The organism is Chryseobacterium sp. 6424, assembly GCF_003692615.1.
GTDB lineage: Bacteria > Bacteroidota > Bacteroidia > Flavobacteriales > Weeksellaceae > Kaistella.
Window position 1 is genome coordinate 1499456 of record NZ_CP023540.1, and the last position, 57671, is coordinate 1557126.

The following is a 57671-nucleotide window of genomic DNA, read 5'->3' on the forward strand; positions in this document are numbered from 1 at the left end:
AAGCAGTTCCAGGTACCGATTTCGTCTTTCGGCGCGGTACGCAAGAAAATCGCAGAGATGGCAACCGGAGTTTTCGTATCAGAAGCGGGATCTTACCGTGCGGCAAAAGATATCCAGAATAAGATCGATGAGCTGGTAGCGGGCGGCATGAATCACCAGGAAGCTGAGCTGAAAGGTGTGGAAGAATTCGCTGTGGAAGCGTCTATCCTTAAAGTTTTCGTGTCTGATCTTACGCAGCACACCGCGGACGAAGGTTTGCAGATCTACGGCGGAATGGGCTTCTCGGAAGATGCACCGATGGAAGCGGCGTGGCGTGACGCGCGAATTGGCAGGATCTACGAAGGAACAAATGAAATCAACCGACTTCTATCTGTGGGAATGCTGATCAAGCGTGCCTTCAAAGGTCAGCTTGACCTGATGGGCCCTGCGATGGCTGTGGGGAAAGAACTGATGGGCATCCCGTCCTTCGATGTGCCGGATTATTCTGAACTTCTCAGCGAAGAAAAAGCGGTGATCGCCAACCTTAAGAAGGTATTTTTAATGGTTTCCGGCGCTGCGCTTCAGAAATATATGATGGAAATTGAGAAACAGCAACATTTACTCCTCAACGCATCTGAAATTCTGAACCAGATTTACATGGCAGAATCGGCGGTGCTGAGAGCTGAAAAACATTTCAGCGCAGACGCTGTGGAAGTTGCGATGGCACAGCTGAACCTTTACAAAGCGGTAGAAAAAACCATTTCGGCTGCCAAAGAAGGTATCATTTCATTCGCAGAAGGCGATGAGCAGCGTATGATGCTATCCGGTCTGCGCCGCTTCACGAAGTACGCCAACCAGCCGAACATCATCGCGTTGACAGAAAAAATCGCGGCGCACTTTATTGAGAAAGGACATTATTAATCCTTTAAGTAAACACACAAAAAAAGGGCTTCAGAAATTCTGAAGCCCTTTTTTATGATCGATAAGGAGATTATTTCTTCATGATCTTTTTCGTCAGGATTCCTTTAGAGGTATTAGCCTGCAGAAGGTATCCACCAGCCTTCAGACCACTCAGGTTGATCTGGCTGTTTCCTGAAGCGTCCTTCAAAACTAGTTTACCGGAAAGGTCGAAAACTTCTACACTGTTGATCTTACCATCTGTTTTTATCTGTACAAAATCTGCGGTAGGGTTAGGGTAAACGTAGAAGTTATCGGCAGTTGCTACTGCTTTTGTAGATAAATTGGCAGCATCCTCGATTTTTATGTTATCTACAGTAAAACCGGTACCATAATCATCGTAGTAGAAATCTATGACATTAAATCCTGTTACTGGTGCAGAAACCGCTTTTATACCGTAAGACACATTATTCACAAAATACTGTGTCGTTCTGGCGGTCATGTCAACTACCATCTTGAAGTTATACCAGGTGTTCGGCGTAAGATTAAGTGTAGTATCTTCAAGCGTCTCTGCATTTAAGATGCTTACGTTACCATCCATATAATTAACACGGAAAGCCGCAACAGGCTCATAATCTGTATCCCAAACTGCCATGGTATAGTCAGATCCCATCAAACCATCGAACTTGAAATCGAAAGAGAATTGTGTTTTATCAAATGCGGTTACGGTTTTCTCTACACCGGCCACCTCTTCATACTCATTGCTGATGAAATGGAGGGATCTACTGCCGTCGGTAGATGAAGCTGTGGTTACCATACCGGTATTCGGATCGATTGTTTCGCCCCAATAAGTCCAGCCTTGTTGGCCATTGATATCGCCCAGATTGTAGCCTTCAGAAGCTTCGAATGAAATTTTTGTTTGTGCCTGTACGCTTAAACTCATCAAAGCAATACATACGCTCGTTAATAAAGTTTTTCTCATAGAAAATAAAAATTAGGTTTGTTTAACAATAATACAAACATAGTAAAAACTCATGGAAATCCATGAGAATTATACAGTCAGTAATCTAAATAATTGATTTTTTCTCAAACACTCAATTTGCAAATAAGGTTGACTCCCCTGCTTTAAATAAAAATGTGTTGGAACAAGTTTCAATCTTTTATGTAAGCTAAATTTGCGGCAGCATTCTATAATACCCAAATTGAAGTCTAACCATCAATGATGTAGATTTATGCGTCATCGAAGAGTCTAAATCCAAACGTGCTTCTTAAAGGTAGCAGTTCGATGTCTAATAGTGGAAAACCAACATCTAAAGCGGCTCAAAACTTTAAAAAATAAATCCTTTGAAAAACTGATGCATTTCCTTATTTTTGGGAAAACCAAGATTTTCACCAATGGGACACCTACCAAAATTGATAGAGGATTTAGCTTTAATACTAATTGTCGCTGCATTTGTGGTACTGATTTTTCGGCGTATAAAACAGCCACTGGTTTTGGGTTACATCATCGCCGGTTTCCTGGTGAGCCCCAATCTGAACATCTTTCCGTCGGTGGTCGACAGTGCCAACATCAAGACACTGGCCGAAATCGGGGTCATATTTCTGCTGTTCAGCCTGGGACTCGAATTCAGCTTTAAAAAACTGATGAATGTCGGCGGATCGGCCTCTATTACAGCATTTACGGAGATTATATTTATTACGATCGCCGGTTATTATACCGGTAAGATGCTCGGTTGGAGCACCATGGACAGTCTGTTTCTTGGGGGGATGCTCGCCAGCTCATCTACGACCATCATTATCCGCGCATTTGATGAACTTGGGGTGAAGACCAAGAACTTCGCCAAGACTGTTTTCGGCGTGCTGGTGGTGGAAGATATCGTGGTGATTCTTCTTATGGTATTACTCTCCACCATTGCGGTCACCAAGGAATTTGAGGGTACACAGATCCTGTTTACAGTAGGCAAATTGCTGTTTTTCCTTATCCTGTGGTTTCTTTTGGGGATTTTTCTGGTCCCTACACTGCTCAAAAAAATTAAAAATCTGGTGGATGATGAAATCTTACTGGTATTATCTATTGGTTTATGTCTCGGCATGGTGCTTATCGCTGTAAATGTAGGTTTCTCCGCAGAGTTGGGCGCATTTGTCATGGGATCGATCATTGCAGAAACTACCATGGCTGAAAAGGTAGAACACACGCTGAAATCGGTTAAAGACCTCTTTGCTGCAGTATTTTTCGTGTCAGTCGGGATGATGATTGATTATAGCGCGATGATTACGTATGCATGGCCAATTTTCATTGTAACTTTGCTTACCCTTTTCGGAAAGATGTTCAGTTCCGCACTTGGGGCAGTTATTTCGGGGCAACCGCTGAAACAGTCGGTGCAGGTCGGGATGAGTATGGCGCAGATCGGCGAATTTGCCTTCATCGTGGCTACTTTAGGATTGTCATTGGGGGTCATCTCAGATTTTCTGTTTCCTGTAGCGGTAGGGGTTTCGGCCATCACCACATTCACCACACCTTATTTAATCAAATTTTCAGAGCCGTTCTATCAATGGTTGGTCAAGGTGATCCCACCGAAATATATTGCAAGGATCAACCAATACTCCTCCAACACCCAGAATATTCAGGCCGAATCTGCCTGGAAGAACATCCTGAAGAATTATGCACGCATCATTGTCATCAACGGAATCATCATCCTAGCCATCTACCTGATGTTTTCACGGTTTCTGATTCCGGCTATTAATGAAACGTTAGACAGCAACGATATTAAAAACATCATCGGGAATGCGCTCCCCGTGCTGTTTATCCTGCCTTTTTTATGGGCCTTAATGGTGAAGAGACCAAGCTCCGGCGCTTACAAAGAACTTTGGACCAAAACGAAATATAACCGCGGGCCACTGCTTATTCTTGAAATCTTCCGTATCGTTCTGGGCATCGCCATCCTTGGGTTCTTCCTCGATAGATTCGCCTCAACTACCATATCATTTTTCATCACCATACCTGTGGCAGTGGTGCTTATCTTTATTTTTTCTAAAAGGATCAATAAATTTTATGACAGAATCGAGAAAAGATTTATCACCAACCTGAATGACCGCACCGTCAACACCCAAAAGGAAGCCATGACAAGACTGGCCGGCAACTCTGAAGTAACGCAGAATCTGGCCGCTTGGGATGTACACATTGTAGAGCTTGAGGTAAAACCACTCGCTGAATACGTAGGAAAAACATTGGTAGAATTACAGTGGCGCGAGCAATACGGCATCAATATCGGATATATTAAAAGAGGCAAGAAACTCATACACACACCCGACCGCAATCAGGTACTGATGCCCTACGACCGCGTGGGAATTATCGCGACAGATGACCAGTTCCAGGTATTTAAACCGGTGTTCGACAGCGAAGAAATAGTGGAGGAAGAAAACATCAACCACATCAAACTCGGTAAAATACTGATCAACCATCATTCAAAGAAAAAAGGTCTTACGATCCGCGAATCCGGAATACGTGATAAAACCGACGGTCTTGTGATCGCTATTCGGCGCGGTGATGAACGGATTTTAAATCCGGAATCTTCCGAGATCCTACAACTAGATGACATCGTGTGGGTGGTAGGAAACCGCAAGAAGATTGAGAAACTGAATGTAGAAATTTAGCATAAAAAGAAAAACGGTGGAATTTAATCCACCGTTTTTTCTGAATCTTCCAGTAACGAAATCAATTCTGTCATTTCAGCCATGGTAAGGTTGCGCCATTTGCCCACTGGCAAATCCAGTTTGATGTTCATGATGCGGATGCGTTTCAGCTTCTTCACTTCGTAACCAAGATATTCGCACATACGGCGGATCTGGCGGTTAAGCCCTTGTGTAAGGATGATCCGGAACGATAGCGTATCGATTTGTTCTACTTCACATTTGTTGGTCACTGTCCCTAAGATAGGGATTCCGTTGCGCACTTTATGCAGGAACTGCGGTGTGATGGGCTTGTCAACACGCACAATATACTCTTTCTCGTGGTTGTTGCGAGCCCGCAATATCTTGTTCACGATGTCACCATCTGAAGTCAGTAAAATAAGGCCTTCGCTGGGCTTATCGAGCCGGCCGATGGGGAAAATCCTTTTCGGGTGCTTTACAAAATCAACGATGTTATCACGTTCACGTTTGGTATCTGTCGTGCAAACAATACCCACTGGCTTATTGAGCGCGATATATACGTGATCTTCCTGGGTTTTACGGATAGATTGCCCATCTACCAGGATGTCATCCTGATCGGACACTTTGGTCCCCATTTCCGGCACTTTCCCATTCACGGTGATCCTTCCCTGCTCCAGCAGACGGTCGGCTTCACGGCGCGAGCAGTAACCGGTCTCACTGAGATATTTATTGATACGTGTTTCCACTGAAATATTTTAAATAATTAATGATTGCTGAACCGAAAGTCATCCTGAAGATATTCTGTACGGGCGTTTCCTACAGCATAATCACCGATCTTGGTTCTTCTTAAGTTCGTAAGATACGCACCAACACCGAGTTCCTGCCCGATGTCGTGCGCGAGGCTTCGTATATACGTCCCTTTTGAACAACCTACTGTAAATCGTACGAAAGGCAAATCAATCTCGATGTTATCGATATAATGTATGGTAGTCTTGCGAGATTTCATCTCCACTTCCTGGCCTTTTCGGGCTAAGTCGTAAGCACGTTTCCCATCAATTTTAATAGCTGAGAATACCGGTGGTTTCTGTTCGATTTCGCCTGTAAATTTATTTAAAGTTTTGCAGATGAATCCTTCAGTAATATGTGTGTAATCCTGATGCAGGATTTCGGGTTTCTCGGTGTCATAAGATTCGGTTTGCACGCCGATCTTTATTTCTGTGAAATATTCTTTCGGCGCATCCTGGATCTCAGGGATTTTTTTGGTGAACTTTCCGGTGCAGACGATCAAGAGCCCCGTTGCACGCGGATCCAATGTCCCGGCATGACCGATTTTAAACTTTTTCGGAAGATTGAATTCTCTCTTGAGTTTATATTTGAGTTTATTCACTGCCTGAAAGCTCGTCCAGTCGAGTGGTTTGTCGAGTAATAAAATCTGTCCTTCGAGAAAATCCTGATCTGTCATGATGATATGCTAAAGTTAAGAAGGTGCGGGCGTCGCAGCCCGACCTGAGTGGAGCTCTTTTTCTTTTATTGGCGGCGGCTGCGCAGCGCCGCCAATAAAAGAAAAAAGCGGGAACGGAGGGCGGAAACAGCTGCCCAAATAATTATCCTGAACCACCTTTCCTACGCAAACTGCGTGAAATAAACCAGCAATACAATGCCTACGATAATACGGTACCAGCCCCAAGGTTTGAAACCATATTTGGTGAGGACACCGATGAAAAATTTAATCGCGATTACCGCAACCACGAATGCGACGATATTTCCGACTAAAAACAACATTAGGTTATCGCCTTGCATCAGCATTTCAAATCCTTTTTGCTCTACACCTTTGTAGTCCCAGTCTTTTACAAAGATGGAATATACTGTTACGGCCAGCATGGTAGGTACGGCCAGGAAGAAAGAAAACTCTGCCGCGGCCTTTCGGGTGAGTTTCTGCTGCATACCACCGATAATCGAGGCGGCACTTCTACTTGTGCCTGGCATCATTGCGAGACACTGCCAAAAACCAATGATGAGCGCACTTTTATAAGACACATCTTTCTCGTCCACAATGGTATTTATGGTGAAGAGCTTATCGATGAACAGTAATACGATACCACCAATAATCAGCACCACCGCAATGGGAACTGGGTCACCAAGCACCGCTTCGATTTTATCATCGAAGAGTTTACCGAGTACGAGTGCCGGAATTACCGCTATCGCTAGCTTTAGATAAAAACTGAAGTTCTTAAAATCAAAGAATTTCTTCCAGTAAAGGAATACCACTGCTAAAATGGCCCCAAACTGAATAGATACCTGAAACATCTTTACAAATTCATCTTCCTGAATGCCGAAAACCGAACTCGTAAAAATCATGTGAGCTGTGGAAGACACAGGCAGGTATTCGGTAAGCCCTTCGATGATTGCAATGATGATTGCCTTGATTAAGTCCATTTATTTTATGAATGTTTTATCATTAAAAAAACTTTGTCAAAGTTATATTGTATGCGAATAAAACTCTGACAAAGCCGTGTGATGATGTTACGATCTATCTATTTCTTTTCAGGATCGCATATACTTCTATTACAAACCCTGTGATGACTAATAACGGAGCGATGCGTATCCTGCGGATTGAAAAGATATCTTCGTTCCAAGCATTTGGGTCATATTTCCCATCGACGGTGTTGGCGTCCGCGCCCATCATCAGCAGAAATCCTATGATGATAAATGCAAGACCTACCAACATCAGCCTATAGTTTTGCGGGCCGAAGTAGAAGGTATTTTCTGGTTGAGCGGACGTTTTCTGGCCAATGGTATCAGCGGAAAAACTTTTATATTTTTTTGCCATCTTTAGGAGTAATAAAGGTCATCTACATTGGAACGAAGGAAACGCCAAGTCGCAAATATGGTACTTAAGACTGTTATAAGCACACCAAGTACAAATATGCACACGACCAAAATAATCAGTTTATCATTATCCTGCGCAAAAGGAGTCCCAATCTGCGTAATGAAGTAATACCATGCACCGAAAAGTACGGCCAAACCGAGCACCGCACCAATGACACCGAGGACAATGGCTTCTTTCACAAACGGTTTTAAAATGAACCTTCGTTTGGCACCCACCAACTGCATGGTCTTGATAATGAATCTTTTAGAAAAAATCTTCAGCCTGATCGAATTGTTAATCAATACCACTGCTAACACTAAAAACAGGATCGAAAACCCTAAGATCCATTTCAAGATGTTGTTCAGGTTATTATACACTTCCACCATCAGTGTACTGTTGTTTTTAACATCCACAATCCCTGGTGTAGCTTCAATCTGTTTGATCGCGTCTTCAATTCTTGTGGGGTCCACATATTCAGGCTTCAGGGCAATTTCTACTGAAGAGGGGAAAATATTTTCCTCGAAAAGCGCGCTGCTTTCAATGCCCATACTTTTCTTAGCTTCCGCGGCAGCCATTTCACGGGAAATATAGGTCGCACGTTTCACGGGTTGCAATGCCTGGATTTTCTTGAAAGCTTCTTCCTCACGTTTTACCGTTTTCACAGAATCCTTCGCGTCAAAATTTTCATCAAAATAAGCATTAACCACCAATTGCTCTTTAATATAATCGGAGTATTTCTGGGCGTTAATCAATATAAGTCCCATTAACCCAAGCAGAAACAAAACCAATGCAATACTTACGACCACCGTAATGTTGCTGGAGCGCAGGCGTCTCTTGTTAAAATCTTCCGCAGTCTTAGCCATTAATTAAAAAATTTCTGCTAAAATAGAAAAAAACTTCCGTAATTTGCGGCCAAACCGGAGAAAATAGCTGTTAAAAAAAACTTAACAGCAGGCGTTATCAAAGGCTTTTTCTTCCTTAAAATTACCCTGTGATGAGCGTAAGAGCTAAAAAACATTTAGGCCAGCATTTCCTGACCGATGAAAATATTGCCAGAAAAATCGTTGACAGTCTAAGCCAAACCGGATTCGGTAACGTGTTGGAGGTTGGCCCTGGCATGGGCGTTCTCACCAAATATCTGCTTGAAAAGGAACCTGAGGTTTACGTGGCGGAGATCGACCAAGAATCTGTAGCGTACCTTAAAGACCACTACCCGAAACTTACGGGAAAACATTTTACCGGTGATTTCCTTAAAATGAATATCGCCGAGTTTTTTGGTGACCAGGTAGCCGTGATCGGTAACTTCCCGTACAATATCTCGTCGCAGATTTTATTTAAAATCATTGATTATTACGACCAGATCCCAGAAATGGTAGGCATGTTTCAGAAAGAAGTGGCCGAACGTACCGCTGCTGTGCCGCGTACCAAGGATTATGGGATTTTATCTGTACTAGTGCAGGCGCTGTATGATGTAGAATATCTTTTCACCGTGCATGAAAATGTGTTCAACCCGCCCCCAAAGGTAAAATCGGGCGTTATTAAGCTTATTAGGAATCCCAAGGAGGGCTTGGCAGGCAATGAAATCCTGTTTAAACAGATCGTGAAGGCGGGTTTTAACCAGCGCCGGAAAAAACTTTCAAACGCCTTAAAGACGCTGATGATACCAGAAGCATTACAAAATCATCCTTTTCTTGACAAACGTGCGGAAGAGCTTTCGGTGGCTGATTTCATTTCGTTTACCAACGAATGGAAAAACGCCTAACGGACTTCTGGATTATCGCGCAGGCTGTCGTTTTCGTTTTTTAAACCCTCAAGCTCGGTTTGTAATCTCTCAATCACTTCCCGGAGGGCCTTGATGTCGTTCTTGTTGGATGAAACATTGCTTTTCAGCATTACATTCTTAGCGCGCTCGCTGTGGTCTTCCTCATCCTCGTCTTCAGCAATGTCTTCGATATCTTCCTGAATATCATCGATATCCTCACTAATCTCTTCGATGTCCTCGCTGATTTCCTCGATATCATCCTGAATTTCCTCAATATCTTCACGGATATCATCGATATGTACCTGACTGCGGTTTACGGACATCTGAATGAATATGGCAAGGTAAATCGCTTCCAGCGACAGTACAGTGGTAAGCACAAGTAACATTTTATCCACGGTCACCACCCCGAAAACAGGCAGTAAAAAAGCAGTCAGGAAGACCAGAGAATGTACGATGAGCGAGGGAATGCTGCCAATCCACCACATAATTCCGTCGGTGATTTTCTCTAAGAACTGTATTTTGCGTTCGCGCTCCTCTTGTCTTCCCATGAGTTAAAGATTTGTGCGAATTTAGTTAAAAATCCTTCGAGACACCCAACCCGAACAGGGCAAAGTCATATTTTGCTGGATCTGAGGGATCGAATTTGCGTAATACCGCATCCATCTCCACAACCGTCTTCCAGTCATTTTGGGTGCGCCGTATGAGTCCGAGTTTTCGTGAGATATTCCCTGTATGTACATCCAACGGAACAGAAAGCGCGGCAGGACTTGTCTGTTCCCACAAGCCGAAATCTACACCTCGGCGATCTTTACGCACCATCCAGCGCAGGTACATCATGAGTCTTTTCGCTGCAGAATTTTTATAGGTAGAACTTACGTGCTTATGACACCGGTGTGCTTGTGGGCCAAGAAATGCTGTACGGAAACGCTCCAGGGCATGATAGAAATCTTCTTCCCCGTGCTGTAGCTGAAACAAAGATTCCAGGCTGTCTGTCGTGTTATACACGCGTTGTAGATTGCGGAAAAACTCTGCGAGGTCTGCACCATTGAATGTCCGGTGTATGGGTTTCTGCACAAGTTGCAACAACTCTTTTTCCGAGACATCCCGGATGAACTGATATGGTGACTGCTCCATAATCTCTAGGATTTTCTCGGCACTGCGGATGATAGACTTTCGGTTTCCCCAGGAAATGGTGGCGGTCAGAAAACCGGTGATCTCAATATCCTGCCTGAGACTGAAACGGTGCGGAATCTGTATCGGATCGTTCTCAATAAATTCTGGCTGGTTGTACAAGTCGGCCTTTTCATCAAGAAAAGTTTTCATTTCACTGAAATTCATACGGTTTCTTTGGTGAGTCACCCAATTTTAATGGGTTCTAAGGCTTTGGGTAGAAAAGTATTTGGGAAGACCTGTCGGGCTTCATCGGTAAACACCTGCAAATCATGATATCTGTTCGAGAAATGTCCTAAGATAAGCTTCCCCGCATTGGCTTTCCTAGCAATTCTGGCTGCTTCCAGTGCGGTGCTGTGTCCGGTATAATCGGCCATTTCTTTCAGATCGTGCAAGAAAGTTGATTCATGATAAAGCACATCCACATCTTTAATTATTGGAATGATAGATTCCCGATAGCGGGTATCACTACAAAAGGCATAGGAAACCGGCTTTGCAGGATCCGTGGTTAACAGTTCATTTTTCAGGACATATCCGTCACTTAGGGTAAAATCTTTCCCCGATTTGATGTTATGGTAATCGCAGGTCTGTATCTCAGGATACTTTACGATTTCTTTCATATTTAAATGGCGTTCGCGGGGTTTTTCCCGGAAGAGATAGCCATTACAGTAAATACGGTGGTTTAGCGGAATTGTATATACTTCTACCCTTTTATCTTCAAAAATCTTCTGCGAGGTTTTGCCTTCAAGCTCATGGTAGACCAGCTCGAAGCCACGTTGTGTCTCGGTGATCCTGAAAATGGTTTCTAACATTTCCTGAATACCTTTGGGCCCATAGATGTGCAACGGCGTTTCCCGACCAAGCAGCCGGAACGATGCGATAAGGCCGGGCAAGCCAAAACAGTGGTCCCCATGAAGATGCGAGATAAAGATATGGTTGATCCGCGAAAATCGGGCTTTGGCTTTTCTTAATTGCACCTGTGTACCTTCCCCACAGTCGATAAGAAAGCTGCGCTCTTCCATTTCAAGGAACTGCGCAGTAGGCGAGGAATTCACGGTGGGAATTGCTGAATTGAACCCTAGAATCGTAAGATAAGTATTCAAATGATGATAAAGTTATCTGATGTTTTTACTAAAAAATATGTACAAATCTAATGATAATTTATTCAGCAATCTGCACGCCATTTTCACAAAAAAATCCCGGAAGTTCGTCCCGGGATTTCTTTAGTTAATTATTTCTGTAAATTCTTCAGTCTGTAATAAGACGCGGCTGAAACGATGAACATAAAGGCAAGGCCAATATACACCCAAGCCGGTACAGGCACCGGATCACCCGCTGCGTACGAGTGAAGCCCACTCAGGTAATAATTCACCCCAAAGTATGTCATTACAATCGTACAGATGGCGAAGAGTGTAGCTACGTGGAACGGCCATCTGCCCCGAAGTCCCGGTACCAACCTCATGTGAAGCACAAATGAATAGATGATTACGGAGATGAATGCCCATGTTTCCTTAGGGTCCCAACTCCAGTAACGTCCCCAGGATTCATTGGCCCAGATACCACCAAGGAAAGTACCAACTACCAAGGCGTAAAGCCCGATAGTCAGTGACATTTCAGATACGATTGTAAGTTCCTTAATCGTAGTATCTGTATGTACTTTATAGATCCTTTTGCCTGCGAAAATGTAAAACATCAACACAATAACTGCAATCACCATCGAAAGACCAAAGAAACCGTAACTGGCCGTAATAATCGCTACGTGAATGATCAGCCAGTAAGACTTTAAAACCGGAACAAGCGGGGTAATCTGCGGATCGAGCGCGGAACCACCATGGGCAAAGCCCATCATGATTACTGCTACCATAAAACCTGCCGCTGGAATAAGCGCGTTAGAATTTCGGTAGAGCATCAAACCGGCACTGATCCCCACCCACGAGATAAAGATAATCGCCTCGTAGCCGTTACTCCAAGGGGCATGCCCGGAGATGTACCAGCGAGCCACAAGCCCAAGGAACTGGAAGAAATAACCTACAAGCCCGACCAGTATTAATCCTTTAATGACTTTATTGAGAATCTTGCTCGGCTTGAAGAGTTCTATAAAGCCAAGAACCAGCAACAAACCTCCGATGATGGTGTAAAAGATCAACAGGTGGAAGTTGATGTTTACCTTATTCATGAAAACTTCAAGATCTACTTTAGATTTGGCGGGCACTACGTTCTTACCCCAGGTCTGCTGATAGTCTGAAAGTTTTTTAAGTTCAGCATCCGCCTTGCTCCAGTTTCCGGATTTTTGTGCTGATAATACTTCGGAGAAATACGGGCCCATCACTTTCTGTGATTCCATATCTGGTTCAAAATTTTGGTCTAACCAAGAATGCCAGGTATTATTAGGGTCATTCTGTACCGGTACAATCCGCATAAACTGTCCGCTGAAGAATTCATTAAAAGCCTGCACACGGTCGTTCACCGCGATTACCTCTTTATCGTAATTAGACTGTTCAGCGGGTTTCTTACGGAAAGCTTCCTGATAATCCTGCTCCAATACATAGTGCAGATTCCCCTGTGCATCAGCCGGGAAAAGCGACATCAGCGTGGTATAGCCTTCTTCGTTTGCTTTGGTTTTTTTCTTCAGCTCCTCGCCACCTTTTGTACCTACTTTGATGATGGGCACCATCGTCCAGCTGGCGGTATCGGTATTGATTGAAAGAAACCACTGGTTAGCCGTAAGATATTTGCCATCTGTTCCACGGAAAGCATCCCTTTTGTACAGTTTCCTTAAAACATCCAGCGCCTGGGTATTCATCGGTACGATTCGGCCTTCGTAGTTCTGTACAAGCAGATAGGCAAACTTATCCGCGTGTTCGCGGCTAATGGTATTACGTGCGATGATCTCATCAGCCGTTATGGGGCGAGGCGACCTTAGGGCTAAGGAGTTTTGGGTTTTCTTTGGAGCGGGTTCTTCCAACAGCAAATCTGCGTCACCGTGGTTATGCCCGTCGTTTGCAGAATGGGTGGTCGTTCCGCTGCCATCGTCAGTACCATGGGTTTCAATCTTTTGTGCCTGAAGGTTTAGCGTAAGTAAAAGCAAGATTACAGAGGCTAATCTTTTGCGGTTTACATCTTTCAGCATCTTATTCAGTTTCCAGAAATGGGTTCCTTTCCAGAAGAAAATTACAAACATACCCGCAAAGAGGAAGAAATAACCGATATAGGTGATCAAAGTTCCCCAAAAATCATGGTTTACGGAAAGTACGGTGCCCTGACGGTCCGGATCGAAGCTTGCCTGAAAGAAACGGTATCCACCGTGGTTAAGTACATTGTTCATATAAATTTTGTAAGGTCGCTGCTTGCCTTCATCAATAATCTGTACATGGCTTTCGTAGGCACTTGGCGAAGAACTTCCGGGGTACGTTTCCATCACGAAATCATCGAGTTTAAGCGAAAAAGGCGTGTTATATACTTTTGGTCCGAAACCTAAGATGATATTCATCCCATCAAGGGTAATCTGTTTGAAAGCGTTTGGATTTCCTTTTTCTACCGGCAGATCCACTACCACTTTCGATTTCGGTCCCTGCACTTCAACAGTCAGTTGGTCGGAGACGTCTTTGTCTTTCTTTTTATCGCCTTCATAAGCCATCAGGTTTCCTTTCACCAAGCCTTCAGGCACTACAAGTTTAAGGTCGTTGATAGTGTACAGGCTTCGCAGTACCAGTGGTTGATATTCTTCTTTCTTTGTGGTTCCGGTCGCCTGTGTGGCCATCGTCATATACTCTGCCTCCACCGGTGTTTTGATCATCAGGTTTCCGCCAGTGTTACTGAATTCAACCGCGCCCTCGATTGGCCTGTTGAATGATACCAGCATGCCGTTGATGGATTTGGACTCGCCATTCTTAATATAGATATTCTCTCGTCCGGACTGCCCTGTGGAGACAATGTGCAGATATTCGGTACCGTTCGGGTTCGCCACCAGGCTGTCTTTCTTGCGTTGCAGGTATTTCAGCTGCTTCACGTTAATCTGTTTGCCATGATAATCGTAACCTGCCTTGAAGGATTTTGCCACAAGTTTGGCAAAGATGTTCTCGCGTGCGGCGTCGGGGATCATCATGTGTGGTACGTCCTGATAATTCAGTACATCGCCGTTTTCTTCGATCTGTATCTTAAAGAAGTTTTTGTCTGTTATTACTTCGTTGGAGGTTTCGCCTTCGCGGATATGCATGATGCCTTCGTAACTGATATAGCGTGTAATGGCGCCCCCAAGGAAGATGAGTATAAACGAGAGGTGAAAGACCAATACCGGCAGTTTGTCTCTCTTCCAAAGGCGGTATCGGGAGATGTTTCCGATAAAGTTCAGGATCAGCAACAACATTACGGCTTCAAACCATTTGGCCTCATAGATGAGCGCTTTGGCGGTGGGGGTACCGTAATCATTTTCAACAAAAGTGGCGTAAGCCATCGCGACCGAGTAAACAAGCAGCAGCACTGCCATGGTACGCGTGGAGATAAGAATACTCTGTAGTTTTTTCATTTTTAAGAAACTATCGAAGATTTAATAAATTTCAAATAGTTGCAAAAATACACTCAATATTCTTAATAATCGAATTTATAGACAAGTATTTCAGGCGCTGAAAAGTTAAAAGATCAGTTGCGGCTGTTCAGCATCGGCACGAATTTATAGGCACCGAACTCTTCTTTTTCGAATTCTTTTTCTGAACGTTTCGTGAAGCGTGTAAGGATCTGCTCATCGGTCTTACCCAAAGGAATCACCATCTTGCCACCGATTTTAAGCTGATGCAGAAGTTCTGTAGGCAAGATCTCCGCACCGCATGTCACGAGGATCTTATCGAAAGGGGCAAACGTCGGTAAGCCGGCAAACCCGTCACCGAAACTCTGGAATTTTGGCCAGTAATGCAGTTCCCGAAGTTTCTTATACGCAAAATCATGGAGGTCTTTCTGCCTTTCCACCGTATATACCATCGCATTCATCGCGACCAGCACGGCGGTCTGATATCCGCAACCTGTACCTATTTCCAGCACTTTATCCTGCTCCTTAAGTTCAAGTAATTCAGTTTGTTCCGCTACCGTAGAAGGGTGAGAAATGGTTTGTTTCGCAAGGATCGGAAAGGCGCGGTCCTCATAAGCAAAATCTTCAAAAATACTTTCAAGGAACAGATGGCGCGGCACCTGGTTGATGGCCTGTAGAACTCGCTGATCGGAGATGCCGATTTTCTGCTGAAGGTACTCTACCAACATTTTCCTTTTCCCTTTGTGTAAAAACGAATCCTGCATCGCACAAAACTACTGAATAGATTTCAAATTTCCGAATGCTGCCGCATCCTCCTTCCGGAAAATTACCGCGAAGCGATAAAAATCTGCGCCTGAATTTATATCTTTACACAAATTATTTTCTATGATTAAAGCAGGTTTAGTCGGTGCCGGACATTTAGGTAAAATACATTTAAAACTATTAAAACAGTCTGAAAAATACGAGCTGATCGGCTTTCACGACGCAGATAAGGAGAACGGCAAAAAAATAGAAGCGGAGTTTGGCTACAGATATTTCGAAAATTTCAGTGAACTTCTCAATGAAATCGACATGATTGACATCGTAACGCCTACCCTACATCATTACAGTTATGCCCTGCAGGCCATCGAAAACCGCAAACATTTCTTTATCGAAAAACCGGTGACGCAAACGCTGCAGCAGGCCGAAGAAATTCTGTACAAATGCCGCGAATTCGGTATCAAAGCGCAGGTTGGCCATGTGGAGCGTTATAACCCCGCATTTATCGGTTCTAAAGATTATATAAAAGAACCGATGTTTATTGAGATCCACCGTCTGGCGGAGTTTAACCCACGCGGCACCGATGTTTCGGTGGTTTTGGATCTGATGATCCATGATCTGGACATCCTGCTTTCTATCGTTAAATCTAAAGTGAAGGAAATCCACGCGTCCGGTGTGGCTGTAGTTTCGAAATCACCCGATATCTGCAATGCAAGGATTGAGTTCGAGAACGGTTGCGTGGCTAATCTTACCACGTCGCGGATTTCGATGAAAGCGATGAGAAAGTCAAGGTTTTTCCAGAAAGACGCATATATTTCGGTAGATTTTCTGGAGAAAAAAGCTGAAGTCATTAAGATGAAAGAGGCACCCGAAAATCCGTCGGAGTTTGACATGATCATTGAGAATGCTGAAGGTGAGCGCAACCAAATTATATTTGAGTATCCGAAAATTCAGCCGAATAATGCTATTTTAGACGAACTTGAGAGCTTTGCAGACGCCATCACGCAAAACAAAAACGTAGAAGTTTCACTTGAAGACGGCACTGAAGCCCTGAAAGTTGCGCTTGAAATCGTGAGAATGATCAGTTAATGAATATTTCAGTAGTAAATTCATCTCTATTCAACTAAAATTTAATGAAGAAAACAATTTTCATTTTCTTACTATTATGTAATTTCCTTGTTTCCGCGCAGCAGAACTGGGACTTTCGGGTATATCATGAAATGGTGAACAGAGAGGTTTATCTGTATGCCGATAATAATGAGATCATGCCGATCTCTACCAAATTCACCTTTAAGCTCGATAACCTTAGGAACACGCTGCCGGACGGCCAGATCGTAGTGATCCCCGCCCAAACCAAGAAAATGTTCATCGCGAAACTTATACCCATAAACTTGAACGCGGCGAATAAGTTTTCATACTCCAATATGTTTAATTTCGGGGATGTTACATTAAAGACTTTCGATGAGGATTATATGTATGAACTGCCGTTTGCGAAGGGTAAAACTTATAGAATCTATCAGGGATACAACGGCAAATTCTCTCACAGTGGCGCACTAGCCCTCGATTTCAGTCTACAGATTGGTGATGCCGTGCATGCCGCGCGGACAGGGATTGTGATAGAGACAGAAGACTCCCACAACCAGGGCTGCCCTTCTTCTGCCTGTTCGAAGTACAACAACCGTATTGTTATCATGCACAGCGACGGTACTTTTGCAGATTATGCACATCTGAAGTATCGCGGCAGTGTAGTAAAAAAAGGCGATACCATACTAAAAGGCCAACTGTTAGGCTACAGCGGAAATACAGGTTTTTCAAGCGGTCCGCATCTGCATTTTTCAGTATTCATCAACGGTTTGGACGGCAACAGAACCTTTATTAAGACAAAATTCAAGACTTCCGCAGGCGAAACTTATCTGCAGGAAGGTAAACTTTATACAAAAAACTAAACTTATATGAAAAACATCGTAGTCATCGGTGCCGGTACTATGGGAAACGGCATCGCGCACACTTTTGCACAGACAGGCTTTAAGGTAAATCTGGTAGATGTTTCGGAAGATGCGCTGGCAAAAGGCATGAAGACCATTACCACCAACCTCGACCGGATTGTCGCTAAAGGCAACCTGACCGAAGAACAGAAGACAGCAACTTTAGGAAACATCACTACATACATCAAACTTGAAGATGCAGCCCAAACCGCCGATCTGATCGTAGAAGCGGCAACAGAAAACCTGGATCTGAAACTTAAGATCTTCAGGCAGATGGATGAGTTGGCACCCGAAAACTGCATCCTCGCGACCAATACCTCCTCGATTTCGATCACGAAAATCGCCTCGGTAACAAACAGACCGGAAAAGGTGATCGGCATGCACTTTATGAATCCCGTTCCAATCATGAAGCTCGTTGAAATCATCAAAGGCTACTCTACTTCGCCCGAAACTTTCACGGCGGTTTATGAGATGTCGAAAACTTTAGGAAAAGTTCCGGTGGAAGTGAATGATTATCCGGGTTTTGTGGCCAACAGAATCCTTATGCCGATGATCAATGAAGCAATAGAAACGCTCTACAACGGTGTTGCCGGCGTGGAGGAAATAGACACGGTGATGAAACTCGGAATGGCGCACCCGATGGGTCCGCTGCAACTGGCAGATTTCATCGGTCTGGATGTGTGTCTTGCCATTTTAAATGTGATGCACGACGGTTTTAAAAACCCTAAATACGCGCCCAATCCGCTTCTTGTGAATATGGTAACTGCCGGAAAGCTGGGTGTAAAATCGGGTGAAGGTTTCTACGACTACAGCGAAAGTAAGAAAGCCGAAAAAGTGGCCGAAAGGTTTCTGCAAAAGTAAGATTACGGCAATATAATGCGAAGAAGACTCCTTGAAAACAGAATCGCGGAAACTTTCTTGAGAACTGCCGCGCCGTAACCAATTTTTTAGAACAGGAAAAGCTTAAAGATTTACCTTTAAAATTTTATCGCGGTGAAGAAACGAACTTCTCCTCCACCCAGATCGCGGAGCTGCTGAGTACGGTAAATCCCAACATCACCTTTACTGAAAAACCGGAAGACACCCTGCAAGAAACCACGCTGACGGCAAATAAAGTTTTGAGTAAAATAAAAATTGACACCGATAAGTTTCAATAAATTTTTATTACTTTTGAAAAGTTTAAATAAATTATTATGAAATTACCTAAGTTTTTATTAGCCGACAATTCAGATTTCCCAGAAGACCTATTTGTTGTTCATACGGAATACCCAAGATTTATCCTGAATGTTGAAGAAGAAGAAGTGGAATGGCTGGATGACCTAGAAGGTGACGATGAAGAAACCATGGCCGATGAAGCTACCAAAGTGGTGGAAGCCGCCTTCAAATGGTGCGACGAAGAGCTCGCAAAATACGATGAGGAGGAAGACGCTGAATAATAAAAAAAGGAACCTTTTATAAGGTTCCTTTTTTTTATGGCATATACTTTTTTTATCACTATTGGCGGCTGAATTTCAATAACAGCAAATTACCGCGGTAAAGCTCCAGTGTATTTCCGTTCACCACATATTTATCTGCCTGATTAAGCATTGAAAAGAAGTTAGATTCTACCTCCATGTTCTGGCAGGCCATTTTGGTGGCGCCTACATTACTAACAGAAAAATTCCCAGCCTTAGCATCTAAGGTCACACCACCGAAATAGTTGTTACAGCCGCCGCTGCCGGTAACTTTTGCGGACTCGATATTCAGCGTAGGCTTTTTTCCCGCAACGTCATCAGCCAGTACCCATTTGGTATTACTGATGTTTGGCTGCGCTGTCCCTACTTTAGAGGTTGATAAAGATGAACAGGAAGCAAGGGCGACAGCCGCAAATGCTGCTAAAAATATATTTTTCATATCTATTCTTTATTCAAATGTAAGTAATAAAATTAAATGTTGCGCTGCTGTACGGATCGAAATCTGTGCGTATATGCAAAAAGCACCTCATGCAGAGATGCTTTTCATTTATATATCAGAAGTTTAGGAGCGAAGTTCGGCAGAGAATTCTTTCTGATAAGTTTTGATCAGAGCGTTCATTACTTCGCTGATGTCCTTATCTTCCAGAGTTTTTTCTTCATTCAGAAGTTCAAAGCTCAATGCGTAGGATTTTTTCCCTTCCGGCAGATTCTTACCTTCGTACACATCGAACAGGTTGATGTTTCTAAGGAATTTTGATGGGTTTTTACGTGCCGCCGCGTACAGCTCCGCATAGGTGATATGACGATCCACCAACAAGGCCAGATCTCGGCGGATGCTGTTAAATTTCGGGATATTCTTAAACTTCAGTGCCTCTTTAGTTCTCAGTTTCTGGCAAACTTCAAGTTCAATTTCGGCATAATAGCACTCCTGCTCTATATCTGCGTCTTTCAGCAGTTGTGGCGCCACTTTTCCTAAACGTGCGATTGTTTTTCCGTTTACAGTGATTTCCAAAGCATCTGCAAAACGAGGGTCTTCAAGCGATCTTTCTTCGGAACTAAGGCCCAATCTATCCAGCAAAACCTTTACATATGATTTTAGATGGTAGAAATTGGTCACTGATTTGGGCTGAAGCCAGTTTTCCGCAACATCACGACCAGAAACCAATATGGCCAGCTGTTTACGCTCTTCATATTTTTCTTTTTTATGGTAAATCTTTCCGAACTCAAAGAATTTTATATCCTGATTTCTGCGTTTGATGTTGTAATCCGCGTTTTCAAGCAACCCTTCCAACAGGGATTTACGCATGTATTGAAGGTCGCCACTCAATGGATTCAGCAGTTTTACCGCATCGGTTTCATCTTTCACTGAAGTCAGCGAGTTGTTCATCACTTCATTAAAGCCATTGCTCTGTAATGTGCGGGCCCAGAAATTCTCTAGCGCGTCTTGGTCATCAGACGAAAGTTTTACCGGCGTGAAGGAGATCTTTTGTGGAGCATCGATCTTATTATAGCCGTAGATGCGCAGGATTTCCTCGATCACATCAATTTCACGCGTAACATCGGCACGGTACGGGGGTACTGAAATTTCTAGTCCGTTCTGGATTTCATTCAGTACCTGAATATCCAGCAGACGAAGGATTTCCTTGATCTTTTCTTTATGGATTTTTGTTCCTAGTATTTGCTCAAGTTTAGTGAACCGAAGTATAATATAATGGTCATCAATCTGTTGTGGGTAATATTCAAGCAGTTTGCCTTTCAGTTTTCCACCCGCCAGGTCTTCAATTAGTGCAATGGCATGGGTAATCGCGATCTGTGTGATATTCGGGTCCACGCCACGCTCGAAACGGAAAGAAGCATCGGTATTCAGGCCATGATTCTTAGCCGCTTTTCTTACAGCTACAGGATCGAAGTAGGCGCTTTCAAGAAAAACATTCACGGTGACCGCAGACACGCCGGAATCAGCGCCACCAAACACACCCGCAATGCACATGGGTTTGTCCTCACCATCTTTAATCATGATTTCAGCGCCGATCAAAGTACGTTCTGCGTCATCAAGTGTGGTGAATTTGGTACCTGCTGCGCTTACGCCTACCTTTACTTTTCTGCCTGCGATCTTATCTGCATCGAAGGCGTGAAGCGGTTGCCCCAAACCATGCAGAATATAGTTCGTAATGTCAACAATATTGTTCAAAGGTTTCAGGCCGATGGCTTTCAAGCGGTTCTGTAACCACTGTGGGGATTCTGCTACGTGTACACCTTCTATCACGGCACCAATATAGCGCGGGCAGAGTGCTGCGTCTTCCACTTCCAAGGTAAAACCAGATTCTCCCTCGGCTGCCAGTGTTTTTGCACTTACTTTTTCATACTCGGATTTAAGCTGATTTGACGCCAAGAAAGCATGAAGGTCACGCGCCACGCCATAATGCGACATGGCGTCGGTACGGTTGGGTGTAAGTCCAATTTCAAACACTTCATCATTAGAAATATCAAAATAAATTGAGAAGTCTTTACCGACTTCGTATAGATTCTCATCCAGAATCATAATGCCTCCGTGGTCGTCGCTGAGGCCGATTTCGTCTTCCGCGCAGATCATTCCCTCCGAAACTTCCCCACGGATCTTGGCTGCTTTTATCTCAAACGCGGTGCCGTCTTTAGAATACAGTTGCGTACCTACTACTGCCACCGGTACTACCTGCCCCGCTGCTACGTTTGGCGCGCCGCATACGATATTCAGTATTTTTCCAGCACCTACATCTACGGTTGTTTTCTTCAGTTTGTCGGCGTTGGGGTGTTGTTCGCACGTCAGTACTTTACCGACTACAATACCTTGCAGACTGCCTTTTATGGATTCAAATTTTTCTATTCCTTCCACTTCAAGGCCAATATCGGTAAGGTACTCTCCTATTTTGTCTGAGCGTAGATCGGTTTTGATAAAATCCTGAAGCCAGTTCTTTGAAATTTTCATCTGATAAATATAAGTTTTAACCACAGGCCGTATGGCCCGATAAGTTTGCAAATATCGTGTTTTTGAGGCTTAAAAAAAATTGAGGTCTGAATTAAATTCAAACCTCAATTAATATTTCATTTGTCCCTTACATTCCGATTACCGGCATCGAAAGCATCAGGATATTTTCCTGTTCCTCCAGGCCGTCCACCGGCTCGATGATCCCTGGTCTGTTGGGTTGCGACATTTTCATGGTGATGTCTTCAGAACCCAGTACGGAAAGCATTTCGGTCAGAAATTTTGAACTGAACCCGATATTGATATCTTCGCCGTTATAATCACACGGGATCTGCATATCTGCTTTGTTTGCATACTCGGTATCTTCCGCATGAAGGTGAAGGATGTTGCCTGACAGCCTGAAACGCACCTGATTGGTTGATTTATTCGACATGATAGATGCACGACGGATCGAGCTTAGCAATAGACTTCGGTTGATGGTGAGCACATTGGGGTTTTCTTTCGGGATTACCGCTGAGTAGTTGGGGTATTTACCATCGATCAATCTACAGATCCAGATATTGTTGCCGAATGTGAATTTGGCCATGTTTTCATTAAACTCAATTTTCACTTCATCAGCAGAGTTGGCCAGGATGTTCTTAAAGATCGAAAGAGGTTTTTTAGGCATGATAAATTCCATCGGCTCTGCGTTTACAAGGTCTGTCCTTTTGTAAACCACCAAACGGTGCGAGTCGGTAGAGACAAAGTTGGTCTCATCTTCCTTGAACTGGAAGAGTATGCCAGTCATCACCGGCCTTAGCGAATCGTTGCTGGTTGCGAAAAGCGTATTGTTAAGCGCTTCGGAAAGTACGCCTGCAGAAATAACGACCTGTTGAGAGGCATCAAACTCCGGAAGTTCAGGGTAATCTTCGGCGTGATCGAGGGCGACTGCAAAGTTGTCTTTTTCATCAAGAATCTCCAGCATGCTGCCATTGCCATCTTCTGTATCTTTTACCGAAAGTGTCAGCGGCTGTTCACCATACGTCTTCACAAAGTCCTGAAAAATCTTGGCAGGAACGGCAAATTTACCGGTATCATCCGAACGAACCTCGATGGAGGTCACCAAGGTAGTTTCGCCATCCGAAGCGGTAATGGTCAGGTTGTTTTCTTTAATTTCAAAAAGGTAATTTTCAAGAATCGGCCTCGACTGGGAGCTGGAAATCACGCCGCTCACCGTGCCCAGCGCTTTCTGTAGTTCCCCACTTGCAACAATAAATTTCATTTGGAATAAGTTGTTTTTTTAATGTTCAAACGAAACGCACGCGCTTCATCTTAAAAAATAATTTTTACAAATATAATGATTTGGCTGTAAAAACCGCTAAACAAACGGTCTAAAAATTTATACCGGAAAATGGCTAATCTGCGCCCGGGAACTCATAATTCTTCTCATCAGATCCATCGATGGTGATGTTCAGCGCGAGATAGAGGAAATGCAGGTTACGATTACCGGAAGTGGCAAATTCGCGCTGCCACAGATAGCCGGAGGCGATCCCAAAATTCTCGTCAATCTGGTATCCGAAGCCCCCAAATACCCGATTGCGTGCGAATAGGGGTTTTTGCGTAGTAACGAAGAATACCTCATCATACACATTGGCAAACAGGGTGCCCGGCTTTACAGATTCGGAATTCAAGGGGACCGAGATGTTCAGGCGGTAGCGCAAACGGATCCGGTCGGACTTTTCATCAGTCTGCGGTTCGTAAAACCAACTTTTCTCCGCACGTACACGGTTTTCAAACTTGAATTTACCGGTTTTAACATCTACCACATCCTGCAACCATACACGGAACTCTTCCTTATCTAATCGTCGGTCTTCATAGGTCACGTAACGCCCGATGCCAATGAACGGTTTGTGGTTTTTGGTGAGATTGTAACCTACCCCACCTTTTATTTCATAGTAATCAGGGTAAGCAAAATCTTTGATACCACGCAACTGACCTTCGGCATTTAGGAAGAACTTAGGATGGAACTTATAAGTAACAGATAATGTATTGAAGCTGGAAAGATGCTCTTTCTGTGCGGAAAGAGCCGTAAACATCAGAAGCCCCAGCAGTTGATAAAATCTTTTTTTCATGGGGTAAAAATAAATATTTTCTGTGTAGTAGAATGCCTGATCTCACTAAATAACAAAAGTACAGCCAATAGCTGCACTTTTGTTATCATTTACCTATAGTCTCTATCTTTTTCTCATCAAATGTGTAATAAGATCATTTAGGAATTTTATCATGACTCACACATTTTAGGAGACAAATATTCAATTTTTTTTTGAAATCAGCAAGACTTTCATAAAAAAATTATGATTGAAAATCAGTAATTTTGTACGTTTTAAATTTACGCATGACAACAGACAGCAAAATAGATATAAAAAAACAGATTTTCGTTAAAAACGCACATCTGAACAACCTAAAGAACATTGATGTACTGATCCCCAAAAACAAGCTGGTCGTCATCACTGGGGTTTCTGGCAGCGGCAAATCTTCACTGGCTTTCGATACCATCTATGCCGAGGGACAGCGCAGATATGTAGAGAGTCTAAGCTCCTACGCACGGCAGTTCCTGGGCAAGCTGGAGAAACCCAAGATCGACGACATCAAAGGGCTTGCGCCATCCATCGCCATACAGCAAAAAGTAATTTCATCCAACCCAAGGTCTACAGTGGGCACCTCTACGGAAGTGTACGATTACCTGAAATTGCTTTTCGCACGCGTGGGCCGCACATATTCCCCGGTCTCTGGCGAAGAGGTGAAAAAAGATTCGGTGACCGATGTCATTAATTATATACAGCAGCACCAGCAGCACGATTTTCTACTCAGAAGTCCACTGCGTTTCGAGACCGCTAAATTCACGGAACTTCTTAAGACCCTCCGTGTATCGGGCTTTACGAAACTTGAGGTCGGTGGCAACGTAGCCGGTATCGAGGATCTTGAAAGTTTCGGGTTTGTGCCGGAAAAAGATATGGAAGTGCAGTTGGTGATCGACCGTTTCCGGTTTGAGGAGGATGAGAGCTTCCTGCAGCGCCTGGCAGACTCCATTCAGATGGCATTCTATGAAGGACACGGCTATTGTTCGCTGAAACATGTCGAAACAGGCGATGTACGCGAATTTTCAAATAAATTCGAGCTGGACGGGATGGAGTTCATGGAGCCGAATGTACATTTCTTCAGTTTCAATAATCCGTATGGCGCCTGTCCCGAATGTGAAGGCTACGGTAAGGTGATCGGTATTGATGAGGACCTGGTGATCCCCAACAAGAACCTGTCGGTGTACGAAGACGCGGTGGCCAGCTGGAAAGGCGAAAGCATGAGTGAATGGAAAAAATCCTTCATCAAGAAAGCAGGCAGCAGCTTCCCTATCCACAAACCTTATCACGAACTTACCAAAGAGCAGAAACAGCTTCTGTGGAAAGGCGACGGTTCGCGCAACTACCCCTCCATCAACAGTTTTTTTAAAATGGTGGAAGAAAACCTCTATAAAATACAGTACCGCGTGATGCTTTCACGTTACCGGGGCAAGACCCTGTGCCCTACCTGCGAAGGTATGCGGCTGCGAAAGGAAACCGAGTGGGTGAAGATCAACGGGCACAATATCCAGGCGATGATCGACTTGCCTTTGGATGAACTTCTGCCCCTGATGAAATCCTTGGAACTGAACAAGTATGACGCGGAAGTCGCCAAAAGGCTTTTGTATGAAATCATCACGCGGCTGGAGTTCTTGGATAAGGTAGGCCTGGGTTACCTGACGCTCAACCGTACCTCCAACACCCTTTCCGGTGGTGAAAGCCAGCGCATCAACTTAGCCACCTCGCTGGGCTGTTCGCTGGTGGGTTCTATCTATATCCTTGATGAGCCTTCCATCGGTTTACATTCACGCGATACCGAAAACCTCATCAGCGTGCTGAAAAACCTGCGCGACCTTGGCAATACCGTGATTGTAGTGGAACATGATGAAGACGTGATGAAAGCCGCGGATCATATCATTGATATTGGCCCCGAGGCCGGATATTTAGGCGGCGAGCTGGTATTTGCCGGGAATTTCGAGGAACTGAAGGACTCCGATTCCCTTACCGCACAATATCTCACCGGAAAACTAGAGATCGCTGTTCCGCCAAGGAGAAGGAAAGCCAAGGAGTTCATTAAGATACGTGGCGCAAGGCAGAACAACCTTAAAAACATTGACGTGGACATCCCACTTGAAAGTCTGGTCGTGATTTCTGGCGTCTCAGGTTCCGGAAAATCGACACTGATGAAAGAAGTGCTTACCAACGACATCCAAATACAACTTGGTTTGGGCGGTAAAAAAGGTGATTATGATACGGTGACATTCCCAAAGAGCCTCATTAAAAACATTGAACTGATTGACCAGAACCCGATCGGCAAATCCTCACGCTCCAATCCGGTAACCTATCTCAAGGCCTATGATGATATCCGCGATGTCTTCTCGAAGCAGAAAATGGCCAAGATGCAGGGCCTGAGGCCCAAACATTTCTCCTTCAACGTGGACGGCGGAAGATGTGACGACTGTAAGGGTGAAGGCGTCATCAACGTATCCATGCAGTTTATGGCTGATATTGAACTTGAATGTGAGACGTGCCACGGCACACGTTTCAAGAACGAAATCCTGGAAGTGAAATTTGACGAGAAAAACATCTCGGAAATCCTTCACATGACGGTGAACGAGGCCATTGATTTCTTCACCGAAAACAACGAACAGAAAATCGTTACGAAACTGAAACCCCTGCAGGATGTCGGCTTGGGCTATCTACAGCTTGGGCAAAGCTCTTCCACACTTTCCGGCGGCGAGGCACAAAGGGTAAAGCTGGCCTCATTCCTTGTAAAAGGCGTGGCGACAGAAAAAACACTGTTCATCTTTGATGAGCCATCTACCGGACTTCATTTCCATGACATCAATAAACTGCTGACTTCACTACAGGCACTTATTGAACTGGGACATTCTGTATTGGTGATCGAACATCAGCCGGATATTATAAAATCCGCCGATTATATTGTCGATATTGGCCCCGAAGCCGGAAAATACGGTGGCGAAGTGGTGTTTATAGGCACTCCCGAGGATCTGGTCAAGAACAAGGATTCCCATACCGGAAGGTTTTTGGCGGAGAAACTATGACGAATTTAAACCACCAACAGCAGTACACACCTTAGTAGCCCCACCAGGAATCGAACCTGGATCTAAAGTTTAGGAAACTTCTATTCTATCCGTTGAACTATGGGGCCGGTTAGCACAAAGCTACAAAACAAAAATTCCGCTGCAAAATGGGCTGCCTCTAAAAAGTGTCTAATTTTTTGGGGGCAGTGCATTTTTAAAGGCTTCCGGCTATTGTTTGATGAATTTGAGGTGATGCGAACTTTCTTTGAAGAAATATACACCTTTTGGGGTGGTACTTACTTTTACTTTTTATACAACATTATAGAGGCCTTCTTTTATCATCTTTCCGTCGGAGGAATAAATTTCAAATATTTTCCTATCCGCCAAACCATCCACTGAAAAGATAGCTTTCACAGGATTCGGGAACAGTCTAATTTTTTTTATGACATTATCAAGGGCTAAGATTGAAATGTCCTTCAACCACGGTGGAATTGCGGTGAACGATTTGGTTTTCATAATTGAACTGTACAGAAAACACCGGAAAACCTACTGATTATGCAAAGTTTTGATTATTGGTATGCTCTATAATCGCAGATAAGCGACTTCCCAACCCATGACGCTGACTTTCACAGGCAGTGGCATTTCAAAGAACTTAACCGATGGATTGCTTTGGGTTTGCGCCATTTTGAAAAGAAGATAAATCCCCAGTTGGATTCCGGTGAATTTGGTAGCTCGGATAGCCCAGGCCCTACACCCAATGATTGAAAAACTCAGTAAAATCTTTACCAGTGGATAGCAGCAAAGAGTTTTTAAAACCTTCTGTCTCAGTGTAGTTGTAAGCTAATTCAGGACACGAACTATTACCAATCTGATATATTTAAAGATTAAGCGCAGGTTTAAGGATTTGTTCCATCCTGTTTTTCACCATATCCACGGAGCCGCCGTAATTGTTAATTAGTAAGGAGAACACCAAAGTTTTACCAGTATTGGTTTTCATGTATCCGGCAAGTGTCTTCACTTTGTTAAGCGTGCCTGTTTTGGCGAAAATCTGCCCATATCCTTCTTGCTGGAATGTATTTTTAAGCGTTCCCGACTGTCCCGCCACCGGCAAAGAATCGAAATAAGTTTTGAAATGCTTTTCCTTCATCAAGCCTGTTAAAAACTTCGCCTGCGCAATGGGTGTCACCACATTCGCACGGGAAAGTCCGCTGCCATCCATATAATTAAGTCCGTTTGTATCGAAGGCGATAGATTTCAGATGTTCCATGACGGCATTTCGGCCTGACTCCAGGGTTTGGTCGCCGTTTTTCTGGAAGCCGATCGTCCTTAAAGTCGCTTCAGACAAGGCATTATCGCTACGCTGGTTGATGTAATATACAATTTCTGATAGCGTAGGTGATGAGTATTCGGTAATTTTCGTCCTAGGTTCGGGGTTTGTCTCGGTAGTGCGTGTAACAACTTTACCGCTTACCGTGAGGCCTTTCTTCACCATATTGGTACGCAATAGGTTGGCCAGATAGGCTGGTGGATCTGCTACTTTTGTCGTCAGCGGGTAACCTTCAAATTTGTCGGCGTACACCATCTGTCCGATGTAGGGTGAAATGTAATAGTAGTTCTTATTCTCGCTGAACGGGTTTGATTTCTTGGCAATCAAGCGTTCATTCTGCGGATTTACTTCATGTGTTGAACCGGCTGGCAGATAATAGTTACCGTTTTCGAGCCAAACGATATTCTGTGGCAGCACCTGAGATTTATTGGCCTTAAATACCCCGGTCTGAATGATGATATCTCCTTTCACTTTCTTTATCCCAAGTTCGGATATTGCGTAGATGAAGTCTGATACTATGCTGCCGTAGGAAGAAGCGCCGGCTTTGTTGGTCCCAAGTGAAGGGTCACCACTACCCACGATGTAAAGATTGCCCTCCAGATTACCATTCTCATCTATCGTGCCGGAGTGTTCGAGTTGTGTAATCCACCGGAAATTGGTACCCAGCAGGCTTATCGCGGTTTCTGTAGTCAATAACTTGGTGGTGGAAGCTGCGATCAGCGGCATGTTTTCATTATAGGAATTCACGATTTTCTTCGTAAGCGGATCGTAAATCACAAATCCCCAGTCTGCATTTCGCAAAACGGGATCGTTCATCATCGAGTTAAGGTTGATGTCGACCAGTTCTTTCGCTGAAAGTAATTTTTCTGGCGCTACAGCCTCTTTTGGTATGTTACTTGAATGGCTTTCGTAAGACTGTGGAAAGTTATTGGAGGTAAAGGTTCCCTGTCCTAACACTAAGGCCGAAACGGCAAATGCGGGAGCAAGAAATAGATTTTTTAGGCTAATCATTTAATTTTTGTTATTTGATTATCTGTTACTGTCTAAAGATTTCAAATGCAAAGCAATCTTTTAAACGGCCAAAATTATCAAATATTATTAACTATCAGTCTGTGAGCACTCTTAAAAGGAAGTAAAAGCTGTTAAAGTTTGTTAAACATCTACAAATATCAGTTTCTTGATACTGTGATACGCGGTAATCTCATCAAATTCATCAAGACTTTTTTCCACTAAATCCTTGAAGTAAGTGTATTTTTTTCCACGGGGCAATTTCAGGAGAATTTGATATTGATATAATAGGTTCAGTTTGGCTATCGGCGATTTTTCCGGGCCTAAGACACAGGCTTCCGGTAGATATTTCCGTAAGATTGAACCCAAAAACTGTGCTGAACGGTTCACTTTGTCCTCACGGCGGTGCTTCAGTTCAATCAGGATGAGTTTTACAAACGGTGGATACAGAAATTTCTTCCTTTCTTCCAGAAAATGTTCGTAAAGACGTGGGCTCTGCTGCTCTTTCAACAACTGAAAAACCGAATGCTCGGGTTGATATGTCTGTATGATGACTTTGCCTTCACCAGATGTGCGGCCTGCCCTGCCGGCGACCTGCGTAATGAGTTGATAAGCGCGTTCTTCCGCACGAAAATCCTGCACATACAACAAGGAGTCGCCTTTTGGTATCGCTACCAGCTCGATATGATCGAAATCCAATCCTTTAGAAATCATCTGTGTACCGACAATCATATCGGTTTCACCGTCTTCTATTTTCTCATACAGCCTTTCGAACGCAAATTTCTTTCGCATACTGTCCACATCCATCCGGTCGATCTCCGCATCCGGAAAAATCATTGAAATTTCTTCATGGATCTGTTCTACACCAACGCCACGCTCATTCAGGTTTTCAGAATGGCATTTCGGACACGTTTGTGGCTTTGCCGCGCGCTGCCCGCAGTAGTGGCATTTCATTTCGTTTGAAACTTTATGGTAAGTCATTACCACATCACAGTTCGAGCAGTAATTTACATAACCGCAACTTTCACATTCCACTACATTCGAGTAGCCACGGCGGTTGTGGAGAATCATACCCTGCTTCTTATCGGCAAGCAAGGTTTTGAAAGCATCGAGCAACTTGAGTGAAAAATTACCCGATACCCTTTTAAGATCCTGCTCTTCCTTGAAGTTGATTAATTCATATTCCGGCAGCCGCACACCGCCGAAACGTTCGTTAAGGAACACATACCTGAGTTTATCTTGCTGTGCGGCATAATAAGATTCTACCGAAGGTGTGGCCGAACCTAAGATAACGCGTGCCCCGAAAAAACCAGCGAACACCTGCGCCGCATCTTTTGCATTAAAGAATGGCGACACTTCCTTAGGTTTGTATGCCGAATCATGCTCTTCATCTACGATCACCAACCGCAACTGTCCGAATGGCAGGAAAAGTGCTGCCCGTGTACCGACAATCACCTTCAGGTCATTGTTGCGTACCCGTCGCCAGATTTCCACACGTTCAAAATCCGTAAGTTTCTGATGATAAAAGCCTAATTGCCGGCCATACTTCTTTTCAAGTCGCTGTACAATCTGCTTGGTAAGCGCAATCTCCGGCAACAGAAACAGCACGCTACCACCAGCGTTTATCGCCTCCTCAATCTTATCAAGGTAAATATGCGTTTTCCCCGATGAGGTAACGCCATGTAAGAGTACATTTTTACCAGCTAAAAAAGCCTCATCTATTTCGTATTTTGCCGCAAGTTGCGCTTCCGTCAGCTGGTCGAGGTTTTCTACAGGACCGTCGTAACTTTCAATACGGTCTTTCTGGAGCGTGTACTCTTCTACCAAATTTTTACCGATCAGCATATTCAGTTGAGAATAGGAAAATCCTTTCTCATCCATCACCACCGATTTTTTAATCGGCACATCAGGATGTTCGGTTTGTTTTTCGAGGAGTGACAGTAAAAGACCCTGCTGTTTTGGTGCACGTTTCAGGGAAAGGAGTATTTCCGGCAGCTGTTTTTTAAGCTTCTCTACATCTTTTAAACGAAGATAGGCGACTTCGCGCGGTTTATACTTTTCGGCAATTTTTTCATCAATCTCAATGTATTGCAGGTCAATCAGCGATTTGATGGTTTTTATAAGCTCTTTTTTAGGGATAAAAGCTTCTGCTTCGGTAACATTGATGAGTTGCCTCACCTCAAGTGCCTGAATGAGGTACATCTCGTGCACATCGAGATTTTCAAAATCCACGACGGCGCCAGGTTTTAATTTAAGATACGTTTCGCTTTCAAGTTTTAATGAAGACGGAAAGGCAAAACGATAAATTTCCCCTAAGTTACAAAGATAATACGATGACAACCATGACCAGAACTGCAACTGCTCTGGCTGAAGAATAGGATAATCATCCAGCAGGCTGATGAGGTTTTTTGCCACGAAATTCTCCGGCTCGCGATGGTGGATTTCGTAGACGATGCCGGTATAAATCTTTTTGCCGCGGAATGGTACAAGCACGCGCATGCCGGGCTGTAGCACAGCACGCATTTCTTCAGGAATTTTATAGGTAAAAGTTCCCTTTAAATTGAGCGGCAAGATAATCTGGACAAAATTCAAAACTAATCAGCGGTTTTATGTGGTGGATGGAGACAAATTTAGCACAATTTTATGCTAAAAAGATCAGCGTGATGACATAAAAAAAACGGGCCGTGGCCCGCTGGAATCTATTTTTTAATATTATTTTTTCTGTCTTCTTTTCAACTCGCGGTCGATAAGGCCGAGTTCGCGACCGGTTTGTCCTGCGACGGAGGTGTTTTCCTGTGCTCTTCGGGTAAGATAAGGCACTACATCTTTCACCGGGCCGTAAGGCAAGTATTTGCATACATTGTATTTCTCGGCACCCAGGAAATACGTAATATTATCGCTCATTCCATACAACTGTCCGAAATGGATTTGCGGATGATCATTTGTAAGCCCCATTGCCTGCATATGGTTCATGACCAGTTCGGTAGACTTTTCGTTATGTGTTCCGAAAAACGCTGATACACGGTCAAGATTCTTTAATACAAAGTCGATGGCTGCATTGTAATTATCATCAGAAGCCTGTTTGTTAGGCTGTATCGGATCCGGATAGTTCATGGCTGCGGCACGTTCGCGTTCTTTTTCCATGTAGGCACCACGTACAAATTTATATCCGAGGTAATATCCTTCTTCCTTTGCGCGCTGCAGGTCGGCGGCCAGATACTCCATACGGCCGGTTCTGTACATCTGGATGGTATTCCAGATCAGGGGTTTTTCTTTGTTGAAACGTGCCATCATCTGGTTCACAAGTTCATCAGTAGCGTCCTGCATCCAGGTTTCTTCCGCATCGATCATCAGTACCACGTTACGGTCGAAAGCCATCTGGGAAACTTCCTCGTATCTTTTTACTACGCGCTCCCATTCTTCTTTTTGAGAATTGGTAAGTACGGTACCGCGACCAACTTCCTCATAAATTTCAATGCGCCCAAAACCAGTTGGTTTAAAAACGACAAAGGGGATGGCGGGATTTCCTTCAGCGAATTTTATGTTTTGCTTAATCTCTTCGCAGGTCTGGTCGAAAAGTGCTTCTTCAGCCTTACCTTCAATGGCGTAATCAAATATACTCCCGACATGTCTTTTAAACATCTGCTTCACCACTTTCATGCTTTCCTCGCGGGTTTCGCCGCCACAAAACTGCTCGAAAAGGGTATTTCGTACAATACCGGTAACGAACGGAAAATTATTCTTCACCGTAAAATTAAGTGCCGATATACCAATATTGGTTATAGCAGGCTGTTCAATTGCTTTGAACATCCAGTAGGCTTTACGCAGTTGTGCGTCGCTACGGTCCGCAAAAGCAATTTGGGTATTGTTGAAAATGCTCATTATCAAATTTTAGATAAACGCAAATTTAATGATAGTCTGTGAATAGAAAAAACGAATAGATAGTTTAATTTTGTGATAAATTTCAGTTATGATTACTTTTATGGACGGGCAATTCTCCGCCTTCAATGCATATATTAAAAATGCCAGCATTTCTAAAATCTTCATCCTCGCAGATGAAAATACGCATCAATACTGCTTGCCGACTTTCTTAGGAAACATGGAAACCGCGATCCCGTTTGAAATCATTGAGATAGAAGCCGGAGAAGCACTGAAAAACATTGAAACGGCGACCCAACTCTGGGAAATCCTCACCGAATTTGAAGCCGACCGGAATGCGCTCCTAGTGAATGTTGGTGGCGGCGTGATTACCGACCTTGGCGGATTTGTGGCGTCTACATACAAACGCGGCATCCGTTTCGTGAACATGCCTACCACCCTTCTGGCGATGTGCGACGCGGCCATTGGCGGCAAAACGGGCATCGACCATGGTTACCTGAAGAACATCGTAGGTACATTTGCCAACGCAGAGAGGATTTTCGTATATCCGCCCTTCCTTGAAACGCTGCCGTTTACAGAATTGCGCAGTGGCTTTGCCGAAATGCTGAAGCATGGCCTGATCGCCGACGAAAATCACTGGCTGCAACTGGGCCTGTTGCCCGAAATAAATGTAGCAGACATCATTCCGCATATTGAAACCTCAATGAAGATTAAACAAAGTATCGTAGAACAGGATTTTCAGGAGAAAAACATTCGTAAAACGCTCAATTTCGGGCATACGGTGGGGCATGCCTACGAAAGTCTTTTCTTAGCACAGGGCCAGCCGGTGCCTCATGGCGAGGCTGTAGCTCTTGGTATGATTATCGAAACGCGCATCTCCCAACTCGAAGGGCTGATAGATGAAGAAACGGCTCATGAAATCATCCAAATACTGCGAAAATTCTATCCACTCTTAGATATCGGAAGATTCGATACAGGGGAATTGCTGGGTTTGATGAACAATGACAAAAAAAACACTTCAGGCGCTATCAGTTTTTCGTTAATCAGCGGTATCGGAAAAGGTATTTACGACCAGAAAGTCCACACCAAGAATCTGCTTGATGCAATTGAATATTACACTTCATTATGCTAAACCTCTAATAACTATTCCTTACATATTAATCTTAGAAATAAATTTTTAAGATTTAAGTCTATTTACCGACCTAATTTACAAGAGATTACATTAAAAATTACTCAAACGCTTGTTTAATTTCAGCGCTTTCTAAAGCAGTTTTGGCACACGGTTTGTGAGTTCGCTTACCATAAAACAAAAAATTTAAAACGCAGGTCGGTTATTTATAAAGACTAATATTTCAGAAATTAAAGGCTGGTCTGCAAAATTCAATTAAAAATTTAGAAATTATGAAAAAGTTAATTTTAGGTGCAGCTCTTGCGATGGGAACTTTAACGTATGCACAACAGTTTGGTATTAAAGCAGGTTTGAACGTATCTTCAATCTCTGATGAAGGTTTTGATGATACAAATTCAAAAGCTGGTTTTTATGCAGGTGTCTTGATGAACGCGCCAATCGCAGAGAACTTCAGCATCCAACCAGAGGTGATCTATAACAATTTAGGAGCAAAATACACGACATCAATCGGGTCTTCTACAACTGAAACAAAACTGAACCTTGATTATATTACGGTACCTGTAATGTTCCAGTATAATGCGACACCATCTTTCTATCTTGAGGCAGGTCCCGAGTTCGGATTCTTGGTAAATGCGAAAGCCGATACCGACATCAATACGCCAATCGGTTCAGGATCTTCTTCTAGAGACCTTGACACTGATGATTTCAACAAATTTAATTTCGGTGTAGGTATTGGTGCAGGTTTCAATTTCACACAAAACTTTGGTCTTAACGCGAGATATGTGGCAGGCTTCAGTGATATCACTGATGTAAACTCTGATCCAAGTACTGATGCGAACAACAAAAACAACGTATTCCAGGTTGGTCTAACGTATAAGTTTTAATCATACGCAAATGTTGAATTAAAAGAAAAGGTTGAGAAATTCTCAACCTTTTTTATTCATCAGTATAGTCGGGATGCGGTCCGGATGGTACAGGATATTCTTCTGTAAAGCACCCGAAGCAATGATTGGAACTGCCTAAGATTTCCCGAAGGTTTGGCATACTCAGGAACTCCAAACTGTCAACACCCAAATAATCCCTGAGTTCTTCGGAAGTCATGTTTGCGGAAATCAAATCATCTTTTGTAGGCGTATCGATGCCCAGATAACAAGGCGCGACAATGGGTGGTGATACCGATCGGAAATGTATTTCCTTCACGCCCGCATCTTTCATAATTTTCACGAGCCTTTTCGAAGTAGTACCTCTCACGATAGAATCATCAATAATCACCACTCTTTTTCCTTTGATTTCAGATATGATGGGATTAAGCTTCAGGTTTACGATCCTTTCACGCATTTCCTGTGTCGGGACGATAAAACTTCTGCCAATATAGCGGTTTTTAATGAGGACCGGACGGAACGGAATGCCCGAAGCTTTTGAGAAACCAATCGCTGCCGGAACACCAGAATCTGGTACGCCAATCACCATATCAGCCTCTACCGGTGCCTGTTGCCAGATTTTTTCACCAGATTTTTCGCGTATCTCGTGTACATTGATGTTTTCTAAGGTAGAATCAGGGCGGGCAAAATAAATATATTCAAAAGCACAAATCCTGCGCTCGCAGTTTTCTTTCACTAAAAAGGATTTCAGGCCTTTTTCATTCTCGCTGGTATATACAATTTCGCCCGGTAAGATATCGCGTACATATTGCGCACCTACCGCATCCAGCGCCACAGATTCGGAAGCGGCAACAAAGGTATTTTCGTCAACCGCACCTAATACCAGCGGGCGAATCCCATGAAAATCCCGGAAGGCAAAAAACTTGTTCCGTGTCATCCCCACTACCGAATAAGCGCCTTTTATCTTATCCATTGTGGCTTTTATAGCGCCACGTAAGCCCAGGTCAAGATTTTTTTGGATAAGCCTTAAAATCACTTCGGAATCTGAGGTAGCTTTGAAGACGACACCTTCGGCTTCAAGCTCACGTTTCAGTTCGTGGGCATTGGTAAGGTTACCGTTATGCGCGATGGAAAGGATGATCTGGTCATATTCATTCTTAGCGAAAAAAGGCTGAAAATTATATTTCTTCTTATCGCCTGCCGTGGTATAACGGGTGTGCCCAATGGCAGAGTTTCCCATAAAAGTTTCGGGCTCACGGATGTTTTTATACACATCCAGCACCAGGCCTTCATCTTTGATATTATAAATTTTGCCACCTTTCATTACGGAGATGCCACACGCTTCCTGCCCGCGATGCTGCAACGCAAATAGGCCAAACTGTGAGAGCGAAAATGTATCCAGATCGCTGTCCGAATATATGCCGAAGATGCCGCATTCTTCAGTTGGGGCATCAAAAACATCTTCGGTTTTCAGCAGGTTGCGTCCATAAGGTCTTTTGCTGAACTGTGCCAGATATTCTTCCTTATGTTTTTGTAGTTCTTTCATTTTTTTTGTTCGGAATGATTTATCTGTTCAGGACTTTTTTCAGGCGTTCATAGATTTCGACATAAGCTTCCGTAACTTCGCCTAAATCGCGGCGGAACCGGTCTTTATCAAGTTTTTTCATGGTGTCCTTGTCCCAAAGTCGGCAGGTATCTGGTGAAATTTCATCGGCAAGTACAATTTTCCCGTCACGGATCTTCCCCAGCTCTATTTTGAAATCTACGAGGATGATGTTCATTTTATCAAAAAGATCAATCAGGATTTCATTGATGTCAGAAGTCAGCTCATACATCTCGTCAAGTTCTTCATAGGTAGCCGCACCCAGAAATACCGCATGATGATCGTTAATCAGCGGATCGCCCAACTCATCTTTTTTATAACAAATATCGAAAATGGTGACCGGTGATTTTATACCTTCTTCCACGCCCAGGCGTTGCGCCATACTGCCCGCGGAATAGTTGCGTACCACCATTTCGAGTGGGATGATATTTACCTTCTTCACCAACTGCTCGCGCTCATTTAACTTTTCGATGAAATGTGTCGGGATGCCTTTTTTATTCAAATACTCGAATATCAAGGTGGTGATGGCATTGTTCATTTCGCCTTTCAGATCTACGCTGCCTTTTTTCTGTGCGTTAAAGGCAGTAGCATCATCTTTAAAACGAACAATTACCTGTTCGGGATTTGCTGTTTCGAAGACTTGTTTTGCTTTTCCTTCATAAAGCATAGCTCCTTTTTCCATTTTACTTTTTATTAGATTTTTATTAGATTTTTATAATTATAGCGGCTATAATAGCTATTCCGAAGCTTAGAAGCGTGCCTATCAACACATATTCGGTAAGTTTGCGCTGTTTGGCTTCTGCAAGATCACTGAAACGAAAAACCGATTTGGCCGCGATCATGAAGCCTACACCTTCCCAATGATTGACGAGGATAAATGTGAAAACTAACAATCTTTCGAGGATGCCAATATATTTACCTGCATTAATTAACGAAGCGGTCTGTATTTTAGTTTGGTCTTCTGCGACAGGAGTCCAGATAGAGATCACGGTTTTAATGATGACAGAGGCCGGAACGGTCAGGAATACCAATGCTGTTATAATTCTAAGATTCGTCGGGTTCAGGAAATCATCAATCAGCCAATACGGGAAGTATAACCAAGAAAGTCCCGCAATGACGGCTAAATGAAGTAACTGATCAACAAAAAACCATGCCCGCTTGGTTTTTCTTGTCTGGAAATGCAGTTTTGCCCAATCAATGAAAAAATGTGTAACACCGATAACCGCGGCAATCCACCAAAGTTTGAGATCCCACAGCATCACCAGCGCTAAAGTAGCATGCAACACGACATGAAGGTAAAGGTAAGGACTGTTTATCTTATTCTTCTCTTTATCAGCCACCCATGAGTTGGGCTGTAGAAGAAAATCCCCTAGTAAATGTGCAAGTATGAGTGGGACAAAAATCATTTACAGTTCTGCAATTTTTTTCCTGAAAAAAACATCAGTTTCCAAGACAAGGTCATAGTTAGCGCGTTTAAGCCGCTGGCTAACTGAGGATTGTGTTATATTTAAATCTTTTGCCAATTGTTCTTGGGTAAGATCTTTATTAATAAGCATACGGTGTACGATTTGTGCCGTGGCTACCGACCAACTGTCGAAGTCTATGGATGCCCACTTGAACAAGATATTGATGTCGCGGTTCACCTTTTCGTTATCGGTACAGATGGCAAGGCTACGGCCTTCGTGCTTGATCTCGTTCAGCAAACGACCTGAATTCACATACGCAGATCCGTTGGATTCGGTGATTTTTTCAGATAAAAAAACCTCATTCCCAATACCGATAGCCAGCCTTACATCGAGATTCTCAACTGTTTTTATCAACGATTTTATCATGAGGGCTTTCTGGAAAACATCATTCACTGAAGATTTTACCTGAAACTCGTCGCCTCGGTAAATCTCCCAATTTTCCGGCCCAACTACCCAACTTTCGAGTAAATCTTTAAGTCGGGGTAGCCAGCTTTCAGGGTCGGTTTGCTGTGAATTAATAAGGTCACCGGTAATAATCGCAATCATAATACAAATATAAGCAACTTAACTTATAAACGCCAATTATTAGTTAAAATACTTATAAATAGATTTAATAAGTAAATTAGCTTATAAATACACAACATAAGCTAAAGAGCTAATATCATTTAAAATATTCAACACCATTTTTGAATATATTATGATAATTTACCCCAGGTATGTTTTTAAAAAGCCCTTCAGAATACCGTTCCGGATGTCCCATTCTGCCATAAATCTTACCGTTTGGTGAAATAATACCTTCTATCCCAAACAATGAATTATTGGGATTCATTGGCATTCCGTGTGCGATGTCGCCATTGAAATCAACATATTGTGTGGCGATTTGCCCGTTCTTATAAAGGGAAGTCAACAGTTCTTCAGACGCTACAAACCGGCCCTCACCATGAGAGATGGGGATGGTGTACACCTGATCTTTCATGTTTCTTAACCAAGGAGAATCCTCATTCACCACTTTCACATCAACCATCTGGGAGATATGCCTTCCTATGGCATTGTGGGCCAATGTTGGGGCGTTTTTGTCAAGATCCCGAATTTCACCATAAGGCAAAAGCCCAGATTTCACGAGAGCCTGGAAACCATTGCAAATTCCTAGAATCATTCCGTCCCGTTCCAGAAGTCTGTGAACAGCTGCTTTCATCTTTTGATTCTTGAGCACATTAACGATGAACTTCGCTGATCCGTCTGGTTCATCACCCGCTGAAAACCCACCGGAAAAAACCAAAATTTGTGACTGTTCGATCTCTTTCACCCAAGCATCGATGCTTTCATTCAAAAGGTTGTGATTAAGATTAACGAATGGTAAACTACTTACCTCAGCACCTTCTTTTAGGAACGCGTTTTGTGTTTCATATTCACAGTTTGTACCAGGAAAAATTGGCGCGAACACCCGAGGTTTAGCAATACCATGTTTGTTAATAAGGATGGATCGCGAAAGAGTAGAATTTAATTTGGGATCAATTTCAACGATGATTTTTCTTGCCTCTTTAGTCGGGAATAATTCTTCAAAAACATTTTTATTTATTTCAAGTAATTTTTTTATATCGAACTCAAAACCATTGATAATCAGTCTATCAAATTTTTGTACTTCGCCTATTTCTTGAAGTAACGGATGATTAATCACAGTATTTGTTTCCAATATGAAACTACCGATATTATTGGTAAGTAATACCTTTTCATTTACCGATATTTTTGCTCCGAGTTGATTACCAAAACACATCTTCGAAACGGCCACCGCTACCCCACCTTCTTTTACTGTCTTTACTGAGCCAATGTTCTTGGATTGTATCTGCGCATGAATTAGGTTAAAGATTTCCTTTAAATCATCATAGTTCGGAAGTCCGCTTTCCTGTGGCTGATGGTTAAAAAAGTAAATCCTATTACCCGCTTTTTTAAATTCAGGTGAAATGATATGTTGTTTTTTGCCATGCGCACATGCAAAAGAAATTAAAGTTGGCGGCACATGAATATCCTGATAGGTCCCGCTCATCGAATCTTTTCCACCGATTGCCGCCAGTTCAAGGTTCATTTGGGCATCGTAAGCACCCAACAAAGAAGCTAATGGTTTGCCCCAGTTTTTACCGTCAGTCCCGAGTTTTTCAAAATACTCCTGAAAACTTAACCGGATGTTTGTATAATCACCACCCATCGCCACAATCTTAGCTACACTTTCAACCACGGCATTGGCAGCGCCGATCATCGAGTTTTCTGCTGATAGAGCAGCATCGAATCCCCAACTTGCCAATGATACGGTCTCGACATTTTCAGCATGTAAAACCGGTAAAGTATGCACACTGCCTTCCATCAATGTTTCCTGATATTTGCCGCCGAAAGGCATTGTTACAGTAGTTCCGCCGACTGAAGCATCGAACATCTCGTGAAGTCCTTTTTGTGAAGCTGCATTTTTGTTGGCCAGTGCCGAATAAAAATTCTCTTCAGTAAACGGTATGTGCAACTGTTCGATTGTATTCAGATGCGAGATTTCAACTTGCTGAGATTTTGCGCAACCATTGGTATCTAAAAAATCGCGACTTAGGTCTACGATTCTATTACCTTGCCAGAAGATCTGCATACGTCCGCTGTCGGTGACTTTGGCAATCTCAAAGGCATGGATGTTTTCTTTTTCACACAAGTGAATGAATTTATCCTTATCCGAAGCAGAAATAACCACTGCCATACGCTCCTGCGATTCGGAGATGGCGAGTTCTGAACCGTTTAACCCTTCATATTTCAAGGGCATCACATCAAGATTTATTTCAAGACTGTCGGCAATTTCACCGATGGCCACAGAGACACCGCCAGCACCAAAATCGTTCGATTTTTTTATTAACCGGGTAACCTCAGGATTCCTGAAAAGCCGCTGAATCTTACGTTCTTCTACGGCGTTTCCTTTCTGTACTTCGGTTGATAGCGTATGAATAGAGGTCTCATCTTGCTCTTTGGAGCTTCCGGTCGCACCGCCAACACCGTCCCTGCCGGTTGCGCCACCCAAGACGATTACGATGTCCCCTACTGTAGGTTTTTCACGTTTTACCCAATCTTTCGGTACAGCGCCCACCACAAAACCTACTTCCATGCGTTTGGCTTTGTAACCTTCATGATAAATTTCGCTTACCATCGTGGTAGCCAACCCGATTTGATTTCCGTAAGAAGAATACCCATTCGCGGCCTGCTTGGTAATCGTGCGTTGCGGAAGTTTGCCCGGTAAAGTGGCAGAAACAGGTTCTAAAACATCGCCAGCGCCGGTTAAACGCATTGCTTGATACACATAAGCTCTTCCAGATAAAGGATCCCGAATCGCGCCCCCCAGACAAGTCGAAGCCCCACCAAAAGGTTCGATTTCGGTTGGGTGATTGTGTGTTTCATTTTTGAAAAGTAGATACCACGGCTCTTTCTTACCATCATATTCAGCTTCAATTTCTACCGTGCACGCATTGATTTCATCTGAAGTAACCAGATTGTCGAGTTTTCCGGTGCTGTACAAGTATTTTGCAGCAATCGTACCGAGATCCATTAGCGAAACTGCTTTGTGCCCGCGTCCCAAGATTTTTCTTTTCTGCTGATAATCGGCAAAAATATCTTCCAAAACCTGCTTGTAGGGACCTTCAAACTTAATATCCGTTAAAGCGGTTTCAAAAGTCGTATGTCGGCAATGGTCACTCCAATACGTGTCTAGAACTTTCAGTTCAGTCTCCGTTGGATTTCGTTTTTCTGATTTAAAATAAGTTTGAATATGCGCCAAATCATCGAGACCTAAAGCAAAACCATGATCATTAAAGAATGCTTCAAGCTGCTGAGAATCAAAGTCAATGAAATTTTCATGTATCTTAACCGGTGATGGCTGTCTTTCAACAGGAATTGCCAATATGGACAGGTCTTTTTCCTGACTTTCAACTTTATTGATGAATAAGGCTTTGATTTTTATTAAATCACTTTCAGCAACGCCAAAGATCTCGATAAGTTTGCCACTTCGCACCTGAACATGGCTGTTCCCAGTAAGTAAAGCGATACACTGTTCGGCCGAATCGGCGCGCTGGTCATACTGGCCCGGCAAAAACTCGGTAGCAAAATAAAGTTCCTGTGCAGGATTCTCTGTATGCAGCACATCGGTTACCGGATCTACGAAAGTGCTGTTGACTACCTTTGAAAAATCGGCCTCATCCAACCCGAAAATATCATACACATTGTATATTTTAACGTTCTGAATATCCGGGAGGATGTTTTTTATTTCATTAAAAACTTTAGGACTTTCTACATCGAAAATTCCTTTTTTTTCTACGAAAATTCTTTTGTTCATCTTTACATTTTAGATGTGGGCAGTTGCTGTTATCAGACAGATAAAGTCTTTGGCAGAAACTTTTTGTTAATTAAAAATGCAGCCAAAAAAGCTGCACAAATTTATACTTTAAGGTCGGCTTCAAGCCCGATGAGTGCGGTATGCTTATCCAGAATCGGCTGAACTTCGTTTTTGATGAACTCTATTGTTTGTACAGGCGCGAACCCGATGAAATTTTTGGGATCCAGCACCTCCATTATTTTAGATTTGTCCATCTTCAGGTTTTCATCATTCATGATGCGTTCGATGAGATCATTTTCCTGCCCTTCCATTTTCACTTTCTTTGAAGCTTCCATGGCATGTACCCGGATAATTTCATGGATCTCCTGTCGGTCACCACCTGCTTTTACTTCTTCCATGATGATGTATTCGGTCGCCATGAACGGCAGTTCTTCCATAATATGCTTATTGATGCGGTTTTCGTACACTACAATACCGTTCATGATGTTATTCCAGATCAATAAAATGGCATCTACCGCCAAGAAGGCCTGCGGGATCGTCAATCTTTTATTAGCCGAATCGTCTAAAGTACGCTCAAACCACTGTGTAGCCGCCACCATCGCGGAGCTGCCCGATAATGACATCACATATTTTGCCAGCGCGCCAATTCTTTCGGAACGCATTGGGTTGCGTTTGTATGCCATTGCGGAGGAACCAATCTGATTTTTTTCGAACGGCTCTTCGATTTCCTTTAAGTTCTGTAAAAGCCGAAGGTCATTGGTAAATTTATGTGCAGACTGTGCGATGTTGGATAGCAGGGAGACTACTTTCGCATCAATTTTACGGTCATAAGTCTGCCCGGAAACGCCGAAAACCTTTTCAAAACCAAATCTGGCCGAAAGTTCCTTATCCAGATGTTTTACCTTACTGTAATCGCCGTCAAAAAGCTCAAGGAAGCTTGCAGCCGTACCGGTAGTTCCTTTAACACCACGGAATCTAAGTGTATCAAGGAAAAACTCGAGTTCTTCAAAATCTAAAATTAAGGACTGCAACCATAGTGTGGCACGTTTGCCAACCGTGGTAAGTTGCGCAGGCTGAAAATGGGTGAAACCCAACGTAGGCAACTCGTTATACTGAATGGCAAAATCTGAAAGATTCTTGATGACGTTGATAAGTTTTTTCTTTAAGATCAACAGTCCGTCACGGATTTGGATAAGGTCGGTATTATCTCCTACAAATGCGGAAGTGGCGCCCAGATGAATAATGCCTTTTGCTGAAGGTGCGGCGTCGCCGTAGGTGTGCACATGCGCCATCACATCGTGCCGAAACTTTTTCTCGTAGGCTGCGGCCTTCTCATAATCAATGTTCTCAGCGTTGTCTTTCAGCTCCTGTATTTGGCTTTCCGTAATATCCAGGCCCAGGTCTTTCTGTATTTCTGCCAGTGCGATCCAGAGTTTGCGCCAGGTTCGGAACTTATTATTGTGGGAGAAATTAAAAGCATCTCCTCACTGGAATAACGTTCTTCCAATGGGTTTTTGTAGGAATTCATTTTTTCTTTTTACTTATTAGATGCACAAATTTAGATAAATTATTATTTTATTCCTTGGAAATTAAAGTATTGAGGGTAAAAATTTAGTAAACCCTTTGGTAATCCGTCGTTCCGTTATTTTTAATGGATTACTTTTTGATGAAAACATTAGAAAAGAATATGAACTTCGAAGAACTTCACCGTCAGCAGCAGACTTTTTTCAATACGCAGAAAACCAAAAATCTAAAATTCAGGAAAAGATCTCTTGAAAAACTGCGGGATGTGATACTGGCCAACGAAGCTTTTTTATATGACGCAATCTACGCGGATTTTGGCAAATCACGGTTTGATACGTACACGACGGAGATCTCTTTCATCCTCAGAGACATCAGTTATTATCTTAAAAATCTAAACGCTTTCGCAAAACCACAAAAAGTTAAAACCAATCTCGCCAACCAGTTCGGTAACAGTAAAATCTACCATGAACCATTGGGAAACACACTGATTATCGGTGCGTGGAACTATCCTTATCAACTTTCGCTTTCGCCTATGGTTGCCGCTATGGCCGCCGGTAACACCTGCATCGTGAAACCCAGTGAGGTGGCAGAAAATACGATGAAAGCCATGGCAAAGATCATTAATGAAAACTTCCCTCCCGAATATCTATTTGTTGTCGAAGGTGGAATACCCGAAATCACCGAGATCCTGAAATTGAAATTTGATAAAATCTTCTTCACCGGAAGTACGAAAGTGGGGCAAACCGTATATGAGGCCGCTGCAAAGCATCTCACGCCCGTAACGCTGGAACTTGGCGGTAAAAGCCCGTGTATTGTAACAGCGAGTTGTGACTATGAGTTGGCGGCTAAGAGGATCGTGTGGGGTAAATTCTTGAATGGTGGGCAAACCTGCGTGGCGCCGGATTATCTTTTGGTCGATGAAAAAATTAAGGACAGCTTTCTGGATGCGTTGAAATCGCAAATTATCAAATTCAATTATCTGCCTGAATCTGAACACTATACCAAGATAATCAATGAAAGAAATTTCCAAAGGATCGTAAATCTCATCGAACAGGAAAAAGTGTTTTTTGGTGGTACTTACGATGCAGAAAAAAGATACATCAGCCCTACGATCTTGCAGGATGTGACATGGGACGACGCGGTGATGCAGGAAGAAATCTTCGGACCGGTGTTGCCTGTCCTTACATTCTCGGGCTTCAGCGAGGCGCTTCATCAGATTTCAATGCGAGATAAACCTTTGGCTGCCTATCTTTTCAGTACTGATAAAGATGATAAGGAACAGTTTGTGAATAAGATATCTTTCGGTGGCGGGTGTATAAATGATGTCATCATGCATCTGAGCAATGATTATCTGCCATTCGGTGGTGTAGGAAAATCCGGGATTGGCAATTACCACGGTAAATTTGGCTTCGAAGCCTTTTCACATAAAAAAGCCATACTTGACCGTGCCACTTGGGGAGAACCCGACCTCAAATACCCACCATACACGGAGAAAAAACTATCTTGGATAAAGAAATTGATGTAAAAAAAAATCCCGCAAGCGGGATTTTTAATTTTATGATTTAACGGTCCATTTCAGCAGGAAATCCTTTACTTTCTCAATACTGTAGCCCTTGCCTTCTTCCAGCACGGCAGAATCTTGGGTATGGATCATTTTGCCGTCTTTGTCCAAAACAACAAATACAGGATAACCGAATTTTGCTCCTGGGTTGTCATATTTTGCGAAAACTTTTTCATTCTTGTTTTCTGGCGAAAAATTCAGGTGATAGTACAGGTAATTTTCATCTACGATCTGTTTCAGCTCCGGTGTGGTTTCTACAAACTGATTGAAACGCAAACACCAGATACACCAGTTTCCGCCGGCCTGTAAAATGATGTTCTTATTTTCTGCCTTGGCCTTTTTTACCAACTCTTCGATCTTCTGGGCAGCATCTTCGGTCGGGTTATAAGGCTTTGGTAGTTTTGCCCTTTCTTCAGCGGCCTTTTTTTTAGCCTCAGCTACAGCTTCCGTTTCGGTGGTAGTCGTGGTTTGTGCGCCAGCCAGTCCTGCGATCAATAAAACCGAGAGCGCAAGTATTTTCATTTTAGTATTCATGCGTTTGTATAATGATTTGCCGTGCAAAATAACGAAAATAAGCAACAATCATCACGTTAATAATTGCTAAATTTGCGCGTTTATGAATTTTTTATTTAAAATTATCCTGTTAATTTCCAGGCTTCCGCTTTGGGTTCATTATCTTTTTTCAGATTTCATATTTGTCATCATTTATTATGTGGTAGGTTACCGTAAAAAAGTGGTGACAGCGAACCTGCAAAACTCATTTCCAGAGAAAAAACCGGAAGAACTACGGAAGATCCGCCGTCATTTTTATCGCAACTTTGGCGATTATATTGTTGAAATGGTAAAATCCTTCACCATTTCTTCCACCGAACTCCGTGTACGTGTACAACACCTTAATCAGGATATCTTTCATCAGGCAAAAGCAGAAAACAAAAACGTCATTCTGCTTGCCGGCCACGTTTTTAACTGGGAATGGTTCAGCGCACTCGCCACTATCCTACCGCAGGAGAAAAGTTTCCCTGTCTATCGCAAGGTCCAGAGCAAATTCTGGGAGTCCCATGTCTTGAAGATACGTAACCGGTTCGGTAATCAAGCCATCGAAGCCAAAGAAGTCGTTAGGCATATTTTCCGGAATGAAAACGACGGAGACTCGGTTTATATGTTCGTGGCCGACCAAACGCCACATGTCTCTGAAGTATCTTTCGGGCTGGATTTCCTTAATCAAAAAACCCCCGTCTTCATTGGTTATGATAAACTTTCCACCCGTATGGATTTGGCTTTCGTATATTGTGAGATGAAGAAAGTAAAGCGTGGTTTCTATCAAATTAATTATCAGCGCATTTACCCGGACGGGGAGAGATTTGAAGAGTTTGAAGTCGTGAAGAAATTCCATAAGTTACTCGAAAACACGATCAATAAAAGGCCCGACAATTATCTTTGGTCGCATCGCCGCTGGAAGTATCAGCATGCCATAAAAGTCATTGATACAGAAACTAATCCCTAAAACAACGTGAAAACAGCAATAGCCATCCTGAACTGGAACGGAAGACATTGGTTGGAGCAGTTTCTGCCCTCGGTAGTCCAGTATTCCGGTGAGGCAAAAATCTATGTGATTGATAATGACTCTACCGATGATTCTATAGACTTCCTTACACGGAATTTTCCGGATGTGAAGATTATTCGCAACCCTACAAACGCAGGTTTTGCAGGTGGTTATAATGAAGGGCTGCAACATGTGGAAGCAGATATTTACTGCCTGCTGAACTCTGACGTTGAAGTTACTGAAAACTGGCTACAACCTGTTCTTGAATTGTTTAAAAATCATGAAATCGCAGCAGTTCAGCCTAAAATCCGTGATTATAACCGCCGTGATTATTTTGAATTTGCGGGTGCTGGTGGTGGACTTATTGATAATTTGGGTTATCCCTATTGCCGTGGCAGAATTTTCGAACAGATTGAAAAAGATTATGGCCAATATGATGATGAAACCGAGATCTTTTGGGCTTCGGGCTGTTGCTTTTTTATCCGCTCTGAGGCTTTTTGGGCGCAGAATGGTTTTGATGAACGTTTTTTTGCCCATCAAGAAGAAATCGACCTTTGTTGGCGCTTGAAAAATACAGGCTGGAAAATTTATTACACCGGCAAATCAACGGTATATCATGTGGGCGGCGGCACCCTTCAAAAACAAAGTGCCAGAAAAACCTTCCTAAACATACGGAATAATTTTTCAATGCTGCTAAAAAACCTGCCTTTCCCGCAACTGCTATATGTTATCTTCTTTAGGTTGATCCTGGATGCGGCCAGCGCTTTTTATTTTGGATTTAAATTGGGATTCCCACACTTTTTAGCAGTGCTTAAAGCGCATTTTTCCTTCTACCAGCATATACCGGGCACCTTGAAACGCCGGCAGAAGAAGCAGGAAAAGAATTATTACCAAACCAAATGGCTGATATTCAAACATTTTCTTTGATGTTTTATACATGGCGATTAAGCGTATTTAAATTATATTTGTTTACTATAAATTTTCTATGGAATTACTCATAATAGTGTTGCTGGTACTGTTAAATGGCATTTTCTCAATGTCTGAAATGTCCTTGGTTTCTTCCCGCCGGTTTAAACTTGAAAACGCAAGAAAAAAAGGAAGCAGCGGCGCAAAAAAAGCGATAGAACTTTCTGAAAACCCCACGAAATTTCTATCTACGGTACAGATTGGCATTACGCTTATCGGTATCTTGCTCGGGGTGTATTCCGGGGAGAATCTTACCAATGATTTCCAGCTTTTTTTAAGTCAGTTCCCTTCAATAGCGGCGTATTCCAAACCATTGGCGACCACAGGTCTGGTGATTTTCATTACTTTCCTCTCCATACTATTGGGCGAACTGCTACCGAAACGTATTGCGATGACCTATCCTGAACGCATCATTACCATGGTTTCTAAGCCTATGGACATCCTGAGTAAAATTACCTCACCGTTCGTCTGGCTTCTTACCACTTCGAACAATTTAGTATTGAAACTGTTAGGAATCCATAATTCAACTGACAGCACAGTGACCGAAGAGGAAATTAAATCCATCGTGAAAGAAAGCGCGCAGTTCGGGCAAATTGATGAGATAGAACATAATATTGTTGAGCGCGTTTTTGAGCTTGGCGACCGAAAAGTGAATACCCTGCTCACACACCGTACATCCATCACTTTTTTCAACATCCACGACAGTCTGGAGGTGATTTTAGAAAAAATAAAAGACGAAAAGCATGCTGCCTAACCCTGTCACAAGCCATAACAATCTTGATGAGATCCTGGGTATTGTGCTACTGAAAGACCTTTTCCCGTTGGAGGATACGCAGGATTTCAATCTGAATAAATATCTTCGGCAACCGGTGTATGTGAACGAAAATTATTTCGCCTATAAAGTACTGGAACTCTTTAAGAAAGAAAAAAACCATTACGGAATCGTGATTGATGAATACGGAAATACCGTAGGCATGATAACCATGGATGATGTGTTGGACGCGCTTGTGGGCGATATGATGAATGACGATGAGTTTGATTATCGGATCACCGTACGCGATGAGAACTCTTGGCTTGCGGATGGGCAAGTACCTATCGTAGAATTTTTGAAATACTTTGACCTTAGTTACGAGTTTGATAATAAAGATAATTACACCACCATTGTGGGCTTCTTCCTCAGAGACCATCACACCGTGGCAGAGATCGGGCAGAAAGTTACCATAGAAGACCTTGAACTTGAAATCATCGATAAAGACGGGCAACGCGTCGACAAAATTTTAATCACCCGAAAAAACCCTGAAATCATCGTTTAGGGGAAAGCATCAAACTTCATTTATGTTAGACTTCTGTGCCATAGATTTTGAGACCGCAACCCACGAGCGGCATTCTGCCTGCGAAATGGGGATTTGCGTGGTAGAGAATGGCGAAATCGTTCAGACCAAAACCTGGCTCATCAAGCCGCCGAGTTTTCCTTATTTTAATCCCCGCAATGTGGCCGTACACGGTATCACCCCCGAAGATGTGGCCGTTGCTCCTACGTTTGATGAAATCTGGCACGAAGCGCAAGACCTGATGTACGGTAATCTGATGATTGCGCATAATGCCTCTTTCGATGCCGGTGTATTGCGCAGCTGTTTGGATTACTATGGTTTCTTTAAACCAAGACTAAACTATCTCTGCAGCATTTCGATCGCTAAAAAATCCTGGAAAAATCTTTCTAAATACGGCTTAAAACCATTGGCAGAGCAGCATGCCATCCATTTTAACCATCACCGAGCAGGAGATGATGCGGAAGTTTGTGCTAAACTATCACTACTTGCCTTCCAGAACTTAATGGTTACCCGTAATGATGAAGTGCATGACGTTATGAAGAAAAACATGAAAGTTCTTTAGCATGAAGAAAAACTAACACACCGATGGATTTAGTGTTTGTAAACTGTCTAATTACTTAGAATCTCGGCCACAAGATTAAATTTCGGGATCTCTATCTCTAAAGACGCTTTTGTCTGCTGATGAGTACAGTAATAATAACCACTCATACTGCCAACCCCCGAGCGCAATACGACGTTAGAGAAATATTTGAAACTCTCACCGGGCGCAATTTCGGGCGTCAGGCCAATCACGCCATCACCTTCTACTACAGTATATCCGAAACCCACATCATAGATTAACCATTTTCGTTTCAGCAGTAGTACAGGGTGATCGCTAAGGTTTTCGATGGTGATATGGTAGCGGAACACAAAACGGTTCTCTGATGGGAAACTGTTTTTGGCGTCATATTCCGGGTAAACAGAAACTTTAATGTCGAAGGTAATTATAGAGAACATATCAGCTTGTTTGGTTTGCTGAATACAAAAATCCCGCCTTTTCGGGCAGGATTTCATAATTTTTATAAATCAGTAATTTGCTTACAGCTCAAGTGCCTTACGCTCATCACCACCCATTAGGATTTCCACTGGGTTGTCGATCGCTTCTTTTACAGCTACCAGGAAGCCTACAGACTCACGGCCGTCAATGATACGGTGGTCATAGGATAATGCCACATACATCATCGGACGAATCACCACTTGCCCATCAACCGCTACCGGACGCTGAATGATATTGTGCATCCCTAGAATCGCAGATTGTGGCGGATTGATGATTGGCGTAGAAAGCATTGAGCCAAATACCCCACCGTTGGTAATGGTAAAGGTCCCACCAGTCATTTCATCTACACTGATATTGCCTTCGCGTACCTTGTCAGCAAGCGATTTAATATTGGCCTCTACCCCTCTGAAAGTCATGTTTTCCGCATTTCTGAGGATTGGCACCATCAGTCCTTTCGGACCAGAAACCGCGATTGAGATATCACAGAATTCGTAATTGTTTTTGAAGTCTCCATCGATGGAAGCATTTACATCCGGGTACATCTGTAACGCTCTGGTCACCGCTTTGGTGAAGAATGACATAAAGCCAAGTCCCACGCCATGCTTCTGCGCGAATTCATCTTTATATTGCTTTCTTATCCTGAAGATTTCAGACATGTCCACTTCATTGAAAGTCGTAAGCATCGCTGTCTCATTCTTAACAGAGACAAGTCTTGCTGCCAGTTTCCGTCTCAGCATTGAAAGTTTAGTCTTAGATATGGCTCTGGAGCCTCCTGTGGAAGATGCGGAACCCATTGCCGGAACAGCTGCGGTTTCTGCATCCTGCTTGGTAATTCGGCCGTCTCTTCCCGAACCTGAAACCTGTGCGGCATCAACCCCTTTTTCATCAAGGATTTTCTTTGCTGCAGGCGAAGGTGTACCAGTAGCATAAGAGGCAGGTTTCTCTGCTTTTTGCTCTTGGATGATAGCTGGTTTTTCCACTACTTTTTCTTCGGCTTTCGGTGCTTCCGCGTTCTCGGTTTTTGGTGCCGAAGATTCTTCTGGTTTATCAGCAGACATATCAATCAGGCAAACGACCTGCCCAACCTGCACCACATCTCCTTCTTCCGCTTTCAGGGTAATGATTCCACTTTGTTCCGCCGGCAGCTCCAGCGTAGCTTTATCTGAATCTACCTCTGCAATAGGCTGATCTTTTTCAACAAAATCGCCGTCCTTTACCAGCCAAGATGCGATTTCAACTTCGGTAATCGATTCTCCCGGAGACGGGACTTTCATTTCTAATATTGACATCGGGTTTATTTATTTAATTGTTATTCTAAAATTTATTATGCGGTTACCGGGCGTTTCGCAGGTGCATCATTACAGTCAAAAACCTGGTTGATTACATTGTTCTGGTTACGCTCAAACATCTTGTGACTTCCCGGAGCCGGTGAACCACTGGCTACCGGCGCAATGACCTGAATACCTGTATCGCGAAGGTTACGCAGGATATATGCCCAAGCGCCCATGTTTTCCGGTTCTTCCTGTACCCAAAGCAGTTGCTTTTTGGCGGCATATTTCGCAAGGATTCCATCAAGGGTATCTTTATGTAGCGGGTAAAGTTGCTCTAGTCTTACCAAAGCTACATTATCGCAGTTCAGTTCTTCTTTTTTAGCCAACAGCTCATAATAGATTTTACCCGAACACAGCACGAGTTTTTCAACTTTCTCAGGAGTTGCTGTATGGTCATCAATTACGGGCTGGAATGATCCTGAAGCGAAATCCTCCAGCGGAGAGACTACTTTCGGATGTCTTAATAATGATTTTGGACTCATCACTACAAGAGGCTTACGGAACTTCCATTTCAACTGTCTTCTGAGCAAATGGAAATAGTTAGCTGGCGTAGTAGCATTGGCCACAGTCATATTCTCATTGGCACAAAGCCCAAGGAATCTTTCGAGCCTTGCCGAAGAGTGCTCTGCTCCCTGGCCTTCGAAACCGTGTGGAAGCAGCATGACCAAACCATTCTGGATTTTCCATTTTTCTTCAGCTGCTGCCAGATATTGGTCTACGATAATCTGTGCGCCATTTACGAAGTCACCGAACTGTGCTTCCCAGATGGTGAGCGTTCTTGGCGATGCCATCGCGTATCCGTAATCAAAGCCTAAGACACCATATTCAGAGAGGTGTGAGTTAAAGATATCGAAGCGGCTTTCAGAAATCTGTCTCAGCGGGATGTACTCTTCCTCAGTATCTTCGGTCTTAACTACCGCATGACGGTGAGAGAAGGTACCGCGTTCTACATCTTCACCCGAGATCCGCACATTGTTGCCTTCGGTAAGGAGTGTGGCGTATGCCAACCACTCACCAAGTGCCCAATCAAGGGAGTTGGCTTCAATCATTTTTTTACGGTTCTCGAATAGACGTGTAATCTTGTTGATGAATTTTTTATCTGAAGGCAGTGTAGACATTTCCACTGCTAGCGCCTTAAGCCTATCCAAGTCAAAACCTGTATCTACCTGCTGCAACATTTCGCCGCGCGGCGCCATCGCATAATCCTTCCAGTCATCAGCCATGAAGATATCCATGGTATTACGCTCAATTCCTTTAGAGGCATCAAAATCAGCATCAAGCAGTGTTTTGAATTCCGTCTCCATCTTTTTAAGGATCTCGTCGGACACAATGCCTTCTTTTATGAGTTTTTCCTTGTAGATTTCTCTCGGGTTAGGGTGTTTAGAAATGGTTTTATAAAGGTTTGGCTGTGTAAAGCGAGGCTCGTCACCTTCGTTATGACCATATTTACGGTAGCCTAACAGATCGATATATACATCTTTACCAAATTCTGCACGGAAGTCGGCCGCAAATTTCATCGCATATACTACCGCTTCTACATCGTCGGCGTTTACGTGCATAACCGGGGATTCTGTAACCTTAGCAATATCCGTACAATAGGTGGAAGAACGTGCATCCAGATAGTTGGTTGTAAATGAAACTTGGTTATTGATCACAATATGGATAGTTCCGCCAGTTTTATAGCCATCCAAGGTCATCATTTGGGCAATTTCGTACACAATCCCCTGTCCCGCAATCGCACCATCACCATGGATGACGATTGGCAATACTTTTTTGTAGTCTTTATATTTATCATCCACCTTCGCACGGCAGATCCCTTCTACAAGTGCTGCAACAGTTTCGAGGTGTGATGGGTTCGGCGTCAGATTAATCGCTACTTCCTCCCCAGAAGCGGTCTTCACCACTTTGGAGGAGCCCAGGTGATACTTCACGTCACCGGAAAACACATCTTCCTCAAATTCTTTGCCTTCAAATTCTGAAAAGATCTGTTTGTAAGATTTACCGAAAATATTGGTCAGCACATTCAGTCTGCCACGGTGCGCCATACCCAACACCACCTCATCTACGCCCAACTGAGATGAACGGCTGATGAGCTGGTCTAAGGCCGGAATAAGGCATTCGCCACCTTCGAGCGAAAATCTCTTCTGTCCGACGAATTTGGTATGCAAATAATTCTCAAACGCTACTGCCTGATTGAGTTTCTGTAGAATTTCTGTCTTTTCTTCGGTGGTAAGCTGCGGTTGGTTTTCATTAACCTGCAACCACTTGCGGATGAAAGTTTTTTCTTCCACCTTGTTAATGTGCATATATTCTACACCTACCGATTCGCAATAGATCTTCTCGAGGTGATTGATGATCTCCTGCAAAGTTGCAGCTTCGGAAAGTCCGGTTTCGATGGCTGAATTAAATTTTACACCCAGATCCGACTGTGACAGCCCAAAATTCTCAATCGCAAGCGTAGGTTCGTAATTGCGGCGTGCCCGAACGGGATTGGTGTTGGTGAACAAATGCCCTCTGTGTCGGTAAGCTTCAATTAAATTGAGAACCTTGAATTCTTTTTTTATTTCATCCGGAACCTGACCTTGCGAAGCGGCTTGGGTCGCTGCCTGAACTACCGGTGCCACTGTTGCCACAGCTGGTTCGTGCTCATCCCCGTAATTTTCAAGCGCAAAATCAAATCCCTGGAAAAATGCTTTCCAGGAAGGCTCTAAACTATCGGGATATTTTAAATATTGTTGGTATAAGTCTTCTATCAACTGCGAATGTGCAGCATTCAAAAATGAAAATTTGTCCATTATTTACAGATTAACTGTTGTTTTTTATTTAAAACACAAATTTAGCAAAAATATATGAAGTAAATGCCCAAGATGATTATTAAAATGACCGGAAAATCACCGGAAAACGGGCAATGAGAATTTTATGAGCGTATGCCTTTCCTCCGTAGGGTTTTCCAGGAAAGTCTGGTGCAGTTCGCCGGTTCGTAAAGTGTCTTTTCTGGCTTTTGCAAGTAACTGTTGAATGGCCTTTGCACGCCCCGAATATGGTCCTTGATAATAAATAACATAGTTGCGCGACGGGTTTACCGTACGAAAGTTGAAATTATTATCGGAAATCCCCACTCTTTTCGAAATCGGGAAGCCATAAAAGTAGGAAACTTCCTTGTCTTTGTAATTATGCGCAGTGGTGATGAGTACCGGTTCACCAAACTCATCGTCTTTTTTTGCCAAGTCCATCTGAATGAAATTCAGTGTTTTATTATGATTCAGCACGATATTGCGGAACAGCACATCGCGGCCATTTTTTGTGGTGACATTAACGCCCAAAAGCAACTGCCCCTCGCGCTGTTCTACCATCACGCTGTCGAACTTCAGGTTTTCGCGCTGTTGCTCTTTCTGTACTTTATTACCCAGCATGGCGTGTAAGGCTTTCATGCTTCTGTCAATATTTCCTACGACATCTTCTTCCGAAAGAAATTCCAAAGAACGCTTCAGCCATGTCTGCTGTGGAATGTGAACCGCCCAGGTTACCGATGTGCTGTTACCTTGGGCTTTGAATTTAAGATCAATTAAAACAGGTTTTTCTTCGTAGCCACGATAAAGTTGGTAACGCAAAGTGTGTTTGGGATTGGCGTAACGCAGGAAAAACTCGCCAAAGACATCGTTGTTTTTCCGGTCCTGATAACGCATTGAACTGCCCTGCCCTTCGTACGGACTAAAAAAACTGAAGCTAAGATCTTTATTATCTGAAAAATAAGTATTCCACCGCGTGAAATGCTGTAGGTTTGAAAACTGCGGATATACCCGTTCAACCGGATAGTTGATCTGCTTCTGTATGGTAAAGGTCTCACTCTCCTCCACCCAGTTTGTTGATATGGCATATACGGCCAACAGTAAGATCATGGCAATAGTGCCAAATTTTATCCAGCGCATAAAGGCAAAAATACAAAATCTGAATAAAAAAACGGCAGCGAAGTGCTACCGTATAATCGATTGTTATGGAATGATGGTCCCTGGGGGAATAACTGCGTTCTTCTTGACGACTACAATGCCATCTTTAATGGAATATGTATCAAAATCGCCGTCTGGCAGGTCTTTACTTCCCAAAATCCGCACGTTGTCGCCAATGCTGCAGTTTTTATCAAGAATTGCCCGCTCAATGTAGCAGTATTTCCCTACACCGAGGTTGGGACAGCCATGCTGGTCGTTATTGACGATCTCATCGGTATTCTGGTAATAATCGGCGCCCATCATATAGGTGTTCACCAATGTACTGCCTTTATCGATGCGGCTACGGTTACCGACGATAGAATTCTCAATCTTATCGGCCATCACCACACAGCCATCACCAAATATAGCCTTGCTCACGTAAGAGCCTAGAATTTTAGACGGTGGCAACATCCTGGCGCGTGTATAGATTGGAGAATGCCCGAATAAATTAAATTTAGGCAAATCCTGCGTCAGTTCAAGGTTAGCGTCGAAGAAGGATTGTATGGTCCCAATGTCCGTCCAATACCCATCATATTGGAAACTCATTATCTTGTATTTGCCGATAGCGTTCGGGATGAGTTCACCACCGAAATCATCACCAGGATCGCTGTCAAATATTTTTTTGAGCATGTTACGGCTGAAAACATAGATCCCCATGGACGCCAGATATTCCTTTCCTTCAGACCTGCTTTTATCAGAAACTTCTGATTTCCATTCCCCAAGGATGTCTGGTGAAGGCTTCTCAACAAATGAAGTAATATTGCCGTCGTCATCAGCCTTCAAGATACCGAAACCCGGCGCGTCATGCGCATTCACCGGAATGGTCGCAATGGTGATATCGCTTTCATTGACGCAGTGATAATCTATCAGCTCACGGAAATCCATCTGATACAATTGGTCACCAGAAAGGATCAGGATATAATCATATTCATATTTGGTAAGATGCTTCATGGATTGCCGTACCGCATCGGCGGTGCCTTGGTACCACTTATCATTCTCAATATTCTGCTCGGCCGCCAAAATATCTACAAAACCACGGCTGAAGATATCAAAATGATAAGAATTTTTGATATGTGAATTTAAAGAAGCTGAATTAAACTGGGTTAGTACTAAAATTCGGTTAAAGCCAGAATTAAGACAGTTGGAAATCGGAATATCCACCAAACGGTATTTACCGGCGATAGGAACTGCGGGTTTGGAGCGTGAGTAAGTAAGTGGAAATAACCGCGAACCGCGGCCACCACCAAGCACAATAGAAATTACGCTGGGTTTCATAGTTCTTTTTTTAATGGGTTTATGTCTGAAACAGCCTTAAAGCCTTATAGATTTCTGCGTAAAAAGCCAATAATCATGGTCTGTATCAGTTGCTTTTCCCTATCAAATACAGCACCGAAATACTTTTGATAAGGTGATTTTTATCATTTTTCAGGCAGAAGCTATAAGTCTTTTTAACGGACCTCAGGCAGAACTGTTTGTAAAGCGTTAACAATAAGTCCTGTTATACCGATAATTTTTCATAAAGATATAAATAATTTACGCTATGTAACGCTTGAGCCTCTTTGGTTGTCTAATTAATATTAACTGATAATCAAATGAACA

At 43.2% G+C, this 57671-nt stretch carries 47 protein-coding genes, 1 tRNA gene and 1 pseudogene (2 of these 49 running past the window's edge); 17 read left to right on the forward strand and 32 right to left on the reverse strand.

What is annotated here, in order from left to right; translation table 11 throughout:
• Positions 1 to 900, forward strand: the 3' portion of a protein-coding gene (locus CO230_RS07010; protein ID WP_122027947.1) for an acyl-CoA dehydrogenase family protein. It extends 882 nt beyond the left edge of the window; 900 of the gene's 1782 nt are visible here — the last part of the coding sequence; its start codon lies off the left edge, out of view; the stop codon is at positions 898 to 900.
• A gap of 70 nt (positions 901 to 970) precedes the next feature.
• Here the strand turns inward: CO230_RS07010 and CO230_RS07015 are convergent, their stop codons facing one another.
• Positions 971 to 1858, reverse strand: coding sequence for a T9SS type A sorting domain-containing protein (locus tag CO230_RS07015; RefSeq protein ID WP_122027948.1), 888 nt, complete (start codon positions 1856 to 1858; stop codon positions 971 to 973).
• A 413-nt stretch (positions 1859 to 2271) separates the two neighbouring features.
• Here CO230_RS07015 and CO230_RS07020 point away from each other — a divergent pair, with 413 nt between their 5' ends.
• Positions 2272 to 4530, forward strand: coding sequence for a cation:proton antiporter (locus tag CO230_RS07020; RefSeq protein WP_122027949.1), 2259 nt, complete (start codon positions 2272 to 2274; stop codon positions 4528 to 4530).
• A gap of 23 nt (positions 4531 to 4553) precedes the next feature.
• On the opposite strand, the gene rluF is transcribed toward CO230_RS07020, so the two are convergent.
• From rluF to CO230_RS07045, 5 genes are all read right to left on the reverse strand, one after another.
• Entirely contained in the window at positions 4554 to 5273 is a 720-nt protein-coding gene (gene rluF / locus CO230_RS07025; protein WP_410492837.1) for a 23S rRNA pseudouridine(2604) synthase RluF, read from the reverse strand.
• A gap of 17 nt (positions 5274 to 5290) precedes the next feature.
• On the reverse strand, positions 5291 to 5989 hold the full coding sequence (gene truB, locus CO230_RS07030; RefSeq protein ID WP_122027951.1) for a tRNA pseudouridine(55) synthase TruB: 699 nt from the start codon (positions 5987 to 5989) through the stop codon (positions 5291 to 5293).
• Between the two features lie 161 nt (positions 5990 to 6150).
• Entirely contained in the window at positions 6151 to 6963 is an 813-nt protein-coding gene (locus CO230_RS07035; RefSeq protein WP_122027952.1) for an undecaprenyl-diphosphate phosphatase, read from the reverse strand.
• Between the two features lie 94 nt (positions 6964 to 7057).
• A complete protein-coding gene (locus tag CO230_RS07040) occupies positions 7058 to 7357 on the reverse strand; it encodes a DUF3098 domain-containing protein (protein ID WP_122027953.1) in 300 nt (99 codons plus the stop codon).
• A gap of 2 nt (positions 7358 to 7359) precedes the next feature.
• On the reverse strand, positions 7360 to 8259 hold the full coding sequence (locus CO230_RS07045) for a cell division protein FtsX (RefSeq protein WP_122027954.1): 900 nt from the start codon (positions 8257 to 8259) through the stop codon (positions 7360 to 7362).
• A 131-nt stretch (positions 8260 to 8390) separates the two neighbouring features.
• On the opposite strand from CO230_RS07045, the gene rsmA reads away from it, so the two are divergent.
• A complete protein-coding gene (gene rsmA, locus CO230_RS07050; protein ID WP_122027955.1) occupies positions 8391 to 9158 on the forward strand; it encodes a 16S rRNA (adenine(1518)-N(6)/adenine(1519)-N(6))-dimethyltransferase RsmA in 768 nt (255 codons plus the stop codon).
• On the opposite strand, the gene CO230_RS07055 is transcribed toward rsmA, so the two are convergent.
• The 5 genes from CO230_RS07055 to CO230_RS07075 all read right to left on the reverse strand — a co-directional run bounded on the left by CO230_RS07055 (position 9155) and on the right by CO230_RS07075 (position 15614).
• Complete coding sequence (locus tag CO230_RS07055) at positions 9155 to 9706, reverse strand: DUF1003 domain-containing protein (RefSeq protein ID WP_122027956.1); 552 nt, start codon at positions 9704 to 9706, stop codon at positions 9155 to 9157. The two genes, rsmA and CO230_RS07055, sit on opposite strands and share 4 nt — an antisense overlap.
• 25 nt (positions 9707 to 9731) lie before the next feature.
• On the reverse strand, positions 9732 to 10496 hold the full coding sequence (locus tag CO230_RS07060) for a TIGR02757 family protein (RefSeq protein WP_122028920.1): 765 nt from the start codon (positions 10494 to 10496) through the stop codon (positions 9732 to 9734).
• Positions 10497 to 10513: 17 nt separating this feature from the next.
• Positions 10514 to 11431, reverse strand: coding sequence for a ribonuclease Z (locus tag CO230_RS07065; protein WP_122027957.1), 918 nt, complete (start codon positions 11429 to 11431; stop codon positions 10514 to 10516).
• A gap of 128 nt (positions 11432 to 11559) precedes the next feature.
• Positions 11560 to 14853, reverse strand: coding sequence for a cytochrome c biogenesis protein CcsA (ccsA, locus tag CO230_RS07070; RefSeq protein WP_122027958.1), 3294 nt, complete (start codon positions 14851 to 14853; stop codon positions 11560 to 11562).
• Between the two features lie 113 nt (positions 14854 to 14966).
• The gene (locus tag CO230_RS07075) at positions 14967 to 15614 is read right to left on the reverse strand and encodes a protein-L-isoaspartate(D-aspartate) O-methyltransferase (RefSeq protein WP_122027959.1); all 648 of its coding nucleotides are present in this window, start codon (positions 15612 to 15614) and stop codon (positions 14967 to 14969) included.
• Positions 15615 to 15735: 121 nt separating this feature from the next.
• Between CO230_RS07075 and CO230_RS07080 the strand changes: the two genes are divergently transcribed.
• From CO230_RS07080 to CO230_RS07095, 4 genes are all read left to right on the forward strand, one after another.
• Positions 15736 to 16698, forward strand: a complete 963-nt coding sequence (locus CO230_RS07080) for a Gfo/Idh/MocA family protein (protein WP_122027960.1) — start codon at positions 15736 to 15738, stop codon at positions 16696 to 16698.
• A gap of 44 nt (positions 16699 to 16742) precedes the next feature.
• On the forward strand, positions 16743 to 17555 hold the full coding sequence (locus tag CO230_RS12585) for a M23 family metallopeptidase (protein ID WP_122027961.1): 813 nt from the start codon (positions 16743 to 16745) through the stop codon (positions 17553 to 17555).
• A gap of 6 nt (positions 17556 to 17561) precedes the next feature.
• A complete protein-coding gene (locus CO230_RS07090) occupies positions 17562 to 18455 on the forward strand; it encodes a 3-hydroxybutyryl-CoA dehydrogenase (RefSeq protein WP_122027962.1) in 894 nt (297 codons plus the stop codon).
• A 332-nt stretch (positions 18456 to 18787) separates the two neighbouring features.
• The gene (locus CO230_RS07095) at positions 18788 to 19030 is read left to right on the forward strand and encodes a hypothetical protein (RefSeq protein ID WP_122027963.1); all 243 of its coding nucleotides are present in this window, start codon (positions 18788 to 18790) and stop codon (positions 19028 to 19030) included.
• A gap of 58 nt (positions 19031 to 19088) precedes the next feature.
• Here CO230_RS07095 and CO230_RS07100 read toward each other — a convergent pair whose 3' ends face one another.
• From CO230_RS07100 to CO230_RS07115, 4 genes are all read right to left on the reverse strand, one after another.
• Positions 19089 to 19487 (reverse strand): META domain-containing protein, encoded by a 399-nt coding sequence (locus tag CO230_RS07100; protein ID WP_122027964.1) that lies wholly within the window; start codon positions 19485 to 19487, stop codon positions 19089 to 19091.
• 123 nt (positions 19488 to 19610) lie between these two features.
• Positions 19611 to 22013 (reverse strand): phenylalanine--tRNA ligase subunit beta, encoded by a 2403-nt coding sequence (pheT, locus tag CO230_RS07105; RefSeq protein ID WP_122028921.1) that lies wholly within the window; start codon positions 22011 to 22013, stop codon positions 19611 to 19613.
• 127 nt (positions 22014 to 22140) lie between these two features.
• Positions 22141 to 23271: a DNA polymerase III subunit beta gene (dnaN, locus tag CO230_RS07110; RefSeq protein WP_122027965.1), complete on the reverse strand. Its 1131-nt coding sequence runs from the start codon at positions 23269 to 23271 to the stop codon at positions 22141 to 22143.
• Between the two features lie 133 nt (positions 23272 to 23404).
• Positions 23405 to 24121, reverse strand: coding sequence for a DUF2490 domain-containing protein (locus tag CO230_RS07115; protein ID WP_122027966.1), 717 nt, complete (start codon positions 24119 to 24121; stop codon positions 23405 to 23407).
• Between the two features lie 263 nt (positions 24122 to 24384).
• On the opposite strand from CO230_RS07115, the gene uvrA reads away from it, so the two are divergent.
• The gene (gene uvrA / locus CO230_RS07120) at positions 24385 to 27171 is read left to right on the forward strand and encodes an excinuclease ABC subunit UvrA (RefSeq protein WP_122027967.1); all 2787 of its coding nucleotides are present in this window, start codon (positions 24385 to 24387) and stop codon (positions 27169 to 27171) included.
• A 35-nt stretch (positions 27172 to 27206) separates the two neighbouring features.
• On the opposite strand, the gene CO230_RS07125 is transcribed toward uvrA, so the two are convergent.
• The 5 genes from CO230_RS07125 to CO230_RS07145 all read right to left on the reverse strand — a co-directional run bounded on the left by CO230_RS07125 (position 27207) and on the right by CO230_RS07145 (position 33367).
• A tRNA-Arg gene (locus CO230_RS07125) sits at positions 27207 to 27278 on the reverse strand.
• Between the two features lie 181 nt (positions 27279 to 27459).
• Positions 27460 to 27666, reverse strand: coding sequence for a hypothetical protein (locus CO230_RS07130; RefSeq protein ID WP_122027968.1), 207 nt, complete (start codon positions 27664 to 27666; stop codon positions 27460 to 27462).
• 361 nt (positions 27667 to 28027) lie between these two features.
• Entirely contained in the window at positions 28028 to 29488 is a 1461-nt protein-coding gene (dacB, locus tag CO230_RS07135; protein WP_122027969.1) for a D-alanyl-D-alanine carboxypeptidase/D-alanyl-D-alanine-endopeptidase, read from the reverse strand.
• 141 nt (positions 29489 to 29629) lie between these two features.
• On the reverse strand, positions 29630 to 32077 hold the full coding sequence (priA, locus tag CO230_RS07140) for a primosomal protein N' (RefSeq protein ID WP_162989997.1): 2448 nt from the start codon (positions 32075 to 32077) through the stop codon (positions 29630 to 29632).
• A 120-nt stretch (positions 32078 to 32197) separates the two neighbouring features.
• On the reverse strand, positions 32198 to 33367 hold the full coding sequence (locus tag CO230_RS07145) for a proline dehydrogenase family protein (RefSeq protein WP_122027970.1): 1170 nt from the start codon (positions 33365 to 33367) through the stop codon (positions 32198 to 32200).
• Positions 33368 to 33455: 88 nt separating this feature from the next.
• Between CO230_RS07145 and aroB the strand changes: the two genes are divergently transcribed.
• Both aroB and CO230_RS07155 read left to right on the forward strand, forming a co-directional pair.
• A complete protein-coding gene (aroB, locus tag CO230_RS07150) occupies positions 33456 to 34496 on the forward strand; it encodes a 3-dehydroquinate synthase (RefSeq protein WP_122027971.1) in 1041 nt (346 codons plus the stop codon).
• Between the two features lie 269 nt (positions 34497 to 34765).
• Positions 34766 to 35377: a porin family protein gene (locus CO230_RS07155; RefSeq protein WP_122027972.1), complete on the forward strand. Its 612-nt coding sequence runs from the start codon at positions 34766 to 34768 to the stop codon at positions 35375 to 35377.
• Between the two features lie 52 nt (positions 35378 to 35429).
• Here CO230_RS07155 and purF read toward each other — a convergent pair whose 3' ends face one another.
• The 6 genes and pseudogenes from purF to purB form a co-directional block, all read right to left on the reverse strand.
• Entirely contained in the window at positions 35430 to 36920 is a 1491-nt protein-coding gene (gene purF, locus CO230_RS07160; RefSeq protein ID WP_122027973.1) for an amidophosphoribosyltransferase, read from the reverse strand.
• A 19-nt stretch (positions 36921 to 36939) separates the two neighbouring features.
• Complete coding sequence (gene purC / locus CO230_RS07165) at positions 36940 to 37659, reverse strand: phosphoribosylaminoimidazolesuccinocarboxamide synthase (RefSeq protein ID WP_122027974.1); 720 nt, start codon at positions 37657 to 37659, stop codon at positions 36940 to 36942.
• Between the two features lie 22 nt (positions 37660 to 37681).
• The gene (locus CO230_RS07170; RefSeq protein ID WP_122027975.1) at positions 37682 to 38383 is read right to left on the reverse strand and encodes a DUF3307 domain-containing protein; all 702 of its coding nucleotides are present in this window, start codon (positions 38381 to 38383) and stop codon (positions 37682 to 37684) included.
• A complete protein-coding gene (locus CO230_RS07175; protein ID WP_122027976.1) occupies positions 38384 to 38989 on the reverse strand; it encodes a SatD family protein in 606 nt (201 codons plus the stop codon).
• Between the two features lie 115 nt (positions 38990 to 39104).
• A complete protein-coding gene (locus CO230_RS07180) occupies positions 39105 to 42794 on the reverse strand; it encodes a phosphoribosylformylglycinamidine synthase (RefSeq protein ID WP_122027977.1) in 3690 nt (1229 codons plus the stop codon).
• 101 nt (positions 42795 to 42895) lie between these two features.
• Positions 42896 to 44322: pseudogene (gene purB / locus CO230_RS07185) on the reverse strand (adenylosuccinate lyase).
• 159 nt (positions 44323 to 44481) lie between these two features.
• Here purB and CO230_RS07190 point away from each other — a divergent pair.
• Complete coding sequence (locus CO230_RS07190) at positions 44482 to 45843, forward strand: aldehyde dehydrogenase (protein ID WP_122028923.1); 1362 nt, start codon at positions 44482 to 44484, stop codon at positions 45841 to 45843.
• A gap of 30 nt (positions 45844 to 45873) precedes the next feature.
• Here the strand turns inward: CO230_RS07190 and CO230_RS07195 are convergent, their stop codons facing one another.
• On the reverse strand, positions 45874 to 46401 hold the full coding sequence (locus CO230_RS07195) for a thioredoxin family protein (protein ID WP_410492838.1): 528 nt from the start codon (positions 46399 to 46401) through the stop codon (positions 45874 to 45876).
• Positions 46402 to 46495: 94 nt separating this feature from the next.
• On the opposite strand from CO230_RS07195, the gene CO230_RS07200 reads away from it, so the two are divergent.
• From CO230_RS07200 to CO230_RS07215, 5 genes are read left to right on the forward strand one after another with little or no spacing between them, the layout of a single operon-like run.
• Positions 46496 to 47383 (forward strand): lysophospholipid acyltransferase family protein, encoded by an 888-nt coding sequence (locus tag CO230_RS07200; RefSeq protein WP_122027979.1) that lies wholly within the window; start codon positions 46496 to 46498, stop codon positions 47381 to 47383.
• Between the two features lie 6 nt (positions 47384 to 47389).
• Positions 47390 to 48349: a glycosyltransferase family 2 protein gene (locus CO230_RS07205; protein WP_122027980.1), complete on the forward strand. Its 960-nt coding sequence runs from the start codon at positions 47390 to 47392 to the stop codon at positions 48347 to 48349.
• Positions 48350 to 48407: 58 nt separating this feature from the next.
• Positions 48408 to 49142: a hemolysin family protein gene (locus CO230_RS12405; RefSeq protein ID WP_228438063.1), complete on the forward strand. Its 735-nt coding sequence runs from the start codon at positions 48408 to 48410 to the stop codon at positions 49140 to 49142.
• Positions 49132 to 49701, forward strand: a complete 570-nt coding sequence (locus tag CO230_RS12410; RefSeq protein ID WP_228438065.1) for a transporter associated domain-containing protein — start codon at positions 49132 to 49134, stop codon at positions 49699 to 49701. The genes CO230_RS12405 and CO230_RS12410 overlap by 11 nt, the downstream gene beginning before the upstream one ends.
• 22 nt (positions 49702 to 49723) lie before the next feature.
• Positions 49724 to 50281, forward strand: a complete 558-nt coding sequence (locus tag CO230_RS07215; RefSeq protein WP_122027981.1) for a 3'-5' exonuclease — start codon at positions 49724 to 49726, stop codon at positions 50279 to 50281.
• Positions 50282 to 50328: 47 nt separating this feature from the next.
• Here CO230_RS07215 and apaG read toward each other — a convergent pair whose 3' ends face one another.
• From apaG to CO230_RS07240, 5 genes are all read right to left on the reverse strand, one after another.
• Complete coding sequence (gene apaG / locus CO230_RS07220) at positions 50329 to 50715, reverse strand: Co2+/Mg2+ efflux protein ApaG (protein WP_122027982.1); 387 nt, start codon at positions 50713 to 50715, stop codon at positions 50329 to 50331.
• 81 nt (positions 50716 to 50796) lie between these two features.
• A complete protein-coding gene (gene odhB / locus CO230_RS07225; protein WP_122027983.1) occupies positions 50797 to 52044 on the reverse strand; it encodes a 2-oxoglutarate dehydrogenase complex dihydrolipoyllysine-residue succinyltransferase in 1248 nt (415 codons plus the stop codon).
• Positions 52045 to 52079: 35 nt separating this feature from the next.
• Positions 52080 to 54881, reverse strand: coding sequence for a 2-oxoglutarate dehydrogenase E1 component (locus CO230_RS07230; protein WP_122027984.1), 2802 nt, complete (start codon positions 54879 to 54881; stop codon positions 52080 to 52082).
• Positions 54882 to 54977: 96 nt separating this feature from the next.
• Positions 54978 to 55985: a polyketide cyclase gene (locus CO230_RS07235; RefSeq protein WP_228438067.1), complete on the reverse strand. Its 1008-nt coding sequence runs from the start codon at positions 55983 to 55985 to the stop codon at positions 54978 to 54980.
• A 93-nt stretch (positions 55986 to 56078) separates the two neighbouring features.
• Positions 56079 to 57347, reverse strand: coding sequence for a glucose-1-phosphate adenylyltransferase (locus tag CO230_RS07240; RefSeq protein ID WP_122027985.1), 1269 nt, complete (start codon positions 57345 to 57347; stop codon positions 56079 to 56081).
• Positions 57348 to 57664: 317 nt separating this feature from the next.
• Here CO230_RS07240 and CO230_RS07245 point away from each other — a divergent pair, with 317 nt between their 5' ends.
• A protein-coding gene (locus CO230_RS07245) for an outer membrane beta-barrel family protein (RefSeq protein ID WP_122027986.1) crosses the window boundary here: on the forward strand, positions 57665 to 57671 show its start. Its footprint extends 2156 nt past the window's final position; only the first 7 of its 2163 coding nucleotides appear in the window; its start codon is at positions 57665 to 57667; the stop codon falls past the right edge of the window.

Excerpts from the sequence above, each read along its gene's own strand:
- CO230_RS07015 (WP_122027948.1), bottom strand. The coding sequence starts at position 1,858 with ATGAGAAAAACTTTATTAACGAGCGTATGTATTGCTTTGATGAGTTTA.
- CO230_RS07020 (WP_122027949.1), top strand. The coding sequence starts at position 2,272 with ATGGGACACCTACCAAAATTGATAGAGGATTTAGCTTTAATACTAATT.
- truB (WP_122027951.1), bottom strand. The coding sequence starts at position 5,989 with ATGACAGATCAGGATTTTCTCGAAGGACAGATTTTATTACTCGACAAA.
- CO230_RS07035 (WP_122027952.1), bottom strand. The coding sequence starts at position 6,963 with ATGGACTTAATCAAGGCAATCATCATTGCAATCATCGAAGGGCTTACC.
- CO230_RS07040 (WP_122027953.1), bottom strand. The coding sequence starts at position 7,357 with ATGGCAAAAAAATATAAAAGTTTTTCCGCTGATACCATTGGCCAGAAA.
- CO230_RS07045 (WP_122027954.1), bottom strand. The coding sequence starts at position 8,259 with ATGGCTAAGACTGCGGAAGATTTTAACAAGAGACGCCTGCGCTCCAGC.
- rsmA (WP_122027955.1), top strand. The coding sequence starts at position 8,391 with ATGAGCGTAAGAGCTAAAAAACATTTAGGCCAGCATTTCCTGACCGAT.
- CO230_RS07055 (WP_122027956.1), bottom strand. The coding sequence starts at position 9,706 with ATGGGAAGACAAGAGGAGCGCGAACGCAAAATACAGTTCTTAGAGAAA.
- CO230_RS07060 (WP_122028920.1), bottom strand. The coding sequence starts at position 10,496 with ATGAATTTCAGTGAAATGAAAACTTTTCTTGATGAAAAGGCCGACTTG.
- ccsA (WP_122027958.1), bottom strand. The coding sequence starts at position 14,853 with ATGAAAAAACTACAGAGTATTCTTATCTCCACGCGTACCATGGCAGTG.
- CO230_RS07075 (WP_122027959.1), bottom strand. The coding sequence starts at position 15,614 with ATGCAGGATTCGTTTTTACACAAAGGGAAAAGGAAAATGTTGGTAGAG.
- CO230_RS07080 (WP_122027960.1), top strand. The coding sequence starts at position 15,736 with ATGATTAAAGCAGGTTTAGTCGGTGCCGGACATTTAGGTAAAATACAT.
- CO230_RS12585 (WP_122027961.1), top strand. The coding sequence starts at position 16,743 with ATGAAGAAAACAATTTTCATTTTCTTACTATTATGTAATTTCCTTGTT.
- CO230_RS07090 (WP_122027962.1), top strand. The coding sequence starts at position 17,562 with ATGAAAAACATCGTAGTCATCGGTGCCGGTACTATGGGAAACGGCATC.
- CO230_RS07095 (WP_122027963.1), top strand. The coding sequence starts at position 18,788 with ATGAAATTACCTAAGTTTTTATTAGCCGACAATTCAGATTTCCCAGAA.
- CO230_RS07100 (WP_122027964.1), bottom strand. The coding sequence starts at position 19,487 with ATGAAAAATATATTTTTAGCAGCATTTGCGGCTGTCGCCCTTGCTTCC.
- pheT (WP_122028921.1), bottom strand. The coding sequence starts at position 22,013 with ATGAAAATTTCAAAGAACTGGCTTCAGGATTTTATCAAAACCGATCTA.
- dnaN (WP_122027965.1), bottom strand. The coding sequence starts at position 23,271 with ATGAAATTTATTGTTGCAAGTGGGGAACTACAGAAAGCGCTGGGCACG.
- CO230_RS07115 (WP_122027966.1), bottom strand. The coding sequence starts at position 24,121 with ATGAAAAAAAGATTTTATCAACTGCTGGGGCTTCTGATGTTTACGGCT.
- uvrA (WP_122027967.1), top strand. The coding sequence starts at position 24,385 with ATGACAACAGACAGCAAAATAGATATAAAAAAACAGATTTTCGTTAAA.
- CO230_RS07130 (WP_122027968.1), bottom strand. The coding sequence starts at position 27,666 with ATGAAAACCAAATCGTTCACCGCAATTCCACCGTGGTTGAAGGACATT.
- dacB (WP_122027969.1), bottom strand. The coding sequence starts at position 29,488 with ATGATTAGCCTAAAAAATCTATTTCTTGCTCCCGCATTTGCCGTTTCG.
- CO230_RS07145 (WP_122027970.1), bottom strand. The coding sequence starts at position 33,367 with ATGAGCATTTTCAACAATACCCAAATTGCTTTTGCGGACCGTAGCGAC.
- aroB (WP_122027971.1), top strand. The coding sequence starts at position 33,456 with ATGATTACTTTTATGGACGGGCAATTCTCCGCCTTCAATGCATATATT.
- CO230_RS07155 (WP_122027972.1), top strand. The coding sequence starts at position 34,766 with ATGAAAAAGTTAATTTTAGGTGCAGCTCTTGCGATGGGAACTTTAACG.
- purF (WP_122027973.1), bottom strand. The coding sequence starts at position 36,920 with ATGAAAGAACTACAAAAACATAAGGAAGAATATCTGGCACAGTTCAGC.
- purC (WP_122027974.1), bottom strand. The coding sequence starts at position 37,659 with ATGGAAAAAGGAGCTATGCTTTATGAAGGAAAAGCAAAACAAGTCTTC.
- CO230_RS07170 (WP_122027975.1), bottom strand. The coding sequence starts at position 38,383 with ATGATTTTTGTCCCACTCATACTTGCACATTTACTAGGGGATTTTCTT.
- CO230_RS07175 (WP_122027976.1), bottom strand. The coding sequence starts at position 38,989 with ATGATTGCGATTATTACCGGTGACCTTATTAATTCACAGCAAACCGAC.
- CO230_RS07180 (WP_122027977.1), bottom strand. The coding sequence starts at position 42,794 with ATGAACAAAAGAATTTTCGTAGAAAAAAAAGGAATTTTCGATGTAGAA.
- CO230_RS07190 (WP_122028923.1), top strand. The coding sequence starts at position 44,482 with ATGAACTTCGAAGAACTTCACCGTCAGCAGCAGACTTTTTTCAATACG.
- CO230_RS07195 (WP_410492838.1), bottom strand. The coding sequence starts at position 46,401 with ATGAAAATACTTGCGCTCTCGGTTTTATTGATCGCAGGACTGGCTGGC.
- CO230_RS07200 (WP_122027979.1), top strand. The coding sequence starts at position 46,496 with ATGAATTTTTTATTTAAAATTATCCTGTTAATTTCCAGGCTTCCGCTT.
- CO230_RS12405 (WP_228438063.1), top strand. The coding sequence starts at position 48,408 with ATGGAATTACTCATAATAGTGTTGCTGGTACTGTTAAATGGCATTTTC.
- CO230_RS12410 (WP_228438065.1), top strand. The coding sequence starts at position 49,132 with ATGCTGCCTAACCCTGTCACAAGCCATAACAATCTTGATGAGATCCTG.
- CO230_RS07215 (WP_122027981.1), top strand. The coding sequence starts at position 49,724 with ATGTTAGACTTCTGTGCCATAGATTTTGAGACCGCAACCCACGAGCGG.
- apaG (WP_122027982.1), bottom strand. The coding sequence starts at position 50,715 with ATGTTCTCTATAATTACCTTCGACATTAAAGTTTCTGTTTACCCGGAA.
- odhB (WP_122027983.1), bottom strand. The coding sequence starts at position 52,044 with ATGTCAATATTAGAAATGAAAGTCCCGTCTCCGGGAGAATCGATTACC.
- CO230_RS07230 (WP_122027984.1), bottom strand. The coding sequence starts at position 54,881 with ATGGACAAATTTTCATTTTTGAATGCTGCACATTCGCAGTTGATAGAA.
- CO230_RS07235 (WP_228438067.1), bottom strand. The coding sequence starts at position 55,985 with ATGATCTTACTGTTGGCCGTATATGCCATATCAACAAACTGGGTGGAG.
- CO230_RS07240 (WP_122027985.1), bottom strand. The coding sequence starts at position 57,347 with ATGAAACCCAGCGTAATTTCTATTGTGCTTGGTGGTGGCCGCGGTTCG.